The following is a 57,671-nucleotide window of genomic DNA, read 5'->3' on the forward strand; positions in this document are numbered from 1 at the left end:
TCCTCGGTTTGGAAGGACTCGACCGTCAGAATCGGCCCAAACGTCTCCTCCCGCACCACCCGCATCTCGCGGTGGCACTGGTCGAGCACGGTCGGGAGGTAGAAGTAGCCGGTGGCCGGGCGGACCTCGTTGGGCTCCGGCTGCTTGCCGCCGCAACGCAGCAGCGCGCCCTCCGCCAGGGCGGACGCCACATACGCCTCGGTCTTGTCCAGCTGCTGGGCCGAGACCAGCGGACCGCATTCGACACCGTCCTCGGTGCCGCGGCCCAGCTTGATCTTCTCCGCCCGGCGGGCGAGCTCGGCCACGAACCGCTCGCGCACCGACTCCTCGATGATCAGCCGGGCACCGGCCGAGCAGACCTGGCCGCTGTGGATGAAGGCGGCGTTCAGGGCCTGGTCGACGGCGGTGTCAAAGCCCTCGGCGGTGGCGCAGGCGTCGGCGAAGACCACATTGGGGTTCTTGCCGCCGAGCTCCAGCGCGACCTTCTTGACGGTCGGCGCGGCGGCCTGCGCGACCTTGGTGCCGCTGATCAGACCACCGGTGAAGGAGACCAGGTCCACATCCGGGTGCTCGGACAGCCGGGCGCCCACGGGGTCGCCCGCGCCGGTGACCACATTGGCCACCCCGGTCGGCAGCCCGGCCTCGGCCAGCAGCTTCACCAGATGGACGGTGGACAGCGGGGTCACTTCGCTGGGCTTGATCACAAAGGTGTTCCCGGCGGCCAGCGCCGGGGCGACCTTCCAACTGGCCTGGAGCAGCGGATAGTTCCAGGGGGTGATCATCGCGCAGACGCCGACCGGCTCATGGGCCACGACGCTGTGCACATCGGGGGTGCCCGCGTCGACCACGCGCCCGGCCGACTCGCCCGTGACCAGATCGGCGAAGTAGCGGAAGGCGTTGGTCACGTCGTCGACGTCGACCCGGCCCTCCTCCAGGGTCTTGCCGGTGTCACGGCTCTCGATGAGCGCGATCGTCTCGCGGTCACGCTGAAGCAGGTCAGCGACGCGGCGCAGCAGCGCCGCCCGCTCGGCCACCGGCGTCCCGGGCCAGGGTCCCTGGTCGAAGGCGCGACGCGCGGCCGCGATCGCCGCGTCGGTGTCCTCGACACCGCCCTCCGCGACGACGGCGAGGGTCTTGGCGTCCGCGGGGTCGAGGACCTCCCGCTGCGCCCCGGATGCGGCTGCCTGCCACACCCCGTCCACATGAATGGTCTCGACTGCCGCCACGTGATTTCTGCCTTCCGGTTCCGCGTGCTGTGCCACTGGTCCAAGCCAGCAACATGGACCCCTAACCGGAAGGCGGGAACCTATGCGCGATTCGCAAGAGAAAGTGGGCCGACTCACGTGATCTGAAGGCGGAACCGGCCCCTCAGCTCATGATCGGCCTGTGTGTCAAGAGGCCGTGCGGTCAAGAAGTGGTTCGGGTCACAAGGGGGTGCGGTCGAGAGGCGGAGGTGTGATCACGGGGCGGCGCGGCCAGGAGCGGCGCGGCTACGACAGGGCGCGGTCACGACACGGTGCGGTCACGGCGCGGCGCGGTGCGGTCACGACGCGGTGCGGTCAGGACGCGGTGCAGTAGTCGGCCGGGCAGAAGGTGTCCACCGCCGCCTGGTGGATCTCCCGCTCCTCCACCCGGTCCCCGGCCCCGGAGGGGCCGATCACCAGCACCGCGTACATGGTGCCGTCGGGAGCGGCGAAGCGGCGGTCGAGTATCCGGCGGTGGCCGTCGCTCTTGGACTCGTACGTGTACTCCAACTGGACCGGGTCCATGGCGGCCGAGCCCAGCCGGGTGAGGGCGATCTGCTCGTAGTCGCGGTGGGTGGAGGCGATCCGCTCGGCCTCCTGGGCGGACTCGTACGGCGTCGACTCGGGGCCGTGCAGCTCAAAGATCTGGATCACAGTGCTGTCGTCGGGCGAGGTGTAGTAGACGCTGGGGCCCTGCGTCGTCCGCCGCCATCCGTCCGGGACCGCGAGGTGGTATCCGGCGGGGTCGGCCTGGGTGCTGTAGCCCGCGGGCGGGGCGCCACCCGTCAGGGAGGGCGAGGACGGGGTGCCGAACGGCGTCGCGGACGGGGACCCGGAGGGTGCCCCGGTCGGAAGGTCCGTGGGGAGATCGGTCGGGAGATCGGTCGGCCCACTGGTCTCGGGTCCGGGCGAGGGATAGAGATCGCTCGGCTGAGAGGCGTCCCCGCTCGGCGTGGCCGTGGGGCTCTCGCGGTCCCAGGGCAGCGGCCCCGCCTGATTCCGGGAGGTGCCATCGCCCCCGAAGGCCACCCATCCGGAGAACGCGACCCCCGCGACCAGGAAGATCGTCACCGCCAGCGCCCGTAGCACCCGCCTGGAATCCTGCCCCGGCGCTCCCCCGTTGTGCATGCTCATCTATGCCCCCCGATGATGGATCTCTGCTCCCATATGCGGACAAGCCGTATCGGCTCACATCGGTGTACCCGGTTCGAGGGCCGCCCCACCCCCTGTCACCGCACCGATACGGATCCGTCGCCCGGCCGCCGGTCAGGTGGCCGGGCAGTAGGCCGTGGGGCAGAAGGACGCCAGGACGATGCCCTGCCGCTCCCGCTGCTTCGGCCAGTCGTCGGCCGGCCCCGCGACCAGCACCGCGTACTGCACCCGGTCCGGGCCGGTGAAGGCCCGGTCGAGTATCCGGCGCGGGCCGTACTTGGCGCTGCGGTAGCCGTACTCCAGCTCCGCGTCCGCGTCATCGCCGGGCCCGAGCCGCTTGAGCTCATACCGCTTGTAGTCGGGGTTCTTCTTGAGCCCCGTCTCCGCCCGGCGCAGCGCCTCGTACGGCGTGATGTCGGGCTCGGTCAGTGCGAAGACCTGGATCAGACTGCCCCCGTCGGACGATTCGTAGAACACTCCGGTGTCGCGCTTGGCCCGCTGCCAGCCCGTGGGCACATCCAGCCGGAACCCCTCCGGGTCGGTGGTGCGCACATAGTCCGCCGGCGGTCCCTGGGTGCTGTCCTCGGACACCGACGGCGGCGCCGAGGTCGGCTCCGTGTACGGCCCCGACGACGATGCCGAAGGCTGCTCGGCCGACGGCGACCAGGACGAGGCCGAGGGCGAACCGCCGTCCGCCCGGGGCTTGTCATCCCCGCCGTCCGACACCAGCTTCCAGGCGCCGAAACCGATCCCGCCGACCAGCACCACGGCGAGCACCGCCAGCAGCACCGTGCCCAGATGCGGATTGGGTGGTCTTCGGCCCGGGGCCGGCGGCTCCGCGCCCGCTCCCACCCAGCGCTGGGCCTCCTCGTCCCATCGACGGCCCCCCTCGCCGCCCGGGGTACTCATCTCACCCGCCCAACAGCGCGCCGACCGCCTGTCCGACGGCGACGCCCGAGGCGAGCATGCCGACACTGGCGCTCGCGTCCTGCAACATCACCCGGATCCGGGCCAGTCGGCCGGCCCCCGCCCGGCCGGTGCGCTGGATCTCGTCCTCGGTCCGGTCCAGCTCGTCGGAGAGCGCGCCGACCTCCGGGCTCGGGACGACCCGCCGCAGATCCTCGGCAAGCTGCCGAACGGCTTCCAGCAGCTCCTGATAGGCGGGGTCACAGGGGGCCTCCGCCTGACGTCCGTTCACGATGTGGTTGTGGTCGCCGAAGCCGATGGCGCTGCCCTGCACCTTGCCGAACCGGATGTTCCCGAACTTGCTCCCGCCGCCCGCCGCCGGGGTCCCGCCGCCCGCCGCCGGGGTCGCGCCGCCACCGCCCGCGCCCGCCGCGTGGTCCGCGCCGCCGCCCATGTCACTACCGTCCTCCGCGTCAGCCATCGCCATGGCCGCCTCCCCCTCCATTGCTTCCGGTGGTGTTGCTGATGGTGTTGTGGTCACCGAAGCCGAAGGCGCTGTGCTCCGCGGACTCGATGAAGACCCCGCCGCCGCTCACATTGATGACCTTCTGCTCGAACTCACCGGTCTCCCAGCCGGCTTCGTCGAGCGCCCTTCGCACGCCGTTGGCCACCCGGTCCTCGACGCTCTTCAGATAGCGGCTGACATCCATCTCCTGGAAGAGCGATGCGTCGGCGTCGCTGCCCAACTCCCGCACCGAGACCCAGGGCCCGTCGGGGATGGCCGCCTCATAACCCCCCGCGTACATCCGCCAGAGGAAGGCGGCGGAGCGGAAGGCGTGGATAACCGCCCGGCCCGCCGCCGTGGGCGTCCGCCCCAGCGCCCAGATCACCTTGCCCGGCAGTCCGCCGCGGCGGTGGGAGTCGGAGAGCCGGTCGACCGCCCGGAAGTCCGGGCGGATCGGGCGCAACACATGCGGGGCGAACTCCAGCATCAGCATGCCGCCCTGCGTATGCACCCGCACGAAGACCGTGATGACGACCTCTTCCCGCCATGCGCCGACGCGGATGCGCAGAAAGTGCCGGCGGATCTCGCCGCCCTCCTCGACGGCCTCCGCCCGCTCCCGCGCGAAGTCCGCCTCGCCGTACGGCACGAAGGAGCGGCTCCGTAATCCGGTGACCTTGAGGAAGACGCATTCGTCGAGCTCCAGGCCGCGCAACCGGTCGCGACTCTCGGCGGCGGCGCGAGCGGCGCCCTGCGCGGGAGTGGTGCCCTGGACGGGAACGGTGCCCTGCGCGGGGGTGGTGCCCTGGACGGAGGCGATGCCCTGGGCGGAAGGGGTACGCAACTTCTCGACCAGCGGCCGGATCCGCTCCAGGATCACGCGGTTGTCCAGCGGCACCGGATCGCCGCCCTCGCGCGGCCGCAGCTCCACGGCGAGGGTCCAGGTGTCATGCGCGGTGCCCGCGCCGAGGAAGGGATGCCGATCGTGGTAGAGGATCACCGGTGAGTACTGCTCACGGCGGATCAGGGCCCGCACCCGCTGGAAGCGCCCGCCCTCGAACCGCTCCGCGGGGTCCGCGGCGGGGTCGGCGAAGGTCTCCGGCTCCAGATCGGTGGCCAGCACCCGGGCCACATGCTCACGGTGGAGGGCGACCGCGGCGGCCATCGCGGCCGGGATCACCAGCGCGAACCAGGCGGCGGTGGTGTCCGACCCGGTGACCAGGACCGGTGCGAAGGCCTGAAGCCCGCTCGGATCGGACTGCCCGTCCGTGAGCGCCTGCGTCAGGGCGGAGAACACATAGGACAGCAGGGTCAGACAGCCGAGCACCCGCAGCACCGCGGCCGCCCGCCGCCGGGTGACGGTGACCCCGTCGGCCCCGGGATAGTCGGCGCGGAAGGCACCCATGGCGCCGCCCCTCGCCCAGGCCGCCAGCAGAAGCAGCGCGCAGGAGAGCAGGAAGAGATAGAAGAAGCCCTGGGCCAGCAGGAAGTCCAGCACCCATAAGGACACCAGCAGCGCGGTCCAGCACGCCTCCAGACGGCGCGCGCGCAGCGCATGCGCCAGCACCCGGACCGCGTCGATGCCCAGCGAGGGCGCCACGGCGCGCTCCTCGTGGACATACAGCTCGTCCACGACCGCGTCCCGGAAGTCGTCGTCCAGATAGGCGCCCGCGCATAACAGCCGGGTGGCCTCGCTGGTGGCGTACGGAGAAGCGTCAGCGGCAGTACGAGGAGAAGGGACGGCCGGTGACGGCTCCGCCCGCGACCGCGGCGGACGAGCGGAGTGATCCCCTGCCGAAGGATCGGCACCGCCTGAAAAATGATCACCGCGCGTATTGGCCATAATTCCCCCCGAGGCCGTAGCAACTGCCTCCACGGTAGGGGAAGATGTCCCTCGATTACAGTAAATGGCCGAAGGGTCACACTCCGGAGTGAATACCGGAATGTGACCCTTCGGAAACGGCCGCGCCGGGGCGGGCCGGGGCGCGTCAGATCAGGCCGAGGTTCCGCACGGCCTCGCGCTCGTCCTCGAGCTCCTTCACCGACGCGTCGATGCGGGCCCGCGAGAACTCGTTGATGTCCAGGCCCTGGACGATCTCGAACTTCCCGTTCTTCGCGGTGACCGGGAACGAGGAGATCAGACCCTCCGCCACCCCGTACGAACCGTCGGAGACCACACCGGCGGAGGTCCAGTCGTCGGCGTCGGTGCCGTTGACCCAGGTGTGGACGTGGTCGATGGCGGCGTTGGCGGCGGAGGCGGCCGAGGAGGCGCCGCGCGCCTCGATGATCGCGGCACCGCGCTTGGCGACGGTCGGGATGAAGGTGTCGGCCAGCCACTGCTCGTCGCTGACGACCTCGGCGGCGTTCTTGCCCGCGACCTCGGCGTGGAAGACGTCCGGGTACTGGGTGGCGGAGTGGTTGCCCCAGATCGTCAGCTTCTTGATCTCGCTGACCGGGGCGCCGGTCTTCTTCGCCAGCTGCGACAGCGCGCGGTTGTGGTCCAGCCGGGTCATCGCGGTGAAGCGCTCGGCCGGTACGTCCGGCGCGGCGGCCTGGGCGATGAGGGCGTTGGTGTTGGCCGGGTTGCCCACGACCAGGATCTTGATGTCGTCCGCGGCGTGGTCGTTGATGGCCTTGCCCTGCGGCTTGAAGATGCCGCCGTTGGCCTCCAGCAGATCGCCGCGCTCCATGCCCTTGGTGCGCGGGCGGGCGCCGACCAGCAGCGCGACGTTCGCACCGTCGAAGCCCACGTTCGGGTCATCGGAGATGTCGATGCCCTGGAGCAGCGGGAAGGCGCAGTCGTCGAGCTCCATCGCGGTGCCCTCGGCGGCCTTCAGCCCCTGCGGGATCTCCAGGAGACGCAGTTTGACCGGCACGTCCGCGCCGAGGAGCTGACCGGAGGCGATGCGGAAGAGCAGCGCGTAGCCGATCTGGCCGGCCGCGCCGGTGACGGTGACGGTGACGGGAGTGCGGGTCATGGCGGTCTCCTGCGCTGTGTTGTCAGTCCAAGATCTCTTGGTGTCGAGATACTTGCGTCAGGCTATCCGACGGCACCTGACCCACGTTCTCTCGGGCCATTGTGTAACCGCTCACCGTGCGTTCCGGACCACCGCGCAGGTGGGACCACCGCGCACTTGGGCGGCCGCCTGCCAGGAGGGGGAGTGCAGGCGGCCGCCCAGTGCCGCACCCGTGGGGGGCTCGGGCAGCGCCTGCCCCGATTCCCCCGGCTCATTCCCCCCGGTTTTACGAATTCCTCCGGACGGACTCCGGGCGGCCTCCCGAACCGGCTCCGGGCAGGCTCCCGAACCGGCTCCGGGCAGGCTCCGGACGAGCTCCCGAACCGGCTCCGGACGGGCTCTCTCCGAGCCGCCTCCCGGAAAGGCCTCGCTCCCGGACAGGCCTCGCTCCCCCGCGCTCACCCCCGGCCGGGGGCCGTGCAGGCGCGCGTACCGCCGCCGAGGGAGGCGCAGGCGGTGGCCCGCGCGGCCGAGTCCACCGAGATCATCTTGGTGTAGGCATCGCCGTCGGCACCGACCCTGCCGCGCTGCGAGCGGGCCGCGCCGCCGTTCATGCCCGGCGCCTTGACCTGGATGACGTCGCCCGGGGCGGCCCGGGCGATCCGGGCCCAGGCGGCTTTGCAGGTCTTGCTGTAGCGGACCTCGACATACGCCGTGCCGACGGTGACGTCCGCCGTCGTCGTCGCGGCGGTGCCGCACCCCATGGCCTGCGGATCCTGCCCGGTGCAGTCCTGCCCGGCGCACTTCACGCCCTCCGGCAACTGCTGACGCGCGCTGGTGGCCGGTGCGGTGGGCGGCCGCTCCCCGCGCTTCTCGCCGTCGCCGCCCGCGTCGACCAGAAGGACGGCACCGGCGACGAGCAGGAGCGCGCCGACGAGGCCCCCGGCGAACAGCGCGACACGCCTCCGCCCCCTCGGGGACGGCGACGACGGCGGTGGGGACGACGGAGAGGGCGACGACCGAGAGGACGGCGACGGAGAGGACGACGCGGGCGACGGCGGCCCGGCGGATTCCGGTGGCTGTCCGGCCGAGGCCGCGCGAGCCGGGAACACCGGAGCCGTCGCGACCAGCGGCTGCTCCGGATCGGGCGGTTCGACCCTCGGCCGGTCCTTCCCCGGTGAGCGGCCGTTCTTACGGGCGTCCGCCCCCTGCGCCGCCGGGTCGAACTGCTCGACGGCGGCCCGCGCCCGCGCGACGCCGATGGCCTCCATCGTGACGTCGTGCCGCATCTCGGAGCGGCTCCAGGCCCGCTCCGCCAGCTCCCACAGCGTGCTGAGGTGGTGGACATCGGCGCCGGTGGTCTCGGCCAGGGCCTCCACCGCGCCCCGCGGGGGCAGCAGCCGTCCGTTGAGGTAGCGCTCCCAGGAACTCTTGCTGTAGCCGGTGCGATCGGCGACGGCGACGGCGCTCAACCCGCTGCGCTCGACGAGTGTGCGCAGCCGGCCGGTGAACTCCCGGACCTGCGGATCGAGTTCCTCCGGTAAGTCCCTCCAACGAGGCATTGCCTTCCCCTGTCCCCCCGCCCGTACCTGTCAATCTCCCGTGCCGCGGCCGCTGTTGGCGTCCCCGAGCCCCGAACTGACTACCCAAAGGGATGCCTTGCCCCAGGATGTCAGCTCTTCGGGTGGGGGCGCATCGGAGCATTTCGTGCACCGGTACGCACTCCCCCACACCCGGCTCGTCGTTGCACGGCCGAGACCTCGTGCTGGAACGGTCACTTCCGCGCCACAGGGTCCCCACGCTCATTGATCCGGCACAGCTCACACACAACCCTGATTACCAGGCGGTCCGTCCTTCTTCGGGGGAGAGGGCGGACCGCCGTTGCAACGCCATCGGCTAGCGCACCGTGAAATGCACCACGTCGTCAAGGAACGGGATCGACACCCACGGATCCGGCTGGGCCATCAGGGACAGCAGCACGATCGCCGCGCCCAGCAGCCCGTAGGTCAGCATGTCGGTGAAGCGCGACCGTACCGCGAGCATCCCCACCTCGGGCAGCGCCCACCGGAAGAAGGCGCCCGCCAGCAGGGACAGCCCGATCAGCACCGTGCCCGCGCGGAACGCGTCCAGGGCGACGATCAGCAGCCCCAGGCCCACCCCGCCCATCACCGTGAGCAGCGGCCACTGCCGGGCGGGCGCCGGAGCGGCACCGGGCGCGGCCCGGCCGCCGCCCTCCGGACGCGCGGTGTCCCGGGTGATCAACGGAAAGCGGCGCGATCTGCGGATGAACCGGCCGGGTCCGGCGGGCGGCTGCCCCACGGGCGACGCGGACGGCTCCTGCCGCTGCTCCCCGGCCGCCGGCTCGCTCGCCTCAGCCGTCATGGCCGGCACCGGTGTCGGCGGCCGCCTTCGCGTCCCGCTCCGCGGCCTCCACCACGTTGACCAGCAGCTGGGCGCGGGTCATGGGGCCGACCCCGCCCGGGTTCGGCGAGAGCCAGCCCGCGACCTCGGTCACACCGGGGTGCACATCGCCGGCGATCTTGCCGTGCTCGTCCCGGCTGACGCCCACGTCGAGCACCGCCGCGCCCGGCTTGACGTCCTCCGGCTTGACCAGGTGCCGCACCCCGGCGGCCGCCACGATGATGTCGGCCTGGCGCAGGATGCCGGGCAGGTCGCGGGTGCCGGTGTGGCAGAGGGTGACCGTCGCGTTCTCCGAACGGCGGGTCAGCAGCAGCCCGATCGACCGGCCGACGGTGATGCCGCGGCCGACGACCACCACATGCGCGCCGTTGATCTCCACACCGTGGTGGCGCAGCAGCTGGATGACGCCCTGGGGCGTGCACGGCAGCGGGCCGCTCTCGTTGAGCACGAGGCGGCCGAGGTTCATAGGGTGCAGCCCGTCGGCGTCCTTGGACGGGTCGATCAGCTCCAGCACCCGGTTGGTGTCGATGCCCTTGGGGAGCGGCAGCTGGACGATGTAGCCGGTGCAGGACGGGTCCTCGTTGAGCTCCCGGACGGCCGCCTCGATCTCCTCCTGGGTGGCGGTCTCGGGCAGGTCGCGCCGGATGGAGGCGATGCCGATCTCGGCGCAGTCGCGGTGCTTGCCCGCCACGTACCACTTGCTGCCGGGGTCCTCGCCCACCAGCACGGTCCCGAGGCCGGGATGGATGCCCTTGGCCTTCAGCGCCTCCACTCGGCTGACGAGATCGGACTTGATCGCGGCTGCGGTTGCCTTGCCATCGAGAATCTGGGCGGTCATGGCTTCATCCTCCCGGATGCGGGGACGTCGGATCCAATCAGGGGCCGTTCGGGGCCGGACCGGCGAAGGCCGCACCCCGTGATCCGGTCGGGGTGCGGCCTCCTGTGCTCGCTCGGCGATCGCCCGGTGCTCGCTCGCCGGCACTCGGTACTCGCTCAGTGGAAGAAGTGACGCGTGCCCGTGAAGTACATGGTCACACCCGCCTTCTGGGCGGCCTCCACCACCGCCTCGTCACGGACCGAGCCGCCCGGCTGCACCACGGCCTTCACGCCCGCCTCGGCCAGCACCTCGAAGCCGTCCGGGAACGGGAAGAAGGCGTCGGAGGCGGCGTACGAACCGGCGGCCCGCTCGGCACCGGCCCGCTCGACGGCCAGCTTCGCCGAGTCCACGCGGTTGACCTGGCCCATGCCGACGCCGACCGTGGCGCCGCCCTTGGCGAGCAGGATCGCGTTGGACTTCACCGCGCGGCAGGAGCGCCAGGCGAAGGCCAGCTCGGCGAGGCCGTCGGCGTCCAGTGCCGCACCCGTGGCGAGGGTCCAGTTGGCCGGGTCGTCGCCCTCGGCCTGGAGGCGGTCCTTGATCTGCAGCAGCAGGCCGCCTTCGATGGGACGCTGCTCGGTAGCGTCCGCCGGCGGCTCCGCGCAGCGCAGCACGCGGATGTTCTTCTTACGGGCGAGCACCTCGACCGCGCCGTCCTCGTACGCCGGGGCGACGATCACCTCGGTGAAGATCTCGGCGACCTGCTCGGCCATGGTGACGGACACCGGACGGTTGACGGCGATCACCCCGCCGAAGGCCGACAGCGGGTCGCAGGCGTGCGCCTTACGGTGCGCATCGGCGACATCCGCCCCGACCGCGATCCCGCACGGGTTGGCGTGCTTGATGATCGCGACACAGGGCTCGGTGTGGTCGTACGCGGCCCGGCGGGCGGCCTCGGTGTCCGTGTAGTTGTTGAACGACATCTCCTTGCCGTGCAGCTGCTCGGCCTCCGCGAGCCCTTTACCGCTGCCATCGGTGTAGAGGGCGGCGGGCTGATGCGGGTTCTCGCCGTAGCGCAGCACGTTCTTACGGGTGATGGTGGCGCCCAGGAAGTCCGGGAAGGAGGAGTCGTCCGCCGCCGCGCTGTGTCCATCAGCGGCTCCGCCGCGGGCGGCCGCGAACCAGTTGGCCACCGCCACGTCGTAGGCGGCGGTGTGCTGGAACGCCTCGGCCGCCAGCCGCTTGCGCCGCTCCAGGTCGAACCCGCCCTCCGCGGCGGCCTCGAGGACGTCGCCGTACCGCTCGGGGTTGACGACCACGGCCACGGACGGGTGATTCTTGGCGGCGGCCCGGACCATGGAGGGACCACCGATGTCGATCTGCTCGACGCACTCGTCCGGCGCGGCGCCCGAGGCGACCGTCTCGCGGAACGGATAGAGGTTGACCACGACCAGCTCGAAGGGCTCCACGCCGAGCTCCCGCAGCTGCTCGCGGTGGGAGTCGAGCCGCTGGTCGGCCAGGATGCCCGCGTGGACGCGCGGGTGCAGCGTCTTGACGCGGCCGTCGAGACACTCGGGGAAGCCGGTCAGCTCCTCGACCTTGGTGACCGGGACCCCGGCGGCGGCGATCTTGGCGGCCGTCGAGCCGGTCGAGACGAGCTGGACACCCGCCGCGTGCAGCCCTCGGGCCAGCTCCTCGAGGCCCGTCTTGTCGTAGACGCTGACCAGCGCGCGGCGGATGGGCCGCTTGGTACCTTCGGCGGTCACGGGATCCTTACCTTTCGTCCCTCTATGCGGTAGCCGTGACGGGCCAGACGCCCCACGACCTCGACGAGCAGCGAACGCTCGACTTCCTTGATCCGCTCATGGAGAGCGGACTCGTCGTCCTCGTCCCGGACCTCGACCACGCCCTGGGCGATGATCGGGCCGGTGTCGACGCCGTCGTCGACGAAGTGGACGGTGCATCCGGTCACCTTCACACCGTGCGCGAGCGCGTCGCGCACGCCATGGGCGCCGGGAAAGCTGGGGAGCAGCGCGGGATGGGTGTTGACGCAGCGGCCGCCGAACCGGGCGAGGAACTCCCGGCCCAGGATCTTCATGAACCCGGCCGAGACGACCAGGTCCGGCTCGTGGGCGGCGGTGGCCTCCGCCAGGGCCGCGTCCCACTCGGCGCGGCCGGCGTGGTCCTTGACCCGGCACACGAACGTGGGGATCCCGGCGTCCTCGGCGCGCGCCAGGCCCTCGATGCCGTCGCGGTCGGCGCCCACGGCCACCACCTCGGCGCCGTAGCGGGCCACGCCCTCGGCGGCGATGACGTCGAGCAGCGCCTGGAGATTCGTACCGGAGCCGGAGACGAGGACGACGAGACGGACCGGGCGCCCGGGGCGCGCAGGACTGGCGGGGGAAGGCGGGGAGGCCACGGCGGGGCTCTTTCTCGCGGGCAGTGCTGCCGTTTGTGTGGTCGTACAAGGTCGCGGACTCATCAATTCCGGGGAACTCTACGAAGCCGCCGACCGTCAGCAACGATACCGGCACACGAAGCGGCCCCCAGGGGACGGGGGCGGACACGGGAGGTAGCGTCTGGACTGCGAATGCAACTGACGCCACTGACGCCGTGGGAACGACCGCCGCGCCCGCGCCCCGAGGCGTACGGCACCGGCCGTACCCGCGCCGTGCGGCACCAGGCCGTACCCGCCGCGGCGTGCAGGACGACGACACAAGGGGAAGACACACTCCACATGCCGGACCGACGCCGCCGCGCGGCTCATCGCCTCACTCCGCCCCCCGCCCAGGCCCGGGGGCGGCGATGAGGCGCGCCCGCATGTCGCGCACGACGCCGCTGCTCCGGGAGCAGCAGTCGTCGTCCTCCTCATCCTCCTCGTCCCCGTCCGCCCCCGGCGGGTCGAACGGGGACCAGCACAACGGGGACCAGCACGAGGACAATCCGTTCGCCCCGCCGCCCGAGGGCAGGCCGGACCAGCCCTGGCGGCCCCGCCACCGGCCGGACGGCTCCGGCGGCGAGAGCGACGAGGGCCGCCCGGGGGCCCGGGGCGGCCAGGACGGGCCGGACGGCGACCAGAGCGGTCAGCAGCCGCAGCAGCCCCCGGCCTGGGGCAGCCAGTGGAGCAGCCGCCAGCCCGGCCGCCAGAGCGGCGGCTTCGGCGCCGGCCCTGGTTCCAACCGCCCCTCCGGCCCCGGCGGGCCCGGCGGCCCGCGCTGGGACCCCAACGACCCGGCCCAGCGGCGCGCCCGGTACGCGCTGCTGTCGGGCATGTGGGCGTTCTTCTTCGCGCTCTTCAGCCTGCCGCAGATCGCGCTGCTGCTCGGGGTGCTGGCCCTGTACTGGGGCATCAGCTCGCTGCGGGCCAAGCCGCGCCGTACGGCGCCGTCCCCGGCCGCGGCCGCGCCCCTGAACGCCCCGCCCCCGCCTCCGGGCGCCACCCCGGCGGCGCTGCCCGCGCCCGGCAGCGGCCCGGTGAAGGCGCAGTCGACGGCGGCGATCAGCGGTCTGGTGACGGGCGGGCTCGCGCTCGCGATCGTCGCGGCGACGTTCAGCTTCCAGGTCGTCTACAGCGACTACTACACCTGCGTGGACGACGCCCTTACGCAGACCTCGCGCCACGACTGCGAAACCCTGCTCCCCGAGCAGCTCCGCCCCCTGCTGAGCACGCAGGACTGATGGCGCCGAGCCCGCAGGACTGACGGCATGGAGCCCGCACTGCGGACGGCTCGCGCCCGCCTGCCGTCCGTCTTACGGCTCGCGCCCGCCTGCCGTCCGCCTTACGGCTCGCGCCCGCCTGCCGTCCGCCTTACGGTTCACGGCGGGCGTCGTCCGGCGGGGACGGCGGCTCCGCACGTAGGGGGTTCGGGGCGGGCTGGGACTCGACGGGCGGCTGCGGCTCGGGAGCGCGCTTCCGGCTCAGCGCCCAGCGGCGCGGCCGGGCCGCCCCGGTGGCGCCCGGGGTGCCCGCGGGGGTCGCGAGTCCGGCCATCGTGCCCACGCCGGTTTCGCGTCCGGTCTCCCGTCCCGTCTCCGCACCGGCGCCGGAGGCCGCCTTACGGTTCCGCTTGCGGTCGGCGCCCGACGCCCCGGGGCGCAGCCACTGCCACCACGGCTCGGCCATCGCCTCGCGCACCTCGGCGGACTCCATGGGCGAGACCGTGGGCAGCACCGCCGCCCGCGCTTCCGCCTCGGCCGCGGCCCGCGCCGCGCGGGCGGCCTTGGCCTCCGTACGGGCCTCCCTGGCCGCCGTACGGGCCTGTCCGCGCGCCGTCCGGCGCTCCGCCCGCGCCGCCTTCCATTCCGGCCAGGAGGCCCTGGTGGGGACGCACAGCCGGTACCAGCGCAGCACCATCGCACCCGGCACCCCGATCACTCCCGTCCAGGCCACCGTGATCATGCCCGTGCGCCACCAGCTCGGGCCGAGGTCGGCGAGGATGCCGATGCCCAGCGGTCCGCCCGAGACCCCGGCCAGCAGCGCCATCGCGGCCGCGCAGCCGACCGCCGCCAGCGTGGCGAGCACGAGCGTCTCGGCCCAGCCCCAGGACGGTCTGGGCTCGCCCTTGCCGGGCCGCCGTACCGCCGCGATCCCGATGAACCAGGCCACCGACGCCCCGGCCGCGATCCCCGTGAACCAGACCAGCGGTCCGCCGGAGCCGTTCGTGGGCAGCGCGGCGACCAGGGGGAAGTGCGGCAGCTGGGGGTAGGAGGTGATGCCCAGCGGCGCGACCACACTGCCGCCACCGACCGTGAACCCCGCCCCGACCCCGTACGCGGCGCCCCAGACGATCGCGTTCGGCAGCAGCGCCAGGCTCACCAGGAGCACGGCGAACCGCCCCGACCACACATCGCTGAGGTTGAGGAACGTCACCTGCACGGCGCCCGCGTGGCTCAGCATCGACGTCGCCGTAAGGAGCGCACCGCTGCCGAGCAGGACGACGAGACCGCTGGTCCCGGCCCGTAGCGCGGCGGTCAGCCGGCGGCGCCGGCACCAGCTGCGCGCGGCCAGGGACACGGCCGTCCTTACGGTCCATTCGGCACCGGGGAGCCGCCGCAGTCTCTCGCTCACCCGTCCCGGCAGGCGGAGCGGGAACCGTCCGTCGGCCGTCCACACGCCGACGGCCGCGATGGCCCCGGCGACGACCGGCAGATGCAGCAGCGCGCTGAGCGGATCGACACGCAGCGGCCCGGCCGAGGCGTACACCACGGCGGCGGTGCCCACCACGAGATAGCCGCCGGTCACCCAGGCGAAGGCGGTGCGCGGATCGACGACGGACTCCTCGGGCACCCACTGCCCGTCGCCCTCGTCGGGCTCCGCCTGGTAGACGGCGTGCTGGGCCGCCCGGTACAGCAGCCAGCACGGCACCACGCTGAGCAGCAGCGGGGTCAGCCCGACGGGCGCGATGTGGCCGGAGAGCGTCTCGGTGCGCACGAGGTCGGCGCCATGGCCGAGCAGCCACAGGTCGGCGGCGACATGCAGGGCTCCGTCGGGGCTGCTCTCGGGGGACGAGGAAGTGATCCACAGCAGCAGTACGACCACGGCGAGCGTGCCGAGGCCGAGCCCCGCGGCGACCACACCGCCGAGGAACGCCTCCCTGATGGCGGAGGAACGCCGGGGCGCTGAGCGGTCGCGTGCGGACACCGACGGGCTGCGATCGGTCGTTTGCGTCACGTGACCATGCTGCCAATAACAGCCGTTTCATCCCTACATCAAGGGTTTGGTCGCCGTGTCGCGGCTAGTCCGCTTATGCGTCTTTTATGGCTCAGTGGTACGGATGGGTGGCTTGCCGCGTTCCGCCCGGGTATCCGTCGCCCGGGAACGCCGCGGGCCCGCACCACCGAGGGGTGGTACGGGCCCGCGGCATCGAGCCGTGGCGGCGTCAGCCGGCCAGCGCGGCGCGCGCCAGGCGCGCGGTCTCGGACGGGGTCTTGCCGACCTTCACGCCCGCGGCCTCGAGGGCCTCCTTCTTCGCCTGGGCGGTGCCGGAGGAACCGGAGACGATGGCGCCCGCGTGGCCCATCGTCTTGCCCTCGGGGGCGGTGAAGCCCGCCACATAGCCGACGACCGGCTTGGTGACGTTGGCCTTGATGAAGTCCGCGGCCCGCTCCTCGGCGTCGCCGCCGATCTCGCCGATCATCACGATCAGGTCGGTGTCGGGGTCGGCCTCGAAGGCGGCGAGGGCGTCGATGTGGGTGGTGCCGATGATCGGGTCACCGCCGATGCCCACGCAGGACGAGAAGCCGATGTCCCGCAGCTCGTACATCATCTGGTAGGTCAGCGTGCCGGACTTCGACACCAGACCGATCCGGCCGGGCTTGGTGATGTCGGCCGGGATGATGCCCGCGTTCGACTGACCCGGCGTGATCAGACCCGGGCAGTTCGGGCCGATGATGCGCGTCTTGTTGCCCTTCTTGCCCGCGTAGGCCCAGAAGTTGGCGGAGTCGTGGACCGCGATGCCCTCGGTGATCACGACGGCGAGCGGAATCTCGGCGTCGATCGCCTCGATGACCGCGCTCTTGGTGAACTTCTCCGGGACGAAGATGACCGTGACATCGGCGCCGGTGGCGTCGACGGCCTCCTTGACGGAGCCGAAGACCGGGATCTCGGCACCGTCGAAGTCCACGGTGGTGCCGGCCTTGCGCGGGTTCACGCCGCCGACGATGTTGGTGCCCGAGGCAAGCATCCGACGGGTGTGCTTCTGCCCCTCGGACCCGGTCATCCCCTGGACGATGACCTTGCTTTCCTTGGTGAGGAAGATAGCCATGGTTTCTGGTGACCTCGTCCCTTACTTCGCAGCCAGCTCGGCGGCACGCTCGGCCGCGCCGTCCATGGTGTCCACCTGCTGAACGAGCGGGTGGTTGGCGTCGGTGAGGATCTTGCGACCCAGCTCCGCGTTGTTGCCGTCGAGGCGCACGACCAGCGGCTTGCTGACGTCCTCGCCCTTGGACTTCAGCAGCTCCAGGGCCTGGACGATGCCGTTGGCGACCGCGTCACAGGCGGTGATGCCACCGAAGACATTGACGAAGACCGACTTGACGTCCGGGTCGCCGAGGATGATCTCGAGACCGTTGGCCATCACCTCGGCGGAGGCGCCACCACCGATGTCGAGGAAGTTGGCGGGCTTGACGTTGCCGTGGGTCTCGCCCGCGTAGGCGACGACGTCGAGGGTGGACATGACCAGACCCGCGCCGTTGCCGATGATGCCGACCTCGCCGTCGAGCTTGACGTAGTTGAGGCCCTTCGCCTTGGCCGCCGCCTCGAGCGGGTTGGCCGCGGCCTTGTCCTCGAGCGCCTCGTGCTCCGGCTGCCGGAAGGCGGCGTTCTCGTCCAGGGAGACCTTGCCGTCCAGCGCGATGACCTTGCCGTCTTCGGTCTTGACCAGCGGGTTGACCTCGACGAGCAGGGCGTCTTCGTTGATGAAGACGGTCCACAGCTTCTGCAGGACCGCGACGACCTGGTCCGCGATCTCCGCCGGGAACTTCGCGGCGGCGACGATCTCGGCGGCCTTCTCCTGGGTCACGCCCTCGATGGCGTCCACCGGGATCTTGGCGAGCGCCTCGGGGTTCTGCTCCGCGACGACCTCGATCTCCACGCCGCCCTCGACGGAGGCCATGGCGAGGAAGGTCCGGTTGGTGCGGTCCAGCAGGAAGGAGACGTAGTACTCCTCCTTGATGTCCGCGGTCTGGGCGAGCATCACCTTGTGGACCGTGTGGCCCTTGATGTCCATGCCCAGGATCTGGCCGGCCTTCTCGACGGCGTCACCCGGGTCGGAGGCCAGCTTGACGCCGCCCGCCTTACCGCGGCCGCCGACCTTGACCTGCGCCTTGACGACCGCGCGGCCGCCCAGGCGCTCGGCCACCTCGCGCGCCGCCTCAGGCGTGTCGATGACTTCACCGGCCAGCACCGGTACACCGTGCTTGGCGAAGAGGTCCCTCGCCTGGTATTCGAACAGGTCCACGCGCGTCCGTCCCTTTTCCATGGATATCGCGGTCGTTATCTGCGCGGGCGTGCCGCGGGGGCAGCGTGAGGACGCGATCTATAACGAGGGCGGCACACGTTCGCCGGGTACGCGGCATGTCCGTCTCGCAGGTTATCTCCGTGGGCCGTGCGGCCCTAAATCGCAGATCACACTGGAGCGGTGATTACGGTCACAGATCGCGACCGTTTCCATCTATCTCCGTACGACAACCGGGCAGTCCCCTCCCCAACGAGGACTGCCCGGTCGATGACGCTTGCCTTACGGTTTTACGGTTTCGCGGCCCGCATGGCCTTCACGGCCTGACTGCCTGACGCCCGCCGGAGCGATCAGACGGTCGGGAGCGTGCCCGGAACGGTCGGCAGCTGGACCGGCACGGAGGGCAGGTCCGCCGGGAGCTGCGGGAGGTCGGCGGGCAGCTGCGGCAGGTCGGCCGGAACGGTCGGCAGGTCCGCCGGGAGCTGCGGGAGGTCGGCAGGCAGCACCGGGAGGGCCGGGATGTTGGCGACGTCGGTCAGGTCGGTGGGCACGGCCGGGAGCAGGCTCAGCACACCGTCCTTGGCGTTCCCCACGGTGGTCTGGGCGTTCGCGACCACGCCGGTGGCCAGCCCGTGGGCGAACGGCACGGTGGTGCCCGCCACGTCCTGCGCGAACGGAACGGCGGTGGACGGCACGCTCACCACGACCGGCACCAGGCGCTCGACGGTGTCCTGCGCGGCCGGAACCACGTTGGACGCGGTGCCCAGCGCGAAGCCCTCGGCGCTGCCGGTCACGACGTCCACGTACGGGGTGGTGCGGGCCACGGCGTCGTCGGCCAGCGCACCGGTGTCACCCACGGTCCGCTCGGCGACCGGGACGACCTTGACCACGAGGCGGTACACGGCGGGGGGCAGCACGTCCGAGGCCACACCGTCGACGACCGGCTTGGTGGTGCCGACGACACCCTGGACCTTGCCGGTCAGCTCCTCCGGGCGGATGCCGGCGCCGGAGAGGGAGGCGAGCAGGTCATTGGCCGAACCCGGGGCGGTGGGCAGCTTCGGGGTGGCGGGGAGCTCGGTGGGCAGCCGGCCCGCGACGCCGTCGACGTTCGGCAGCGCGCCGGTGGGCAGCGTGGAGGTGTCGGGCAGGGTCGGCAGGCCGCCGAGGCCGGGCAGGCCGGGCACGACGCCGGGGACCTCGCCGGTGGGCAGGTCGAGGTCGGTGGTCTTCTTGACGGTCTTCTCGACGCCCTTGACGGCCTTGTGGGCCTTCTTGACGACCTTGTCCGGCTTGCCGGCGACGTCGCCGGTCAGGCCGTCGGTGGTGTGCTCGACGGTCTTGGTGACATCCGAGACCCGCGGCAGGTTCTCGGCGCCGGGCACGCGGTCCCGCACCGGGGCGGTGACGCCGTCGACGGTGGAGGCGGCGCCGTCCACGGTCCTCTTCGCGGTGTCGGTCACCTTGGAGGTGTCGGCCAGGCCGCCGGTCACACCGTCGACCGTCTTGGTCACCTGGTCGGTCGACACGGTCTTGTTCACCGTCTTGGTCACGCCGTCCACGGTGCTGGTCACACCGTCGGTGGAGGGAACGGCCGGGTTCTCGGCGGCAGAGGCCGCGGCCGAGCCGAGCGCCCAGATACCGGTGGCGGCAGCGGCTACGAGGATGGAGCGGCGAAGGTTGTTGCGCATGGTGGAGGAAGTCCTTCGAAAGTCAAGAGGGGTTTCGGACGGGCAGACCTGACCCGCCCCCGCGCGGCAGGTCTCAACAGACGGGGGTTGAGGTCTGCCCTAGCCGGGGAATTCGAGGACTTCGTTGAACCGCTCGCGCGTCGGCGCCGAGCTCTCCGCGCGGACCGTACCGGGCTTCAGCCCGAAGGACGACACGCCGGACGGCGGAAGAGCGGCCTGGGTGTTACCACCGCGGGAAGCGCCGCTGTCGCCGGTGCACTGGGAGGTGGCCCCGAGCGGGGACCGCGGAAGGGGCAGCGGCGCCGGGGCGCCACCGTCCGGACCGGTGCCGGAGACGGCCGCCCGGACGACGGGCCCGTGCCCGTCGTGGGAGACGGCCGCGTCGTGCTGCGCGATGACGGGCTGGGCGTGCGCCCCGGGCCCCATCGGCTCCGGCGCCGCGGGCGCCGCCTTGTGCACGGTCACCGGCTCGGCCTTGGCCGCGTGGTGCCCGGCGGCCGGGCCGTGGTGCGCCGCGGAGTCCTGGGGGCCCACGCCGATCGCGTCACCGATGCCGACCTCGGGAAGGCGCACCGGCAGCTCACCGCTGGTGGCGCCGTCGACCAGGTCGCCTATCGGCTTGGTGATCTTCTGTGCCTGCTGCTCGACCGGCTCCTGGATGGGCCGCACGGTCTCCCGTACGACGTCCTCCGCGGTGTCAGTGGTACGCGCCACCACGGGCGGTGCGTGCCGCTCCACCTGCTGCCGCGCCCGCTCGACACCCGAGGGGTCGAGCAGCCGGGACGCGTGGGAGCGGTCGAGCGACGCGCCGGTGGCCTCGCCCTGGCCGCTCCGCTCGGCGGCGTGAGCGCTGCCGCCGAAGAGGAACGCCAGCGCGAGGAAGCCACCGAGGAAGAGCGCCGCCAGCAGCGCCCGCCGCGCGGCCACCGTGCGCGGCAGGCGCACGGCGACAGGCATGGCGGACGCGACAGACACGAGCGGGGCCTTCCCTGAGTACGAGGCGTACAACGGGCACGTAAGCGTGGCGATATGGCTTGTGGGCCGCCGGAACAGGACGACATCGCCAACCGGATGGCTGGATTCATGTCCTGGGCGACGGGGTTGATCCTTGCACGACCCACAGGGGTCGGCGCAAGCCCCGGATCACTGATGCATCGCCATGTCCGGTATAGGCAGTTGGCGTCGTTCGATGGCCGCGGCCATCACGTCGGGGAAGAGATCGGGGGTGCAGGCGAAGGCGGGCGCGCCCAGCGCGGCGAGCGCCGCCGCGTGCTCGCGGTCGTAGCTCGGCGCCCCCTCGTCGGACAGCGCGAGCAGCGTCACGAACTGCACCCCGGACGCCTTCATCGCGGCGACCCGGCCCAGCATCTCCTCGCGTATGCCGCCCTCGTAGAGGTCGCTGATGAGGACGACGACGGTGTCGGCGGGCCGGGTGATCTGCGACTGGCAGTAGGCCAGCGCGCGGTTGATGTCGGTGCCGCCGCCGAGTTGGGTGCCGAAGAGGACGTCCACCGGATCGTCGAGCTCCTCGGTCAGGTCGACCACGGAGGTGTCGAAGACGACCAGCCGGGTGGCGAGGGAGCGCATCGAGGCGAGCACGGCGCCGAAGACCGAGGCGTAGACCACGGACGCGGCCATCGACCCCGACTGGTCGACGCACAGCACCACGTCCTTCTTCACCCCGCGCGCGGCCCGGCCGTATCCGATGAGCCGCTCGGGGACGACCGTCCGGTGATCGGGCAGGTAGTTCTTGAGGTTGGCCCGGATGGTGCGGTCCCAGTCGATGTCCCGGTGGCGCGGGCGGCTGATCCGGGCCGAGCGGTCGAGCGCTCCGGTAAGGGTGGCGCGAGTGCGGGTGGCCAGCCGCTTCTCCAGATCCTCGACGACCTTACGGACAACGGCCCGCGCGGTGTTCTTGGTCGTCTCCGGCATCGCCTTGTTGAGCGACAGCAGCGTGCCCACGAGATGGACGTCCGCCTCCACGGCCTCCAGCATCTCCGGCTCCAGCAGCAGGGCGGACAGCCCCAGCCGGTCGATGGCATCGCGCTGCATGACCTGGACGACGGAGGTGGGGAAGTACGTACGGATGTCGCCGAGCCAGCGGGCCACTTGGGGTGCGGAGCCGCCGAGCCCGCCGGAGCGCGCACCGCTCCCGGCGCCCTGGGAACCGCCGCTGCGCCCGGCCGCCGTGCCGCTGCCGCCTGCGCCGTCACCGCCTCCGGAGCCGTAGAGGGCCTCGAGCGTGCGGTCCATGGCGGCATCGGCCCCGCTGAGCGAACAGCCGGTGCCGTCGGCGCCCTGGCCGCCGAGCACCAGCCGCCAGCGCCGCAGCCGTTCCTGGTCGGTCTGGGGGTGGGCGTGGTTGAGAACAGGGTCCCCGTGGGGGTCGGCATCGACGTGGGGAGCGGCATCGCCGTGAGGGGCGCCGTGCGTCATCGGGCTGCCTCCATGGAGTCGTTGGCGTGCGGGACGGGATCGAGACCCAGCAGCAGCCGCACCGTCGGTACGACGGCCGCCGCGCGGTCCGGGTCCAGCCCGGGTCCGAAGCCGGGTGCGGCGGGGGCGCCTTGGCCGCCAACGCCGGTGGGCCCGTCGGCCGCGGGGCCCCGGCGGACCAGCTCGCCCAGGGTGCGGCGCACGCCGGTGTCGTACGCGGAGAAGGTGCGCCGCAGCAGCGGCAGGACGTCGGTGAACGCCTCGGCGGGAACGGAGATCAGCCAGCGGTCGACCAGGCCGAGCAGCCGCTCGTCGTGGACCAGCAACATGCCGCCGCCCGCGCCACCACCGATGAACCCCTCGATCCAGGAGGCCGCTTCGGGCGGCTGGGTGCCGGGCGAGAGCGCGAGCCCCATCAGCCGGGCCGCCTCGTCCTCGGCCAGCCGGCCGTCGTCCAGCAGCAGCCGCGCGGCGCGGCCCCGGATCAGGCCGGGGGTGGCGGGGGTGCCGTCCCGCCCGGCGAGGTTGCGCAACATGGCCGCCCAGCGGGCCCGCAGACCGTCGGCGGCGCGAGGCTCGGCTGACCGCGTCTCCGTTGTCGACATGCCCGTTGTCGACATGTCGGTCTGCGTGTGTGGCTGCGTGTGTGGCTGCGTCCCGGTTTCTGTCCCGGTCCCCGTCTCCGTCCCGGCCATCTCTGTTTCCGACAGCAGGGCGATCGCCCGGTGCACGGCCTCCATATGGCGGCGCATCTCGGCGGCGCCGTCGGCGTCGAGGCCGACACAGGCGGGCGGCAGCCCGACCAGGATCCGCTCGGCCAGCCCGACCGCGACCTCGCCGAGCGCGGCGGTGTCGGTGCCCCGTACGTCCCCGTAGCGCACCGAACGCACCAGGGCGGGCAGGGCCTGGGCGAGATGGCCGACGTCCGCGTCGAGCGCGGCCCGGTCGGCGAGCGAGCGCATCACGATGGGGAGGGCCCCGGAGAGCCCGGCGAGCAGACAGCGCTCGGCCAGCTCGGTCACCTCGGCGAGCCCCTTGGCGCTCCGGGCCTCGGTCTCCGCCTTGGCGGTGGCCGCCGACAGCACCGTGGTGCCCCACACCCCCGCCTCGGCGACCCGCACGGCCAGCTCCGGCTCCCACCGCAGCCGCCAGGTCTCCCTGAAGGTGCCGGTGCTGCCGCGCGAGACGGCCGGGGCGCCCCAGTCGACCCCGAGGAGCCGCAGCCGGTGCAGCAGACGGCTGCGTCCCGCGTCGGTCTCCTTGCGCAGGTCCAGCTCCAGCTCGCGCTCCAGCGCCTCGGGCTTGAGCCGCAGCGAGCGCTGGGTGCGCGTCAGATCGCGCTGGAGCGGCACCGCCGGAGCCGACTCGGGCACTTCGCCCAGGATGTCGCCGACCACGAGCCGATCCCGTACGAGCGCGATCGGCACATCGGAGCCGTCGCACATCACCGCTCTCACGGCGTCGAGGGTCTCGGCGAGCCCGGCGAGCGGGCGTCCGCGCATGGCGGCCAGGGTTTCGGCGAGCCTTACGGCCTCGATGACATGGGCCGAGGACACCGCGAAGTCCTCGTCCCGCAGCAGCCCGGCGACCTTGGTGAGCCAGCGCTCGACGGGCCGGTCCGGGGCGTGGAAGAGATGGTCGTACCAGCCGGGCGAGGTGATGCCCGCCCCGTATCCGCTGTGCCGGGCCAGCCGCCGGTGCGTCCACGGCACCCAGCTGATCTCGGTCTTGACCTTGGGCAGCCCCTTGAGGAGCTTCCGGTCGGCGGTCGCGGTGGTCCGCTCTCCCAGCGCCGGTACGTGCCAGGCCCCGCAGACGACCGCGACCTCGTCCCCGAACTCCCGCCGCGCCTCGCGCAGCCGCAGCCGCATATGGGCCTCGCGCACGGCGTCGTCCTCGTGCCCGCCGTGCCCGTACTCGGCGCGCAGCGCCTCCATGGCCTCCGCCACGGCCGTGAACGCCTCCGCGCCGCCGGTGCCGCGGTGCTCGATGACGTCCTCCCACCAGCGCTCCGGGTCGTCGTATCCGGCAGCCTCGGAGAGGACGGCCAGTGGATCGACACGCATCCGCTCGGCGGAGGCGGCGGCCGGGGCGGTCTGGTCGCCTGGAGCCACCTGGTCGCCTGGGGCGGCCTGGTTACCGGGGTCCACCGGATCGAGCGGGCCCGGCTCAGCCGCCGGGGCCGAGGGACCGGCCGGATCGGAAGGACCAGCCGGATCGGATGGACCAGCCGGGGCGGGCTCAACCGCCGGGGCGGGCGCGGGCGCCGGGGGCTTCTTCGCCGCCATGGCCAGCGAGTTGGCCGCCGGGAGATCGATGAATCGCACCGGAACCTCATGGGCCAGCGCCCACTGGATGGCCGCCCACTCCGGGGAGAACCCGGCCAGCGGCCAGAATCCGGCGCGCCCCGGATCGTCCGCGGCATGGGCGAGCAGCGCGACCGGCGGACGCATGTCCTTCTCGGCGGCGAGCCCCACGATCGCGTCCGCCTCCGGCGGCCCCTCGATCAGCACCACGCGCGGTGGGCACGCCTCCAGCGCGGCCCGTACCGCTCGCGCCGACCCGGGCCCGTGGTGCCGCACGCCCAGCAGCAGCGGGCCGGTGGCCCGCGCCCGTGGGGCGCCCGTCATGCGGTCACCTCTCGGCACGCGCGGTAGAAGTCCTTCCAGCCCTCGCGCTCACGGACCACCGTCTCCAGGTACTCCTGCCAGATGACGCGGTCGGCCGCAGGGTCGCGGACGACCGCGCCCAGGATGCCCGCGGCCACATCGCCCGACCTGAGCACGCCGTCGCCGAAGTGGGCGGCGAGGGCGAGGCCGCCGGTGACCACGGAGATGGCCTCGGCCGTGGACAGCGTGCCCGAGGGCGACTTCAGCTTCGTACGGCCGTCGCCGGTCACTCCGTCGCGCAGCTCGCGGAAGACCGTGACCACCCGGCGGATCTCCTCGACGCCCTCCGGGAGCTCCGGGAGCTCCAGCGAGCGGCCGATCTGGGCGACGCGGCGGGAGACGATGTCGACCTCGTCCTCCGGGGTCGCGGGCAGCGGCAGTATGACCGTGTTGAAGCGGCGGCGCAGGGCGCTGGAGAGTTCGTTGACCCCGCGGTCGCGGTCGTTGGCGGTGGCGATCAGATTGAAGCCGCGGACCGCCTGGACCTCCGCCCCCAGCTCCGGGATCGGCAGCGTCTTCTCGGACAGGATGGTGATCAGCGTGTCCTGCACATCGGCCGGGACGCGGGTCAGCTCCTCCACGCGCGCGGTCATGCCGTCCGCCATCGCGCGCATCACCGGGCTCGGCACGAGCGCGTCCCGGCTCGGGCCGTGGGCGAGGAGCCGGGCGTAGTTCCACCCGTACCGGATGGCCTCCTCGGGTGTCCCGGCGGTGCCCTGGACCAGGAGGGTCGAGTCACCGCTGACCGCCGCCGCCAGATGCTCCGAGACCCATGTCTTGGCGGTGCCGGGCACGCCCAGCAACAGCAGGGCGCGGTCGGTCGCGAGGGTGGTGACGGCGACCTCGACGATGCGGCGCGGGCCCACGTACTTGGGTGTGATCACGGTGCCGTCGGGCAGCGTGCCGCCGAGCAGATAGGTGGCGACCGCCCACGGCGACAGCCGCCATCGTGCGGGCCGCGGGCGGTCGTCGGCGGCGGCCAGCGCGCTCAGCTCGGCGGCGAAGGCGTCCTCCGCGTGTGGACGCAGCGCTTCCGCGGCTCCGGCGGCCCCTGCCGCCCCGCTCGTATCGGTGGATTCGGTTCCGGGCACAGTGACGGTCACAGCTCCCCCACGACTCGTTTCCTCGTTCCGTTTCCGGACGCGTGAACCACACTGCACCACCCCACTGACAACCGGCCCTCCGTCAGGGAATGCGCAGGTCAAAGCGATTGTCAGTGGGTGCCCGTACCGTCGCAGACATGAATCCGCAGGGGGAACGCTGGACGGCGGAACAGGTGCTGGCCCTGGCTCCTGACGCCGCGTCGCGCACGGCGGGCGGCAGGCTCGCCGCGGCCGGCAAGTGGTCGGGCGCGGGCGCGCACGGGCAGGCGGTGTGGGGGCTGTGCGCGGGCAGCGGCAGCAAGCCGTACCAGACGGTGGTCGATCTGAACGGGCCCGGATATCGGTGCAGTTGTCCGAGCCGGAAGTTCCCGTGCAAGCACGCGCTGGGTCTGCTGCTGTTGTGGGCGTCCGGCGAGGGGGGCGTGCCCGCGGGCGGGGAGCCGCCGGAGTGGGCCGGGCAGTGGCTCGGCGACCGGCGGGAGCGGGCCGAAAAGCTCGTCGCCGGGGCCCGGGATGGGGGCCCGGGCCCCGGCGGCGGGACGGGGGACGGTGCGGGAAAAGGGGGGAGCGGAGGCGCGGCCGATCCGGAGGCGGCGCGCCGCCGCGCCGAGCGGCGGGTCCAGCGCATCGCCGCGGGCGCCACGGAGTTGGAGCGGCGGCTCGCCGATCTGCTCCGCGACGGTCTGGCCTCCGCCGACCGCGCCGGGTACGGGGCGTGGGACGAGACGGCCGCGCGGATGATCGACGCCCAGGCACCGGGTCTTGAGGCGCGGGTGCGGGAGCTGGCCGCGATTCCGTCGTCCGGTCCGGGGTGGCCCGGCCGACTGCTGGCGGAGTGCGCACTGGCCCACCTGCTCAACCAGGGCTTTCTCCACCTGGACGGCCTCCCGGAGAAGCTGGCCGCCACTACGCGCACCCGCGTGGGCCTCACGACACCGGTGGCCGAGCTGCTGGCGACGGAGGAGGCGATCCGGGACCGCTGGCTGGTCCTGGGCCGCCAGGACGGCACGGACGGCAGGCTGACCACGCGCCGGATCTGGCTGCGGGGCGAGCGTACGCACCGTATGGCGCTGCTGCTCTCGTTCAGCACCCCCGGCCAGTCCCCCGAGCTCGCGCTGCCCACCGGCCTGGTGCTCGACGCGGACCTCGTCTATTACCCGGCGGCCCGGCCGCTGCGGGCGGCGATCGGCACCCGGCACGAGGAGGTGGCGGAGGCCCCGCCCGCTACGGCGCCTCCAGCCCCCGAGGGGTGCGCTGTCGAGACCGCGCTGGCGGCCTATGGGGCGGCGCTCGGGGAGGATCCGTGGCTGGACGGCTGGCCGGTGGTGCTCGCCGAGGTGGTGCCGGTGCCGGGGGACGACGGATGGCAGCTGGCGGACGAGCGGAGCGGCTCGGCGCTGCCCGTCGATCCGCGCTGCGCGGGGCGCGCCGATCTGTGGCAGCTGATGGCGATATCCGGTGGTGGCCCGGTCACCGTCTTCGGTGAGTGCGGCCATCGCGGCTTCTCCCCCATCACCACCTGGGATCCGACCCCCGTCTCGCTCATCGGCACGGCAGCGCAGGGAGGCACCCGTTGACCAGTACGACGCCCGTCGCGTCCAGCGCGCCCGTCGCGTCCAGCACGCCCGTCGCATCCACCGCGTCCACCGCGTCCTGGGACGATCTCGTCGCGGCCGCGCTGCTCGGCACCGAGCGGCGCACCCCGCCCGTCGCGCCGCGCCCCGGGCAGAACGTGCCATCCGCCCTGCTGGACGCGGCCGCGCTCAGCACGGTGCGGCGGCGGGCCGGGCTGCGTCCCGCGCCCGCCCGGCCGGGGCCGGGCCGGGCGCCCGAGGATCCGCGGCCGGCGCTGCCCGCGGCTGCCCGCAGCAGGCTGGCGCTGCTGCTCGCCGACCGTTCGGCGCCGGGGCGCGGCGGTTCGCGCTCCGCGCCCGACCTCGCCGAGCTGCTGCCGCAGTGGCTCGCGCTGGCCAATCACCACGGCTATCGCGTGCCGGACGCGCTGCTTCCGGCGCTGCTCGACGCGGCCCGTGCCCGCACCGATCTGCGCGCCGAGGCACTGACGCTGGGCGGGCCGCGTGCGCTGTGGCTGGCCCGGCTCAACCCGGACTGGAAGTTCGCGCTGCGGGGCGCGGCGGGCCGGACGTCCGGATCGATCCCGGAGCCGTCCGGGGCGGTCTCCGCACCGGACGAGGAACAGCGGCTGTGGGAGGAGGGGCTGTTCGCCGAGCGGGTGTCGCTGCTGGCGGCGGCCCGCCACCGCGACCCGGCGGCGGGGCTGGCGCTGCTCAGCGGCACCTGGTCGACCGAGCGCGCCGAGGACCGGCTGATGTTCCTGGACTCGCTGCGTGACGATCTCTCCCCGTCCGACGAGCCGTTCCTCGAACAGGCGCTGTCCGACCGCAGCCGGAACGTCCGGGCGACCGCCGCCGAGCTGCTCTCCGCACTCCCCGACTCGGCGCTCGCCGCACGCATGGCCGAGCGGTCGCGGGGCTGTGTGTCGCTGACCACGGATGAGCCGACCGCTGATGGGCTGACCGCTGATGGGCTGACCGCCGAGGGGTCAACCGGCGACGGGCGGACCGCCGACGGGCGAAGCTACGACGGGCGGACCGCCGACGGGCGGACGGGCGACGAGCGGACCTCCGACGAACGGACGGCTGCCGAACGGACCGCCGCCGAACAAACCTCCGACGAGCTGACGGCCGCCGAACGGACGCCCCGGATAACCGTCCGCCCGCCGGACGAGTGCGACAGCGGAATGCAGCGCGACGGCATCGTGCCCAAGCCGCCCTCCGGCCGGGGGAAACGGTCCTGGTGGCTGGGCCAGTTGGTGGAGGCGACCCCGCTGGACCGCTGGACCGAGTGGTTCGGCGGACGGGGTCCCGCCGAAATCGTGGCGCTGCCCGTCGCGGACGGCTGGCAGGCGGATCTGCACGCGGCCTGGTGCCGGGCCGCCGTGCGGCAGCGCAGCGCCGAGTGGTGCCGTGCGCTGCTCGGCGCCCCGGCGGTCGCGCCGGTCACCGCCGGGGAGGCGGCCCCCGCCGCCTGGCGCGACCCGGCGAAGCTGCTCTCCGCGCTGCCCGCCGGGGAGCGGGCGGAGTGGGTCGCCGAGTTCATCGCGTCCCATGGCCTGTCCGACGCCTTTCGGCTGCTCGGGGTGTGCGCGGTGCCCTGGGCCGAGCCCCTGGGCCGGGCCGTCGTCGACGCCCTGGACATCGCGCGCGACGCGGGCAGCTACCCCTGGAGCTTCAGCGGCGTCATGGGCCTGGCCGAGCGCTGCCTGGACCCGACCCAGGCGGACCGCCTCGAAGTACTGACGGCGATACCGGACGAGAGAGAGGGAGCGGCGCCCGGTGCCGGTGGCTATTGGGCGGAGGCATTCCAACGCCTGGTGGGCACGCTCCGGCTGAGAGAGGCGATGCGAGCGGAGCTCGACCCGAACTGACCCGGCCCGGCCTCCGGCTCGTGGGACGCCCTGGGCTCGGGGCGTGTGCTTGGTTCAGGATCCGGGACTCAGGCCCGGGGCGAGAGCAGTGCGACAGGCCCCGGGCGAGAGCCACGCGGCGGGTCAGGCGGCCACCGGGCGGACGTTTTCGCGGACCCAGTCGACGATGGCTGTCGTGGTCGCGCCCGGGGTGAAGATCTCGGCGACGCCCTGCTCCTTGAGCGGGGGAATGTCCGCCTCGGGGATGATCCCGCCGCCGAAGACCTTGATGTCCTCTGCTTCGCGCTCCCGCAGCAGCTCCAGCACCTTGGCGAACAGGGTCATATGGGCACCGGACAGAATGGACAGCCCGATCGCGTCGGCGTCCTCCTGGATCGCGGTGTCGACGATCTGCTCGGGGGTCTGGTGGAGCCCGGTGTAGATGACCTCCATGCCCGCGTCGCGCAGTGCCCGCGCGATCACCTTCGCACCACGGTCATGGCCGTCCAGCCCCGGCTTGGCCACCACCACACGGATCGGTCCGGTCACACCCATCGCAGCCTCCAAACCGTCACACCCCCGCCCACATCGACGTGAACGAACGTTATCCCCAGCATCCCCTACCCGGCAGTTTCGCGGCGCGCGGCGAGGGGGAAATCACACGTGGGACACGTTCACTGAAGGCCGCACCCGTACCCGCATCCGCATCCGCGCGCATCGCACACGCGCATCGCACCCACGCATCGCGCATCCGCCGCACGGACGCCGCATACGCTCGGGCCGGCCACATCAGGGGAGCCGCAGCGGGGACCGTCGCACCGCGCAGCGCCGCCGCGAGCCGCATGGCGCCGCGGTGCGACGGGCGGTCCTGCGTCATGCGGTCACAGCGCCATTCACCGTGCGGTGCCGGGCATCGGGCCACCGCGCGGCCGAAGTCGTCGCCCTGGCCGGAGCCCATGACCACGACCGGCACGACCGAAGCGAACGGCTGCCCATGAGGGCATTCGGGGGGAGCCTCCAGCCGCCTCTCGTGCGCCGCGTCGCGGGAGGTCGGCCGCCATGGGCCTCATACACAACCAGAACAACCAGAACAACCAGCAGAGCAGCCAGAGCATCCAGAGCACACAGAACATCCGGAACACCCGGCACATCCGGGCCATCGCCCTCGACCTGGCGCTGCTCGCAGGGCATCTGCTGCTCTACCCGACCGGGCTGCGGCAGGAGCGCCCACCCGGTACGGCGCCCTGTCTCCCCATGGACGGCCCGGCCCACCGACCCGTTCTGCTTCTCCACGGCTTCATCGACAACCGGTCCGTCTTCCTCCCGCTGCGCCGCTCGCTCGGCCGCCACGGCCGTCAGCACATCGAGGCGCTCAACTACTCGCCGCTGCTGTGCGACCTCCGCACCGCCGCCGCGCTGCTCGGCCGCCATGTCGAGGAGATCTGTGCCCGTACCGGCCACGGCCAGGTGGATGTCATCGGGCACAGCCTGGGCGGTCTGATCGCCCGTTACTACGCCCAGCGTCTCGGCGGGGACGCCCGCGTCCACACCCTGGTGACGCTCGGCGCCCCGCATGGCGGCACGCGTATCGCGCCCCTGTTGTCCGTACATCCACTCGTGCGTCAGATGTGCCCGGACTCCTCGGTGATAACGGAGTTGCGACAGCCTGCCCCCGATTGCCGTACGCGATTCATCGCTTTCTGGAGCGATGCGGATCAGTTGATGATCCCGAAGGAGACGGCCCGGATAGACCATCCGGATGTGATCTCCCAGAACATCCGCGTCAACGGAATCGGACATCTCGCCCTGGCGGTGCATTTCTCCGTGGCCGCCCGCATCCACGGGGCCCTGGACGTCGCCGACGAGGCGCCGGCGGACGCCTCCAGCGCGGTTCCGGATGGTTCAGAAGCCTCGGAATTGCCGAACGTCAATCGAACATCCGGCCAAGGATCCACGTACAGTCAGCCGAAAGACGGCCAAATGCCCTTTGCCGAGATGCTCAAAACTCACGGAAGATTGTCGCTGCCGCGTACTGCCGGGTACAGTCGCCGCTAATTCTCCTGCAGCCGAGGCGAAAGAGAAGTTGGTGGTGAACGACCGTCACCCGTCGGGGGCCTCTCCGACCGTCCCCGCTCCCGACGCCTCGTATCCGTACGACGGGGCTTACGGTCAGCAGCAGGACACAGCGCACGGCTACGTCGGGTACGACGGGTACTCCACCGGCAACTTCGCCCACCCGGCGACCGCCTACGGGGACGGTGACCCGCTCTACGGCGACAGCGATCCGCTCTTCGGCGCGCTTCCGGGCGCCTACGACGGCGGGCAGGGCGCCCACAGCGGTCAGTACGACGCCTCGCAGTGGGCCACGGTCGACCAGCACCACCAGACCGGGTCGTACCCCACCGGCCACTACGACCTGGGCCACGACACCGGCCACCACGACACGGCCCACTACGACTCCGGCGCCTACGACACCACCGCGATGTGGGGCGCCTCCGGCTATCACCTGCCGACCGGCATCCCCGCCCAGCAGGACGCCGAGACCGGCGCCCAGTGGGACGCCGGCGCCTGGGGCACGGGCGCCACCGGCCACACCGAGATGCCAGATCAGTGGGACCACGGGGTGGGGTACGAGGCCGAGACGTACGCCTCGGGCGTGGACACCGGCCAGACCCAGGTCTGGGACACCTCCGTCTACGGGACCGTGGACGAGGGGCAGTACGACCACTCCGGTCTGAACCATCCGGGGTTCGACCAGCAGGGGCTCGACCACCACTCCGGCTTCGACCAGCCCGAGCACGAGCCCAACGCCTACGACCAGACGGCCGGCTTCGAGCCCAACGCCTACGACCAGACCAACGCCTTCGACCAGACCGCCGCGTTCGAGCAGACCGCCGCCTACGACGAGACCGCCGCGTTCGAGCAGGTCGTCAGCCCCGAGCAGGTCGTCAGCCCCGAGCAGCCCGGCGCGTTCGAGCACACCGCCGTCTTCGAGCCGGTCAACGAGACCGACCAGCCGTACGATCCCGGCCCCGAAGCGGAACCTGAACCCGAGGCGGCGGTCATGCGGGAATCCGCCCCCTCCCCTCGCCGGGAGGTGGGACGCGGCCGCCGCCGTACCCCCTCGCCCCGCCCCAAGCGCTCCGCGCTGCTCACCGTCGCCGTCCCCTCCGTCTGCGCCCTGGGCGTCACCGCCGTGGCCGCCGCCTCGGTCAGCGGCGTGGGGAGCGACAAGAAGGACGAGTCCACCACTCAGGCCGCCCCCGACACCGCGGCGGCCCCCGTGAAGCCCTCTGTCGCCAACAGCAAGCTGGACTCCCAGCTCGCCGGGGTCCGCGAGGGCGCCGACGACTTCCGCGACCGCGCCAGCCGCACCCAGGAGCGGATCGACCTCCAGGCGCGCCAGGCCGCCGAGAAGAAGCGCAAGGTGGCCGAGGCGGCACGTAAGGAAGCGCTGCGCCCGAAGTTCGCGCTGCCCGTCGCCCAGCACGGCCTGAGCGCCCAGTTCGGCCAGGCCGGTATCAACTGGATGTCGGTGCACACCGGCATCGACTTCCCGGTGAGCTACGGGACGCCCGTGATGGCCGCCACCGACGGCACCGTGGCGACCCAGTGGAACGACGCCTACGGCAATATGGTCGTTCTGACCAGCCCGGACGGCACGGAGACCTGGTACTGCCACCTCAGCAGCGCCAAGATCCGCTCCGGGACCGTCAAGGCCGGGGAGACCATCGCGTACTCCGGTAACTCCGGTAACTCCACCGGCCCGCATCTGCACTTCGAGGTCCACCCCGGCGGTGGCGCGGCCATCGACCCGCTGCCCTGGCTGCGCGGCCACGGCCTCGACCCGACCTGATCCGGCAGCGCCCCGGCAGGACCACCCTCCGGCAGAGTCGACGGACAGCGCCGCCGTAGCGCGCCCCCCAGCGCGCTACAGCCTCGGCGTCCAGCCCCTACCAGCCCCCCGCCGGCCTCTCGACGGCCTCCCGCTACAGCTTCTCCACCGGTGCGTACCGCAGCAGCAGCCGCTTCGGCTTCTCCTCGCCGAAGTCGATCGTCGCCTCCGCGTTGTCCCCGCTGCCCTTGACCGCCACCACCGTGCCGAGCCCGAACGTGTCATGGGTGACCCGGTCGCCGATGGCCAGGGCGACCACCGGGCGCTCCTTGGCCCGCCGGGTGGCGAACCCGCTGCCCCCGGTGCGCGAACGCGACGTCGACAGACCGGACGACAGCCCCGACGGCGGGGTCGAGGCGATGCCGCCCATGGACGCGGACGGGGTGGCGGGCCCGGTGCGCCGCCAGCGCACATACTGGTCCGGGATCTCCTCCAGGAAGCGGGACGGCGGGTTGTACGCGGGCTGTCCCCAGGCGCTGCGCATCGTCGAGCGGGTCAGATAGAGCCGCTCGCGGGCCCGGGTGATCCCGACATAGGCCAGCCGCCGCTCCTCCTCCAGCTCCTTGGTCTGGCCGAGCGCCCGCATATGCGGGAAGACGCCGTCCTCCATGCCGCTGAGGAAGACGACCGGGAACTCCAGACCCTTCGCCGTGTGCAGGGTCATCAGCGTGATCACGCCGGAGCCCTCGGTGTCCTCGTCGGGGATCTGGTCGGAGTCGGCGACGAGCGCGACCTGCTCCAGGAAGTCCGCGAGGGTGCCGGGGTTCTCCTCGCCGCGGTCCTGCTCGAACTCCAGGGCCACGGCGGCGAGCTCCTGGAGGTTCTCGATCCGGGTCTCGTCCTGCGGGTCGGTGGACGCCTGGAGCTCGGCCAGATAGCCGGTGCGCTCCAGCACCGCCTCCAGGACGGTGGCCGGGCCCGCCGCGGACTCCACGATGGTGTGCAGCTCCTCCATGAGCGTGTTGAACCGCTTGACGGCGTTGGCCGAGCGGGCCGCCATGCCGTACGCCTCGTCGACCCGGCGCAGCGCCTGCGGGAAGGTGATCTTCTCGCGCAGCGACAGCGCGTCGATCATGGCCTCCGCGCGCTCGCCGATGCCGCGCTTGGGCACGTTCAGGATCCGGCGGAGCGGGACGGAGTCCTCGGGGTTGGCCAGCACCCGCAGATAGGCGAGGACGTCCCGGACCTCCTTGCGCTCGTAGAAGCGCACACCGCCGACGACCTTGTACGGCAGTCCGACGCGGATGAAGACCTCTTCGAAGACACGGGACTGGGCGTTGGTGCGGTAGAAGACCGCCACGTCCCCGGCCTTGGCGTCGCCCGCGTCCGTCAGCCGGTCGATCTCGTCGGCGACGAACTGGGCCTCGTCGTGCTCGGTGTCGGCCACATAGCCGATGATCTCGGCCCCGGCGCCGGCGTCCGTCCACAGGTTCTTCGGGCGGCGGTTCTCATTGCGCTCGATGACCGCGTTGGCCGCGCTCAGGATGGTCTGGGTCGAGCGGTAGTTCTGCTCGAGGAGGATCGTCCGCGCGGTGGGGTAGTCCTCCTCGAACTGGAGGATGTTACGGATCGTGGCGCCCCGGAAGGCGTAGATCGACTGGTCGGCGTCGCCCACCACGCACAGCTCGGCGGCCGTGGTCTCCTCGGTGTCGGTGCCCACCAGCTCGCGCACGAGTGTGTACTGCGCGTGGTTGGTGTCCTGGTACTCGTCCACCAGGACGTGCCGGAAGCGGCGGCGGTAGTGCTCGGCGACGTCCGGGAACGCCTGGAGCAGATTGACCGTGGTCATGATGATGTCGTCGAAGTCCAGCGCGTTGGCCTCGCGCAGCCGGGCCTGGTACATCACGTACGCCTCGGCGAGCGTCTTCTCGAAGCCGTCCGCGGCCTGCCCGGCGAAGGTCTCCTCGTCGATCAGCTCGTTCTTGAGGTTGGAGATCTTGGCGCTGAAGGACTTCGGCGGGAACCGCTTGGGGTCGAGGTCCAGATCCCGGCAGACCAGCGACATCAGCCGCTTGGAGTCGGCCGCGTCGTAGATCGAGAACGACGAGGTGAAGCCCAGCTTCTTCGACTCCCGGCGCAGGATGCGGACGCAGGCGCTGTGGAAGGTGGACACCCACATGGCGTTGGCCCGCGGGCCAACGAGCTCCTCCACGCGCTCCTTCATCTCGCCCGCCGCCTTGTTGGTGAAGGTGATGGCGAGGATCTGGCCGGGGTGGGTGGAGCGGGCGCCGAGCAGATACGCGATGCGGTGGGTGAGCACCCGGGTCTTGCCGGAGCCGGCGCCCGCGACGATCAGCAGCGGCGAGCCGGTGTGCTCCACGGCGGCCCGCTGCTGCTCGTTCAACCCCTCGAGCAGGGCGGACGGGTCCACGGCGGGCCGGGCCGCGCCGTCCCGGTAGTGGGCCTCCCGGGGCACGGGCGCGTCGAAATCGCCGCTGAAGAGGTGATGCGGCACGTCCTCGGCGCCACCGTGGCCAGGGTGTGCCGAATCCTCGGGCGGCGGTGGCCGCTCCTCGTCCGAAGAAGGCCCGAGGTCCGCCAGGAAGCTGTCGTCAAAGAGGCTGCTCATCGCTCCCCGAGTCTAGGCCGCCCCACTGACAGCCGAGGTCCGAACATCACGAAACGGTTTCGGGCATAACGGTCACCAGTCTTCACAGGAGCCCCACGTGTTGGCTACCGTCCTGCCTCAGGTGCCCGGAAGATCCGTCGGCGAACCACGTCGGCACGGGCTGCCTCCGCCGAGTCCGGTACGCCGTGAGGCGCCCGGAGCCGGGGACCCAACAACGCAAGACCGGGGTGAATCGGCCCGAAACGGTGCGGCACGGACAGTGCCGCCCGGACACGGCCGTAGGGCAGCCTTCCGAACCGCCCGAACCCGACAGCTAACCCGGTAGGCGGTCCACGGAAGGAGTCGCCTCCCTTGGCGTCGCACCGCAAGCCGCGGAGCCGAATACCCGCCCCGCTCACCGGTCACGGCCGCCGTACGGCCGTCGGGTTCACCACGGCCGCCCTCGCGTCCGTCACCCTCCTCTCCCAATCGGCCAACGCCGCGCCGACCGATCCCAAGCCGGCCGCCCAGTCGATCGAGAAGGTGAAGGAGAAGGTCGACACGCTCTATCACCAGGCGGAGACCGCCACCCAGCGCTACAACGCCGCCAAGGAGCGCACCGACCAGCAGCGGGCCAAGGTCGACAAGCTGCTGGACTCCGTCGCCCAGCGCACCGAGAAGCTCAACGAGGCGCGGCGCATGCTCGGCACCTACGCCACCGCCCAGTACCGCGACGGCGGAATGGCCCGCTCCGCCGCGACCCTGCTGTTCTCCAACGATCCGCAGGACGTCTTCGACCAGTCACATCTGATGGACCGGATGACCGGCCGGCAGAAGCAGGCCGTCGACGACTTCCAGAAGCAGCGGGTGCGGGCCGCCAAGGAGCGCGGTAAGGCCGGCGAGAGCCTCACCTCGCTGACCGCGTCCCAGAAGCAGCTGAAGGTCCAGAAGAAGACCGTCCAGGACAAGCTGACCGAGGCCCGGCGGCTGCTGGCGAATCTGACCGCCAAGGAGAAGGCGCGGCTGGCGGCGATCGAGAAGAAGAAGGCGGAAGAGGCCCGCCGTAAGGCCGCCGAGCTGGCCGAGAAGCAGCGGCAGGAGGCGGCCGCGCGCAAGAAGCAGCAGGAGCAGGAGCAGCAGAACGCGGGTGGCTCCGGTTCGTCGGCGCCCTCCACACCCTCGGCCCCGGCCAACAGCTCCAAGGCGGCCCAGGCCATCGCCTTCGCCAAGGCGCAGCTCGGCAAGCCGTACGTCTGGGGCGCCACCGGGCCCAGCTCCTTCGACTGCTCGGGGCTGACGCAGGCGGCCTGGAAGTCCGCCGGGATCTCGCTGCCGCGCACCACCTGGGACCAGGTGAAGGCCGGTACACGGGTCTCGACGTCCCAACTCCAGCCGGGCGACCTCGTCTTCTTCTACGACGACATCAGCCATGTCGGCCTCTACATCGGCGACGGGATGATGATCCACGCGCCGAAGCCGGGCGATGTGGTGAAGAAGGCGCCGATCACGGAGATGCCGATCTACGGGAGCGTGCGGCCCTCGTAGGGCCCTGAGCCCGACGATGCCGCTGTCCGGGGCCGGGACCCCGGGCAGCGGCATCGTCATCGGCTCAGCGGCACCGTCAGTGGCGCAGCGGCACCGTCAGAGCGCAGCGGCACCGTCAGTGGCTCAGGTGCCGGGCTTGCGCCCGTAGACGTACACGTCGTCGCCGTTCTTCAGCAGGCTCCAGTACTTCTTGGCGTCGCCCTTACGCATGTTGACGCAGCCATGGGAGCCGGGCGGGGACCATACGCTGCCGGCGATCGAGTGAAACGCCTGGCCGCCGTCGAAGAACTGGCTGTAGGGCATGGCGACCTTGTAGAGCGTCGACCAGTGGTTGATGTTCCGCCAGTAGACCTTCTTCAGCCCGGTGCGGGTCTCGAAGCCGTCCCGCCCGGACCGCACCGGCACCGGTCCGTAGACCAGCCGGGAGCCGTCCTGGACCCAGCTCAGCTGGCGGGTGAGGTCCACGCAGGCGATACGGCCCTTGTCGGTGGGACACTTCCTCGCCGCGTTCGGATTGTGCCCGGCGGCCTTCTGGGCGCTGATGAGGCTCATCACGCCCGAGGTGATCGGGCCCGCGTAGCCGATCGTCGGGCTGATGCCGTGGTCGATCTGGAACTTCTGGATCGCGAGACAGTCCGCCCGCGACTGCCACCCGTCCACGGGACGGCCCAGGAACCGCTCGGCCTGCTCCTGGTACGGCCCCGCGGTGGTCGTGCACGACGACGCGGCCATGCTCACCGGTGTCACCGTGCCGGCCGACCGGCCCAGCGGCCGTGCCTGAGCCTGCGCCGGACCGGCGACGGCCACCGCGAGCGGCACCGCCATCCCCGCCAGTCCCAGCGCGACACCCACGCGCCGCCCATGACTTCTGACTGCCCTCACTACCCCCATTGGCCACTCCTCTCGACTGCCTCGCTCTTTACTAAGACAGCTCGCGAGTGCAAACGGTTGCCTCTGGATCGTGTCGCAATTGCCTTGGGATTAGCCCCAGAACACTCGTTCGTCAGGTCCACAGCACGGCGATGAAGATGTTTGCCGTTGTCAAGGCACCCACCGCGCCGAAGGCGGCAGACTCTACCTTCTCCTCGTCGCGCTTCACATAGACCAGGCCGAGGATTACGACCAATAGCGCCAGCTTTACACCGATTTTGACGGTGTTGACGCTGTTGTCGTCCGCCTGATTGAGCCCGACCAGCGCCACGCCGGTCACCAGCATGGTCAGCGCGCCGTGCAGCATCGCCGGGATCATCCGGGCCTCGCCCGCGCGCATGGCTTTGAGCTGCGAGAAGAAGCCACCGAGCAGCGCGCCGATGCCGACGATGTGGAGGCCGACGAACACGTGAATGAGTACGTCCATGGCTCCGGAGACTAGCCGCGCTCATATCATCGCCCGGCACCCGGGTGGGGCCCTATCGCCGCTTCGATCACGGCCGCCCACACTCCCGACCACCCCACTCGCCGGGCGATCAGCAGCCGTCACGGGACCGACGAAATCCGTGCACTCCCGTTCAATCCCCCGCACGACCCCCACTTTCCGGCCTAGTTTCCTCCTCCAGGTGGCAGTCCGCTTCCCGTCAACCGAGGGTCCCCGCCTCATGGCGGACTGCCGCCTGCCCGTCCGCTCCCCACAAGGGTCCAGGATCTGCGGAATGTCCTGGATCGCCCAAACTGGCTTGCCCAAGAGAGACCAGGTGAACCGCCGCAGTGGCGTCGCACAGGAAGCCCAAGCAGCGCTCGCTCACCAGCGGCACCGCCCGCGCGGCAGCGCTCCTCGCCCTCACCGGCGCCGCGTCCGCCACCCTCCTCAACGGCACCGGGCACGCCGAGAACCGCCTCACCCCCGCTCAGGTGAAGGCGAAGGTCGACGAGTACCAGCGGGAGGCCGAGGAGGCCACCGAGCAGTACAACGGCGCGCGGGAGAAGGCCGACAAGGCCCGCCGGACGCTGGAGGCGCTGCGCGACCAGGCCGCCCGCCGCACCACCCGGCTCAACACCGCGCGCAACGCCCTCGGGGCCTTCGCCACCGCCCAGTACCGCTCGGGGACGATCGCCCCGGCCCTCCAGCTCGCCCTGTCCTCCTCCCCCGACCAGTACCTGCAGCGCGCCTCGCTCGCCGAGCGCGCGGGGAGCCGCCAGACCGCCCTGATCGCCACGATCGGCCGTCAGGAGCGGAAATTACGCCAGGTCCGCGGCGAGGCGGCCGACCGCCTCGCCGCTCTGCGCGCCTCCCAGACGGCCGCCGCCCACCACAAGCGGACCGTCCAGGAGAAGCTCGCCGCCGCCGATCGCCTCCTCGACCGGCTGACCCTCGAGCAGCGACGGCGCCTGCTGGCGGCGCGGGACGGCGCCAAGGCCGCCGGCTCCCTCGCCCCCGCCGCGGGCCGCGCCGCCCGCGCCGTCTCCTTCGCGTACGCGGCCCTCGGCAAGCCGTATGTGTGGGGCGCCACCGGCCCCCACGGCTATGACTGCTCGGGGCTCACCCAGGCCGCCTGGCGCGCCGCCGGGGTCGCCCTGCCCCGCACCACCTACACCCAGATCAACGCCGGACAGCGCGTCACCCGTGACCAACTGGCCCCCGGCGACCTGGTCTTCTTCTACTCCGGCATCAGCCATGTCGGCCTCTACATCGGCGACGGCCGCATGATCCACGCCCCGCACCCCGGGGCCCCGGTCCGGTTGGCCTCCGTGGCGGACATGCCCTTCGCGGGGGCGGCCCGCCCGGCGTAGCGGCCCCGGACGGCGGCACGCCTGATGTAGCAGTCCCGGACGGCGGCCCCCGGCGTAGCGGCCCCCGGTCCCGACCTGGTGACCTCGGCCCGGTGACCTCGACCTGGTGACACGGGGCAGACTGGCCACATGCCACACGACGCTGATGTCCGCGCCCAACCCTCCGTCGTGCTGTCGGGGTACGGCCCGGTGGGCCGGGCCTACGCCGAGCGGCTGATCGGCGGCGCGCTGCCGCTGCGGCTCGCCGCCGTGCGCACCAGCGCGGCCGAGGGGCTGCCGCCGGAGCCGCGCCCCGGCTGGGGCCCGCTGCCGCCGCTCGCCGAGACCCTGGAGCGCACGGGGGCGGCGGTGCTGGCCCAGGCCGTGCCCTCGTCCCCGGCGGTGCGCGAACAGGCCGCTACGGACGCGCTGTCGGCCCTGCGGCGAGGGGTCCATGTGGTGACCGCCACCAAGAGCCATCTGCTCAGCCACTGGGGCGAGCTGGGCCGGGCGGCGGCCGAGGGCGGCAGCCGCATCCGGATCTCGGGCGCCACCGGAGCCGCCCTCCCCACCGCCGACCTCGCGCGGATCGGCGTACGCGGCCTCGGCTGCCGTACGCTGCGCGCCTGCCCCAACGGCACCGCCACGTTCGTCCTGGACCGGCTCGCGGACGGCGACGCGCTGCCCGACGCGGTCGCGGAGGCCCAGCGGCGCGGCATCGCCGAGGCCGACCCGACGGCCGACCTCTCCGGCGCCGACGCGGCCGTGAAGGTGCGGCTGTTGGCGGCGCTGCTGTGGGGGTGGGACGCGACGGCCGTAAGGACGGAGGCGGGCCCGGGGATCGACGCCGGGACGGCGGAGGCGGCTCGTACGGCCGCCGCACGGGGCCGCCGTCTGCGATCGGTCGCGACCGCGACCGCCGAAGAGCCGCTCGTCGTCCGCGTCGCGTTGGAGGAGACGGAACCGGGCGACCCCCTGTACGCCCTCAGAGGCCCCGAGAAGGCCGCCGTCTACGGCTGCCCCGACGCGGGCGACATCACGGTGAGCGGCGGCCGCTCCAGCCCCCTGGGCGCGGCGCTCGCCATGGTCAAGGACACCCTGGATGTGGCGGGGCCGGTGGGTCACGGGTTCGCCTGAGCGGCGCTCTGTCGGCGGGGGCCGGGAGGTGACGGCGCTCTGTCGGCGGAGTGCGGGGGAGTGACGGCGCTCTGTCGGCGGGGCGTCGGTGGGGCGTCGGTGGGGCGTCGGTGACGACCGTAAGGCTGATACGCGTTCAGCGTGAGCCCCGTGGGGCCCCGCCCCGACCTCACGAACGCAAGGAGCCACCGCATGCCTTCCGCAGCCCCGACCGAATCCTCGACCTCGACCGAGCGGTGGGACGTCCACAGCCTTCCACGGGCCGACGGAAAGACCTTTCTGGTGACCGGAGGCAATGCGGGGATCGGGTACTTCGTCGCCGAACAGCTCGCCGGTACGGGAGCCACCGTCGTCCTCGGCAGCCGCGACCCGGGCAGGGCGGACGCCGCCGTGGCCTCGATCCGCTCCCGGGTCCCCGACGCCCGGGTGCGCCATATCCGGCTGGACCTCGCCGATCTCTCCTCGCTCGAAGCCTCCGCGGAAGCGCTGGGGTTGGACCGTCTGGACGCGGTCGTCCACAACGCCGGGGTGAAGTTCGACCAGCCGCCGCGCCGCGAGACCGGGGACGGCCATGAGGCGATGTTCGGCATCAACCACCTCGGGCACTTCGCGCTGACCCACTGGCTGGCACCGCTGCTCACGGCCGCCCCCGAGGGCCGCGTCATCACCACGGGCAGCTTCGCGGCCACGTCCGAACGGCTGGACCTGGACGACCTCGAGAGCACCCGGGACTACCAGCCCGAGCGCACCTACGGGCGCTCGAAACTGGCCCAGATGCTCTTCGGTTTCGAACTCGACCGACGGCTGAGGGCGGTCGGCAGCACGGTGCGGAGCGTGGTCACCCACCCCGGCGGCGCGCTCGACTCCCTCACCCCGTCCCGCCCGCCCCTGCACGTCCGCACGCCCGGCGAACGGCTGCGGGGGCTGCCCGCCGGAATCCTCGTCCAGGGCAAGGACGCGGCCGCCTGGCCCGCCGTACGAGCGGTCCTCGACCCGTCCATCACCGGCGGTGAACTATGGGCCCCTCGCCACTTCGCCCTCCGCGGCACCCCCCGCCGCCGCCCCGTCCGAGGTCACCTGGCGGACGCGGAAGTCGCGGCCCACCTGTGGTCGGCAAGCCGCGACCTTACGGGACTCGAACCGCGGTTCGGCCCGGCGTGAGGCTGGGCGATCAGGACGCGTAGTCCTTGAGTTCCCCGGTGTCGAGGGTGATCCCGACGGGATCCGGGAGCTCGATGACGGTCCCATAGGGCCGCGAGGTCAGGCTCCGGTACTTGCCGTCCTCCAGCCCGCTGAAGACGTTGACCGTGCAGTCGTCCCGGTCGATGAGGAGGTAGACCGGGACGCCGGCACTTGCGTAACCGTCCCGCTTGTCCAGGCGATCCCGCCGGTTCGTGTCCCCGTCCCGCGAGGTGACCTCCACGGTCATCACGACGCCCTTCGGGTCGGACCACTCTCCATGCCCCGCGAAATGCCTGCGAGGTGCGAGAGTGCCATCCGGACGAGCGCGCCCCTGCCGGTACCCCTCTGTCTTCAGGCCCCGCTCCCGGTACAGCCGCAAATCCGGACGGTGCTGCATGCACTGCTCCTGGACCCACATGATGATCTCGTCGTGATCCCCGTCCGGCACGGGCTTGACCTCTAGATTTCCGTCGATGAATTCGAGCGTCACAGTTTCCGGCGCCGTGCGGGCGAGTTCCTCGAATTCCTCGATGCCCATCTGCGGCCGGTCAGCGGTACTGGGGGTCATGGCTTCGCCTCCTCGCCCCCATACTGCCCCGACATCGGGCGGTGCGTCCTGCACGATCATTCGCTCTTCCTTTCGGTACGCGGACTGCGGTAGCAGCCGCAGCCCGCACGTGACGAACGCTAGAGCGCAGGAACCAATCGCGATGATGTGATCACAGGAAGTCACCGGATCGGGTGGTTTGTTCGCTGAAGCGGGTCGTCTCCGACCCGCGGTCTCAGGTCTGGCTGCCGCCGTCCACCCGGAGGACCACACCCGTCACATAGGAGGCGCGGTCGCTGAGGAGCCAGGCCGCGGCCTCGGCGATCTCGTCGGGGGCGGCGGCGCGGCGGAGTGGCGCGTGGGTGGTGATGCGGTCGACGATGCCGGGGGATTCCTCCTCCCATGCGCGGATCATCTCGGTGAGGGTGGCGCCGGGTGCGATGGCGTTGACGCGGATGCCCTCCGGGCCGTACGTGACGGCGGCGGACTCGGTGAGGCTGTTGACCGCGCGCTTCATGGCGCCGTAGGCGGGGAGTTCGGGGTTGCCCATGAGGCTGCCGACGCTGGAGTTGTTGACGATGGCGCCCGTTCCGGCGGTGGCGCGGATGGCGGCGACCTCGGCGTTCATGGCCAGCCAGGGGCCCCGGAGGTTGACGGCGTAGACGTGGTCGAAGTCGGCCTGCGGCAGCTGGTCCATCGGGCCCGGCTGCTGGATCGTCGCACCGTTGTTGAAGGCCACGTCGAGCCTGCCGTACAGCTCCACGGCCCGGTCGACGGCGGCGCGGACGCTCGTCGCGTCGGCCAGGTCGCACACCACGTGATCCGCGGTGCCGCCGGCCGCCCGGATCTCCTCGGTGACCGTCTTGAGCTGGGCCTCCGTACGGGCCGCCAGCAGCACCCGGGCGCCCTCCCGGGCGAAGAGGCGGGCCGCGGCGGCGCCGATGCCGCGCCCGGCGCCGGTGATGAAGGCGACCTTGCCGGCCAGGAGACCGGCGGCCGGGGTACGGGGCGAGTCTTCCAGGGTGGTGTTCGGTGTGTGGTTCATGGTTCCGAGGCTGCTGTGAGCGCCGGGGCCCAACCAGGCACCGGTGGTACCTGGCTGAGCCCCCGGCCGTCCGCGCACACTGAAGGCGTGGACAGACGAGAGCTGGCGGCCTTCCTGCGCAGCCGACGTGAGCGGATCACGCCCGCCGATGTGGGGCTGCCCGCCGGGACGCGGCGCCGCACACCGGGGCTGCGGCGCGAGGAGGTGGCGCAGTTGGCGTTCATCTCGACCGAGTACTACACGCGGCTGGAGCAGGCCCGCGCCCCGCACCCGTCCCGCGAGGTGCTGGCCGGGCTGGCCCGCGCCCTGCGGCTGACGGACGCCGAGCGGATCCATCTCCACCATCTCGCGGGCGTCCCGCCCGGCCCGCCACCCGGGCCCTCCCGTGAGGTGCGGCCGAGCATCGTGCACCTGCTGCGGCGGCTGCCGTACGCGGCGGCGTTCGTGCTGTCCGCGACATACGAGGTCATCGCCTGGAACGACCTGGCCGCCGCCCTCATGGAGGACTTCTCCGCCCTCTCGCGCCGCGACCGCAACATCGTCCGCCGCGCCTTCCTCGGGCCCCATCCGGAGGGGCAGCGGCTGTACGGGGTGACGGACCCGGACGAGTTCGCCCAGACCTCGACCGAGGTCCTGCGCGCCGCGGCCGCCCGCTACCCCGACGATCCCGAGGTGACCGGGCTGGTGGCCGAGCTCCGTTCGGGCAGCGAGGAGTTCGCCCGGCTGTGGGACTCCCATGAGGTGGCCGCCCAGCGCCCGCTGTGCAAGACGTTCCGCCATCCGCTCGTCGGGCCCGTCACCGTCGCCTGCGATGTGCTGGACATCGCCGACCGGGACCAGCGGGTCGTCATCTACACCGCCGAGCCCGGCTCCCCGTCCGAGGAGGCACTGCGGCTGCTGTCGGTCGTCGGCACGCAGCGGATGGGGGTGCCGGGCTGAGCCGCGGCGCCCTCCGTTCCGTCCTCTGCTCTCGTTCTCCTCGGGCCTGATGAGGCTCGGACCTCTTCTGAGGCTCGGACCTCTTCAGAGCTGAGGCTCAGACCAGGCGGCGGGCCGTCGCCCAGCGGGTCAGCTCATGGCGGTTGGAGAGCTGGAGCTTGCGGAGCACCGCCGAGACATGGCTCTCGACCGTCTTCACCGAGATGAACAGCTGCTTGGCGATCTCCTTGTAGGCGTAACCGCGCGCGATCAGGCGCAGCACCTCGCGCTCGCGCTGGGTGAGCCGGTCCAGGTCCTCATCCACGGGCGGGGCGTCGGTGGAGGCGAAGGCGTCGAGGACGAAACCGGCCAGGCGCGGGGAGAAGACCGCGTCGCCCTCGGAGACCCGGAAGATCGCGTCCACGAGGTCGGTACCGGTGATGGTCTTGGTCACATAGCCACGGGCGCCGCCGCGGATGACGCCGATGACGTCCTCGGCGGCGTCCGAGACGGACAGCGCGAGGAAGCGCACCGGGCGGTCCTGGTCGGCCATCAGCGAGGCGCTCCGGCGCAGCACCTCGACCCCGCCCCCGCCCGGGAGGTGGACGTCGAGCAGCACGACCTCGGGGCGGGTCGCGGTGATCACGGTCACGGCCTGGTCGACGTCGGCCGCCTCGCCGACCACCTCGACACCGGTCCGGGCCGTCTCCCCGATCTCGGCCTGCACCCCGGTGCGGAACATGCGGTGGTCGTCCACGAGCACCACGCGTACCCGCCGCGCCGCGGCCGCATCGCCGGCTCCGGCGCCCCCGGCCCCCGCCGGACCGGGCACGGCGCCCGGCGCACTCTGCGCCCCGGGGCCGCTCGTCGCGTTCGTACCGCCCGTCGCGTCGGTCATGTCGTCGCCGCCCTCTCCATCTCCAGCTCCACTTCCGTGCCCCCGTCCGGCGCGGATCTCAGCCGCGCCGTGCCGCCGTTCCGCTGCATCCGGCCGATGATCGACTCACGTACGCCCATCCGGTCCTCCGGCACCGCGTCCACGTCGAAGCCGGGGCCGCGGTCGCGCACGGAGATGAACACCGTGGCCCCCTCGACCTCGGCGAAGACCTGGACGGCCCCGCCGTCGCCACCGTACTTGGCCGCGTTGACCATCGCCTCGCGCGCCGCCTGTATCTGTGCGCCCAGTTTCTCGTCCAGGGGGCAGTCGCCGACCACCACCACCTCGATCGGGACGCCGTGGTGGTCCTCGACCTCCGCGGCCGTCTTCTTCACCGCCTCCGCCAGGGTGTCCGGCTCCTCGGCCTCGTCCTTGCCGGTGCCCTCCGGCCGGTAGAGCCACGCGCGCAGCTCCCGCTCCTGGGCGCGGGCGAGCCGGGCCACCTCGCGGGGCTCCTCCGCGTTGCGCTGGATCAGGGTGAGGGTGTGCAGCACGGAGTCATGGACGTGGGCCGCCACCTCCGCCCGCTCCTGCGCGCGGATGCGCATCAGCCGTTCCTCGGAGAGGTCCTGCGTCATCCGCACCACATACGGGCCCACCAGCAGCGCGATGCCGACAAGGACGGCCAGGGCCGCCTGCAGCACGGCCCCCAGATGCTTGGCCGAACCCTGGAGGACCACGATCCCGGACACCCCGGCGGCCACCAGCACCACCCCCGCGGCGCCACGGGCCAGCGGCAGGACCCGCTTGCTGCGGCTGAGCTCGACCCACTGGGCGCGGCGGGCGTTGTCCGCCTGGCGCCAGAAGAGGGCGACTCCCGCGCCGATGAGGAGGAGCGGCCAGATGTAGGTGTTGGCGCGGCCGAGCTGGAAGCCCTGGACGAAGATCCCCATGCCGACGACGAGGGCGACGAGCGCGATGATCTGGCCGCGCTCCGGCCTGCGGGCCAGGATCCGGCGGCGGCCGTCGGGGCCCACGGTGGTGAGCGGGCGGGTGGTGGTCGTCTCCACACCGCCGACGCCGAGCGGGACGATGAACCAGAAGAGCGCGTAGACGAGCGCGCCGAACCCCTCCGCCATGAACAGCGCGATGAAGACGATCCGCACCCAGGCGACCGGCAGCCCGAGATGGCCCGCGAGCCCGCGCGCCACACCGCCGAGGAGGCGGCCTTCGGCACTGCGGTAGAGCTTGCGCGGAGGTGGCTCGGGGGCCGTTGGGGGCACTGCGGCGGTCATGGCTCGATCGTCACACGCCCGGCCGACAACGGGCATCAGGGTCGCCCCTGATCGTTCCCCGACCTGGGGCCTGGAGGGCCGGGGGCCCGGAGGCCCGGGGGCCGGAGGCCGGGGCCGGGGGCCGGAGGCCGGGACCGGGGGCCGGGGGGCCCGGAGACCCGGGAGGCCCGGAGGCCGGGGCCCGGGGGCCGGGAGGCCCGGAGGCCCGGAGGCCCGGAGGCCCGGAGGCCCGGGAGGCCGGGAGACCCGGAGGCCCGGGAGGCCCGGAGACCCGGAGGCCCGGGAGGCCCGGAGGCCGGGAGACCCGGAGACCCGGGAGGCCGGGAGACCCGGAGGCCCGGGAGGCCCGGAGACCCGGAGGCCCGGGGCCCGGAGGCCGGGAGACCCGGAGACCCGGGAGGCCGGGAGACCCGGAGGCCCGGGAGGCCCGGAGACCCGGAGGCCCGGGGCCCGGAGGCCGGGAGACCCGGAGGCCCGGGAGGCCGGGAGACCCGGAGGCCCGGGAGGCCCGGAGGCCGGGGGCCCGGGGCCCGGAGGCCGGGAGACCCGGAGACCCGGGAGGCCGGGAGACCCGGAGGCCCGGGAGGCCCGGGAGGCCCGGAGACCCGGAGGCCCGGGAGGCCCGGAGGCCGGGAGACCCGGAGGCCCGGGAGGCCCGGAGACCCGGAGGCCCGGGAGGCCCGGAGGCCGGGAGACCCGGAGGCCCGGGAGGCCCGGAGACCCGGAGGCCCGGGAGGCCCAGAGGCCCGGAGCCGGGGCCCGGGGGTCGCCGCGCCCTGGGGCCTGGGGCCGCCGTCAGTCCTCCGGCGTCGCCCTGCCCGACCGGCGGCGGAACGCGTACGTGAGGGCCGAGGTCAGGGCCGCGACGCAAAGGCCGCACAGGAGGGCCGGGAGGGCGATCTCCGGGCGGACGTCCCACTCCCCGGCCGCGTCCATCCCGTACGCGGCGGCCACGCCCAGGATTACCAGCCCGGCCACCAGCTTGCCCGGCTCGAACGGATGGCGGGACCGGTCGGGGGCCGCGTGCCCCAGCGAGTGACCGCGCCAGTGGTCGGACCGATGACCGACCCGACCGCCGAACCGATGACCGGCCCGATGCCCGAACCGACCGCCGAACCGATCGCCGAACCGGTGACCAGCCCGATGCCCGAACCGATGACCGACCCCATGGTCGTCATAGTCGGGGTCGGACCCATGGTCTCCATAGTCGGGGTCGGACCCATGGTCTCCATGGTCTCCATGGCCGAACCGATCACCGAATCGATGACCGACCCCATGGCCGAACCGATGACCGAACGAACGGCGCCTCATGAGCGCTTCACCTCCACCGCACCCAGCCCCATCTCCAGCTTCAGCGAAACCGTGCCCTCGGCCTTGCCGCCGCCCACCGGCTCCAGGGTGAGCTTGCGCTCCCGGCCCGGGCCGATGTCGACGTTGTGTTTGTCCCGCTTCTCGCCCGGCAGCCAGATGTCGCCGATCCCGACCTCGATGTCCAGCCTGACCCGGGCGTCGCGCGGGACCGTCACGGCCAGCTTGCCCGCGCCCATCTCCACCCGGCTGGATATGGAGCTGCCCGCCTTCAGGGGCAGCCGGTCCAGCTTCAACTCGGCGACGCCGCCGCCCAACTCATAGCCGTCGCGCAGCGACGCCACGGAGGTCGGGGCCCAGGTGCGGCGGGCCCAGTCGGGGGTGACGGCATCGGGGAGGGCGGCCGCGCCCGCCAGCAGCGCGCTCGTCAGCAGCGCGAGGAACACCGTGCCGCCACCGGCCCGCCCCCAGCGGGAGCTGATGACGAGGGCGAGCCCGAAGACGCCCAGCGCGCAGGCGAACCCGATCTCGAGGCTGGTGCCCAGCGGCTGCGAGGACCACCCCGCCCGCGCCCCCACCACGGCGGCGGCGACCGCCACCAGGAAGGCCCAGCCGCCGATCGAGGCCCGGTCCGGCACCCGGCGGGCCCGCTCCGCCTTCGCCTCCCGCTTGTCGTACGGGCCGTCGTCCGGCCCCCACAGATAGCCGGTCCGCGACCCGGCCCCGGTGCCGAGCGGCCCGGTCGTACCGTCCTTGACGATCGGGTCGCGCCACCAGGAGGGGCCTGGGCCGCCGCGCGTGGGCGGCGCCTTGGTCTCGGGCGGCGCGTCGGCGACGGCCTGGGCCGTGGCCGCGTCCACCGCGCCCACGCTCTCCGCCTGCCGCCGGTGGTGCGACCAATAGCCCGCACCGGCCGCCGCGAGGGCGAGCATGAACGAGAAGTACATGACGCCGCCGTTGTTGACCATCGACAGGAAGAGCCCACAGCCCACCAGCGCCACCAGCACCGCCGTCAGCCCAGGGCCCTCGACCCGGCCCGAGAGCAGTCTGCGCCCCTCGTTCTCGTCCTCGCCGTGGAACGGGATCAGCAGCCAGCAGAACCCGTACACGATCAGACCGAGACCGCCCGCGACGGAAAGCACCGACAGCACCACCCGGAAGATCACCGGGTCCAGATCGCAGTAGCGGCCGAGCCCTCCGCAGACCCCCGAGATCACCTTATGGTCACGACTGCGCCGAAGAGGCGTCTGTGACAGGCGGGAACCGGACGCGGCCTCGGCCTCGTCCGCCACGGTGGGTGCTTCGGTCATGCGTCCATGGTGACAACAGGGCCGCACTCGCGACATCCGGCACGCCCCTAGGTCTTCCCTGAGATCTCCCCGGGGGTTACGGCGGCTATCGTGTCGCATCGAACGTGTGCGGGGAGGGGACAGCGGTGTCGGACGTAGGCCACCTGATAGCCGGACGTTACCGCCTGGTCGAGAAGATCGGCCGTGGTGGCATGGGCACGGTGTGGCGCGCGGAGGACGAACTCCTGGGCCGCCAGGTCGCGGTCAAGCAGCTCTATGTCTCTCCGCACCTCGCCGAGGACGAGCTGACGACCCTGCACGAACGCACCCGCCGCGAGGCGCGCAGCGCGGCCCGCATCACCCACCCCAACGTGGTCGTGGTCCATGACGTGGTGGACCACCACGGACTGCCGTGCATCGTCATGGAGTACGTGCCCTCCACGACCCTCGCCGACCTGCTGAAGGACGGGGGGCGCGTCTCGCCCGACGAGGCCGCCCGCATCGGCCGCGGCATGATCGCCGCACTGCGCGCCGCGCACGCGGCCGGGGTGCTGCACCGGGACGTCAAGCCCGGCAATGTGCTGCTCGGCCCCGAAGGCCGGGTCGTGCTCACGGACTTCGGCATCGCCATGGCCACCGGCACCTCGACGCTGACGAAGACCGGCGAGGTCGTGGGCTCCATCGACTACATCGCGCCCGAGCGGGTCAGGGGCCGCAAGCCCGGCCCCGCGTCGGACCTCTGGGCGCTGGGGGCGACGCTCTATCAGGCGGTCGAGGGGCGTCCGCCGTTCCGCAAGGCCACGGCGATCGAGACGGGTTACGCGATCGCCGTCGATCCGCTGGACCCGCCCAAACGGGCGGGCGCGCTGACCCCGTTGGTCGAGAGCCTGCTGGCCAAGGAGCCGGAGCTGCGGCCCTCGGCCGAGGAGACCGAACGGGCGCTACGGCTCCCGGCCTCGGAGCCCGAGACGTCCTCGCTGCAGACCCCGCCGCTCGATACGACCACCAAGAATCCGCCGCTCGACGCGACCATGAACCTGTCGACGCGGCGGGACGCGGGCACGGGCACGGACCGGGCCGCGGGCACGGACGGGCACGCCGCGCCGCACGCACCCACGACATCGAACCCGTATCAACACACGACCCACACACCGAGCACTCCGCACCACACGACGAGCGCTCCGCACAACCCGCCGAACACCTCGCACACTCCGAGCACACCGCACGCGTCGGACCCACGGCTTCCCGCGTACGCCCCGGGCACCGGGAACACGCCCGGCTCGCCGCACACGCCGCCCACGGCCACGCCGTTCACCGCGTCGACGCCGTCCATGACCACGCCGTCCATGACCACCCAGACGCCGGTGCCCCCGCCCGCCCCCGCTCCGGCGCGCAAGAGCCGTAAGGCGGTGTGGGCCGCCGCGGCGACGTCCCTGGCGGTCGTGGCGGTGGCGGGCGGCATCTATGTGTACGGCCTCGACCACGACAACGGCGGGGGGAAGGGCGGGGGGTCCTCCGCCACGGGCAACCCGTCGGCCTCCCCGGCCAAGCCGTACACCGCGCCGTCCGGCTATCACATCGTCACCGAGAAGAAGTTCGGCTTCTCCCTCCCCATCCCCAACGGCTGGACCCGCCAGGAACAGAACGACCCCGACGGCAACACGGTCGACCGCACCCAGGAGGTCCGTTACCTCGACCCCAACGGGCTGGCCGGTTTCAGGATCAACGTCCTGGACTTCGCCTCCGGCAACCAGGTCCAGCACTTCGAGGACCTCGAGGTCGCGTTCAAGGACAAGAAGGAATACCCGATCTACGAGCGGTTGCGGCTGCAGGAGACGAAGTACCAGGGCATGCCCGCCGCGATCTGGGAGTTCAAGTTCCGCGGCGAGGTCCGGATGTTCCGCGCGATCGACCTCGGCTTCGGCAATGAGGGCGACAAGGAGTACGCGATCTACCTGAGCGCCCCGGACGCGGACTGGAGCACCTACCGGCCGATCTTCGACGAGGTACGGGACGGCTTCCGCATCATCAGCTGACGGGACCGGGTCCGGTCCGGGGCCACGGCCTGTTCGAACAGGCGCGCCCCGCGAAGAGACGGAGACGCGCCTCCCGTCCCGCGTAGAGACGCGCCTCCCGTGAGAAGCGGCGAGCTATGTGAAGAGCTGCGAGCCCTGTCGGCGCCGGCGCCGGGAGATGACGACGTCCAGGGAGAGATACGGCGCCCCGGCCAGCACCAGCGGCAGCCACGCCATCAGATAGGCCAGATCGTTGCCGTAGTAGTACGGGTCCGACTGCCAGCTGACGGTGAGCCACAGGCTCAGCGAGATCAGCGCGCCGCCGAAGGCGGCCAGGCGGGAGAGGAGGCCCACCAGGATGCCGAGGCCGACGGCCAGTTCGCCGTAGGCCATCGCGTAGCCGAAGGCGGTGGGGTCCTTGAGGGCCTGGTCGACCAGCCACGGCACGGCCGAGCTGTCCCGCACCTGGCGCATCAGCTCGCCGATCGAGCCCGTGCCCGAGTCGGACAGGAAGGCCGAGTCGGTGAGCTTGTCGATTCCGGCGTAGACGAAGGTGACGCCGAGGAAGATCCGCAGCGGCAGCAGGGCGAAACGGCCGGCAGTGGCCCTGATCCCCACGGGCTGCTGCTGCCCGCCTATGCCGCTCACTCCACCCATCCCGCCCATACCGTGCACGCTCCCGCCACTGCCCGCCGTGCCCGAACCGGCCATACGATCCGCGTGTCTCATGCCGCCCGCCTCTCCCGTCACGCCGCCGTTTAGTTGCGTGTTCGACGAAACCATACGGAGCGGCCGGCCGGAACGACTCAGTCCATAACATCGATGGGATAGCGGTTGGTCTCCGCCCCCGAGGCCGTCACGACCTGCACATCCACCCGGCCCGGCTCCACGTCCACCGGGACCGGCACGGTGAGCGCGGTGTCCGTGGGGCTGCTGAACCCCCCGGCCACCGGGACCAGCGGGACATGGACGTGCACCGCGCCGATGCGGACGACCAGCTTGGCCAGCCGGTCCGGGTCCTGGGCGCCCGGCGGGACGAAGCCGCTGCCGCGGATCTCGATGTCGTCGCCGGTGCGGATCGGGGCGTCCCGGTCGATGGCGCCCTCCTCGGGGAGGGCCCGTACGACGGACAGCACGGCCGGGCGGCCGCCCTCCGCGTACTTCCCGGTCAGGTACATCACCACCGACACGGCCGCCAGCAGCGCCAGGCCCCACGGCACATCGGGCAGCCGCCACGGCTCGCGGGCGAGGCGGACGGCCGTGAAGACCAGGGCCACGGTGTGGACGACGATGTACTGCACATCGGCGAAGCTGCCACGGCCCGCGTCGTCGGTCAGCAGATCGGCGGCGCGCGGGCGCGCGGCCCGCACCTTCTGGAGCCGCTGCGCCCGCACCCGGGCCGCCACGACGAGCCGTGCCAGCACCGCGGCCGCGCACGTCAGCGCGGCGACCGTAAGGAGCCCGGCGGTGTGGCCGAGGGCGAGCCCGTCGGTCAGCCGCTGCCGGTCGCCGGGGGCCACGGCCAGCTCGACGCCGAGCACCAGCACCGCGAAGACCGCGATCAGCAGCCAGGCGGCGGCGACGGTACGGGAGGTGGAGAGGCGGTTGTCCTCGCCGACGAGCGGGGCGAGCGGACCGCCGTCCGCGCGGTGCAGCCGGGCGGTGAGGGTCAGCAGCGCGGCGGTGAGCACGGCGGCGCTGAGCCCGGCCGTCCGCGCGACCGACCAGCCCGCGCCGATCGCCGTGGCCAACTGGCCGATCAGCAGCGCCCCGGCCGCGCCCCACACCACGCACACCGTGCGCAGCCACACCCGGTGGCGCCAGGCCGAGGTCTCGGCGCGGCCGCTGTCGGCCACCGAGCGGGCCGCGTGGGCCAGCTCGTCCGAGACCCACTGCCGGGAGGCCCCGGCCGAGTGGGCGAGAGCCTTGGGAAGGCCCTCTCCGGCCGCGAAACGCTCCCGTAGGGCCACGAACGTGGCCACGGCCCTCCGGTGGCCCTCACGGGCCCCCTGAGGGCATTCACAGCCCTTGTGGCCGTGCGGGTGCCCATGAGGGTGCTGTCGTTCTGCCGTCGTGGCGTTCTCCGCCTGCTCCACCGCCACGCGGGTCGCTCCGTCGTTCGCTCGTTCCATACGGGACCGCGGGTTCGCGCGGCACCGCCCAACTGACATGTGTTGAGAGGGGATTGTGCCGCACCGCGGAGGGTGTCAGCTCAGCAGGTCCGGCTCATCCCGGGTGATCTGCAGATACAGAGGTTGATAGTTGATCCACGCCACAAGATCGTTTCCCAGCTGCTCACGCGTCCGCATCGCGTCGGCGTGGTCGATGGGCACCGGCCTGCCGGACGCCTTCGCGGCCAGCTGCACCTGGGCGGCGCGCTCCATCGTAATGAACCACCACGCGGCCGCGTCGACCGAGTCCCCGACCGTCAGCAGACCGCGATTGCGCAGGATGAGGGCCTTGTGGCCGCCGAGCGCGGCGGCGATCGCGCGCCCCTCGCCCTCGTCCACGACGACCCCCGTGGTGCCCCCGTAGACCGCGTGGTCCTCGAAGAACGCGCAGACCTCCTGGGTGATCGGCTCCAGCGGCTCGCCGAGCACGGCCAGGGTGCGACCGTGCACCGAGCGGCTGTGCGCGACGGCCACGACGTCCGGCCGCGCCTGATGCACGGAAGAGTGAACGACGAAGGCCGCCTGGTTGACGTGGGCCCGTCCCTCGACCACCTGGCCCGCCTGATTGACGAGGAGCAGATCGCTCACGGTGATGTGGCCGAAGGGCATGCCGAACGGATTCACCCAGTAGCAGTCGGTGAACTCCGGGTCCCGCACGGTGATGTGGCCCGCGACCCCCTCCTCGTACCCGAACCGCCCGAACAGGCGCAGCGCCGCGGCCAGCCGCTCCTTGCGGTAGCGGCGCTCGTCCTGGGGCGAGGTGTGTTGCGGGGGCATGGTGAACCGCAGCTGATCGGCCGGTATCGGGGTGGGGGTCTGCGGCTGGTTCGTCATCGGCAGCTCCGCTCCTCTGGTGTGCTGAGGCGGAAGCTACCTCTGGGTATCGCAGGAGGCCAGAGTCAGGGCCCGCTACAGATGGTCGATCTCGGTGAGGTCGATGTCGATGGTGAAGGGGACGGTGAGCTTGAGGTGGTCGTGGTGGATGCCGGTGAGCCCGTAGGCCTTGGTGGCCTCGTCAAGCTCGTATACGTAGACGACCGGCCGTTCGTCCTCACCACACTCCACCCGCCAGAAGTGCCGGATGCCTGCCTCGGCATAGAGCTGCGGTTTACGCTTGCGGTCCCGCACCTCCGAGTCCGGGGAGACCACCTCCACCACCAGCTCGACGTCCTTCGCGTCGTAACACGACTCCTTCGTACTGGTCGCCGCCTCGGCCCGGATCACGAGGAGGTCCGGCTCGGGCGCCTGGCGCTTGTCGATGACCACGTTCATTTCCCGCCGGACCCGTAGGTCGCTCGGCACCGTGCTGTGCAGGCCCGATTCCAGCAAGTACATCACCATGCAGTGAAAACTCCGCTGCGGACTCACGAAAACCAGACTCCCGTCGATCAGCTCGGTGTGCGGCGGGAGATCAGGCAGACGGAACAAGTCGTCCACGGTGTAGCCGTCCTGCGGCGGCACCGGCCACGACGCAGCGGGCGTGGTGTGCAGCGGCTCAGCGGTCATGGTTCCTCCCATGGACGGGATTCTTGGCCGTAGGGTCAGCGTACCGAGCACGAACGCCGATGCCGCCGCCCAAACGAATGAGCGACGGCACCGGCGTTTGACGATCAGATGATGATCAGGAGCGGGCGGTCACTCCCACTCGATGGTGCCGGGCGGCTTGCTGGTGATGTCCAGCACCACCCGGTTGATCTGGTCGACCTCGTTCGTGATGCGGGTCGAGATCCGCGACAGCACGTCGTACGGCAGCCGCGACCAGTCCGCCGTCATCGCGTCCTCCGAGGAGACCGGGCGCAGCACGATCGGGTGGCCGTAGGTGCGGCCGTCGCCCTGGACGCCGACCGAGCGGACGTCGGCGAGCAGGACCACCGGGCACTGCCAGATGTCGCGGTCCAGACCGGCGGCGGTCAGCTCCTCGCGGGCGATGGCGTCGGCCTCGCGCAGCAGGTCCAGGCGCTCCTTGGTGACCTCGCCGACGATGCGGATGCCCAGGCCCGGCCCGGGGAAGGGCTGGCGGTGGACGATCTCGTCCGGCAGGCCGAGCTCCTGGCCGACCATCCGCACCTCGTCCTTGAACAGCCGGCGCAACGGCTCGACCAGCTGGAACTCGATGTCGTCGGGCAGCCCGCCCACATTGTGGTGGGACTTGATGTTGGCGGTGCCGGTGCCGCCGCCGGACTCCACGACGTCGGGGTAGAGGGTGCCCTGGACCAGGAACTCCACGTCCTCACCGGCCGCGCCCGCCTCGGCCACCAGTTCGGCCTGCGCCTGCTCGAAGACCCGGATGAACTCCCGGCCGATGATCTTCCGCTTCTCCTCGGGGTCGGAGACCCCGGCGAGCGCGGTAAGGAAGCGCTCCTCGGCCTCGACGACCTTCAGCTGCACACCGGTGGCCGCCACGAAGTCCTTCTCGACCTGCTCGGACTCGCCCTTGCGCATCAGGCCGTGGTCCACGTAGACGCAGGTCAGCTGGTCGCCGATGGCCTTCTGGACGAGAGCGGCGGCCACGGCGGAGTCCACACCGCCGGACAGCCCGCAGATCGCGCGCTTGGTGCCGACCTGCTCGCGGATCGCGGCCACGGACTCCTCGACCACATTGGTGGTGGTCCAGGTGGGCTCCAGGCCGGCGCCCCGGTAGAGGAAGTGCTCCAGCACCTGCTGGCCGTGGGTGGAGTGCATCACCTCGGGGTGGTGCTGCACGCCGTACAGCCTGCGCTCGTCGCATTCGAAGGCCGCGACCGGCACCACGTCGGTGGACGCGGTGACGGTGAAGCCCTCGGGGGCCTCGGAGCAGGCGTCGCCGTGCGACATCCACACCTGCTGCTCCTCGGGGGTGCCCGCGAAGAGCGTCGAGCCCTGCTTGGTGACGGTGAGCGCCGTACGGCCGTACTCCCGCGCCCCGGTGTTGTCCACGGTGCCGCCGAGCGCCTTGGCCATCAGCTGGAAGCCGTAGCACATGCCGAAGACCGGGACGCCCGCTTCGAAGAGCGCGCGGTCGAGCGTGGGCGCGCCCTCGGCGTAGACCGACGAGGGGCCGCCGGAGAGGATGATCGCCTTGGGGTTCTTGGCGAGCATCTCGGCCACCGGCATGGTGGACGGAACGATCTCGCTGTAGACCCGGGCCTCACGGACCCTGCGGGCGATGAGCTGGGCGTACTGCGCGCCGAAGTCGACGACCAGGACGGTGTCGGGGGCGGCAGCAGGGGACGCTGATGGCACTTCGGCGGCCTTCCGGCGGTGGTGGCGTGCGATGGAACAGGACTGCGGCGGGGCCACGGCTTCGGGGCGGGACCGCAGGTTTGGACTTTCGATTCTAACGGGCCCATAATCGACGCCATGTCCACGCGCATGACCTTCGTCTTTACCTATGGCACCGGCCCGTCCGGCTGCCATGGTCGTGCTGCGTAAACACTGCCAGCGACTTCCCAGGCGCCCCGGGCCGGCAAAGGCCCGGGGCGCTCTGTCTTGATCTCCGGGTCTTGGCCGGACTCCAGGGCTCCGCGACACGGACCAGGAGATACGGACATGAGCAGCAGCGTTTCGGCCACAGAGGCCGCCAAGGTGATCGGCACCGCGCGGGAGCGGATCGACGCCCTCGACGGGCAGATCCTCGATCTCGTCCGGGAGCGGATGGCCGTCTCGGCCACCGTCCAGGAGGCACGGATCGCGGCGGGCGGGCGGCGGGTGCACCTCTCCCGCGAGATGGAGATCCTCGACCGCTACCGGCAGCGGCTGGGCAAGCCCGGTACGACGCTCGCCATGACGCTGCTGGAGCTGTGCCGGGGCCGGGTCTGATCCCTCCGCCCTCGCGGCCACGGACAGCGGACACGGATAGCGGACTCGGACAGCGGCGACGGAGAGGCGAAGGGCCCCGGGAGCGCCCGAACGGGGCGGGCGCCCCCGGGGCCCTAGG

At 72.2% G+C, this 57,671-nt stretch carries 46 protein-coding genes, 1 pseudogene and 1 riboswitch (1 of these 48 cut by a window edge); of the genes and pseudogenes, 12 read left to right on the plus strand and 35 right to left on the minus strand.

Features of this window, described 5'->3' with window-relative positions:
• The 11 genes from JK364_RS19160 to purN all read right to left on the minus strand — a co-directional run.
• Positions 1 to 1,226 carry the 5' portion of an aldehyde dehydrogenase family protein gene (locus JK364_RS19160; RefSeq protein WP_201852335.1) on the minus strand. 277 nt of this gene lie to the left of the window's left edge, so the window shows 1,226 of its 1,503 coding nt (coding positions 1–1,226); the start codon lies at positions 1,224 to 1,226; its stop codon lies off the left edge, out of view.
• Between the two features lie 333 nt (positions 1,227 to 1,559).
• Positions 1,560 to 2,378: a serine/threonine kinase C-terminal domain-containing protein gene (locus JK364_RS19165; protein WP_230992182.1), complete on the minus strand. Its 819-nt coding sequence runs from the start codon at positions 2,376 to 2,378 to the stop codon at positions 1,560 to 1,562.
• A gap of 132 nt (positions 2,379 to 2,510) precedes the next feature.
• Entirely contained in the window at positions 2,511 to 3,305 is a 795-nt protein-coding gene (locus JK364_RS19170; protein ID WP_230992183.1) for a serine/threonine kinase C-terminal domain-containing protein, read from the minus strand.
• 1 nt (position 3,306) lies between these two features.
• Positions 3,307 to 3,789 (minus strand): hypothetical protein, encoded by a 483-nt coding sequence (locus JK364_RS19175; RefSeq protein WP_201852336.1) that lies wholly within the window; start codon positions 3,787 to 3,789, stop codon positions 3,307 to 3,309.
• Positions 3,776 to 5,437, minus strand: coding sequence for an AbeC-like domain-containing protein (locus tag JK364_RS19180; RefSeq protein ID WP_307841326.1), 1,662 nt, complete (start codon positions 5,435 to 5,437; stop codon positions 3,776 to 3,778). The genes JK364_RS19175 and JK364_RS19180 overlap by 14 nt, the downstream gene beginning before the upstream one ends.
• 355 nt (positions 5,438 to 5,792) lie before the next feature.
• The gene (locus tag JK364_RS19185; RefSeq protein WP_201852338.1) at positions 5,793 to 6,782 is read right to left on the minus strand and encodes a malate dehydrogenase; all 990 of its coding nucleotides are present in this window, start codon (positions 6,780 to 6,782) and stop codon (positions 5,793 to 5,795) included.
• A 437-nt stretch (positions 6,783 to 7,219) separates the two neighbouring features.
• Positions 7,220 to 8,323: a helix-turn-helix domain-containing protein gene (locus tag JK364_RS19190; RefSeq protein WP_201852339.1), complete on the minus strand. Its 1,104-nt coding sequence runs from the start codon at positions 8,321 to 8,323 to the stop codon at positions 7,220 to 7,222.
• A 334-nt stretch (positions 8,324 to 8,657) separates the two neighbouring features.
• Entirely contained in the window at positions 8,658 to 9,143 is a 486-nt protein-coding gene (locus JK364_RS19195; protein ID WP_230992184.1) for a DUF3017 domain-containing protein, read from the minus strand.
• Positions 9,133 to 10,020, minus strand: coding sequence for a bifunctional methylenetetrahydrofolate dehydrogenase/methenyltetrahydrofolate cyclohydrolase (locus JK364_RS19200; protein WP_201852340.1), 888 nt, complete (start codon positions 10,018 to 10,020; stop codon positions 9,133 to 9,135). Before JK364_RS19200 ends, JK364_RS19195 begins: the two co-directional genes overlap by 11 nt.
• A 155-nt stretch (positions 10,021 to 10,175) precedes the next feature.
• Positions 10,176 to 11,765 carry a bifunctional phosphoribosylaminoimidazolecarboxamide formyltransferase/IMP cyclohydrolase gene (gene purH, locus JK364_RS19205; protein ID WP_201852341.1) on the minus strand — a complete coding sequence of 530 codons (1,590 nt, stop codon included), beginning with the start codon at positions 11,763 to 11,765 and terminating at the stop codon, positions 10,176 to 10,178.
• Positions 11,762 to 12,418, minus strand: a complete 657-nt coding sequence (gene purN / locus JK364_RS19210; protein ID WP_201852342.1) for a phosphoribosylglycinamide formyltransferase — start codon at positions 12,416 to 12,418, stop codon at positions 11,762 to 11,764. The genes purH and purN overlap by 4 nt, the downstream gene beginning before the upstream one ends.
• Before the next feature lie 401 nt (positions 12,419 to 12,819).
• On the opposite strand from purN, the gene JK364_RS19215 reads away from it, so the two are divergent.
• Positions 12,820 to 13,677 (plus strand): hypothetical protein, encoded by an 858-nt coding sequence (locus JK364_RS19215; protein WP_201852343.1) that lies wholly within the window; start codon positions 12,820 to 12,822, stop codon positions 13,675 to 13,677.
• 130 nt (positions 13,678 to 13,807) lie between these two features.
• Here JK364_RS19215 and JK364_RS19220 read toward each other — a convergent pair whose 3' ends face one another.
• From JK364_RS19220 to JK364_RS19255, 8 genes are all read right to left on the minus strand, one after another.
• Positions 13,808 to 15,670, minus strand: coding sequence for a cell division protein PerM (locus JK364_RS19220; RefSeq protein ID WP_201852344.1), 1,863 nt, complete (start codon positions 15,668 to 15,670; stop codon positions 13,808 to 13,810).
• Positions 15,671 to 15,878: 208 nt separating this feature from the next.
• Positions 15,879 to 16,763, minus strand: coding sequence for a succinate--CoA ligase subunit alpha (gene sucD, locus JK364_RS19225; RefSeq protein ID WP_201852345.1), 885 nt, complete (start codon positions 16,761 to 16,763; stop codon positions 15,879 to 15,881).
• A 21-nt stretch (positions 16,764 to 16,784) separates the two neighbouring features.
• A complete protein-coding gene (gene sucC / locus JK364_RS19230) occupies positions 16,785 to 17,957 on the minus strand; it encodes an ADP-forming succinate--CoA ligase subunit beta (protein ID WP_201852346.1) in 1,173 nt (390 codons plus the stop codon).
• A gap of 347 nt (positions 17,958 to 18,304) precedes the next feature.
• Positions 18,305 to 19,642, minus strand: coding sequence for a hypothetical protein (locus tag JK364_RS19235; protein ID WP_201852347.1), 1,338 nt, complete (start codon positions 19,640 to 19,642; stop codon positions 18,305 to 18,307).
• A 99-nt stretch (positions 19,643 to 19,741) separates the two neighbouring features.
• Positions 19,742 to 20,617, minus strand: a complete 876-nt coding sequence (locus JK364_RS19240; RefSeq protein WP_201852348.1) for a hypothetical protein — start codon at positions 20,615 to 20,617, stop codon at positions 19,742 to 19,744.
• Positions 20,618 to 20,785: 168 nt separating this feature from the next.
• A complete protein-coding gene (locus tag JK364_RS19245; protein WP_230992186.1) occupies positions 20,786 to 22,078 on the minus strand; it encodes a VWA domain-containing protein in 1,293 nt (430 codons plus the stop codon).
• Positions 22,075 to 24,708 (minus strand): DUF5682 family protein, encoded by a 2,634-nt coding sequence (locus JK364_RS19250; protein ID WP_201852349.1) that lies wholly within the window; start codon positions 24,706 to 24,708, stop codon positions 22,075 to 22,077. The genes JK364_RS19245 and JK364_RS19250 overlap by 4 nt, the downstream gene beginning before the upstream one ends.
• Complete coding sequence (locus tag JK364_RS19255) at positions 24,705 to 25,838, minus strand: ATP-binding protein (protein ID WP_307841335.1); 1,134 nt, start codon at positions 25,836 to 25,838, stop codon at positions 24,705 to 24,707. Before JK364_RS19255 ends, JK364_RS19250 begins: the two co-directional genes overlap by 4 nt.
• A gap of 149 nt (positions 25,839 to 25,987) precedes the next feature.
• Between JK364_RS19255 and JK364_RS19260 the strand changes: the two genes are divergently transcribed.
• Both JK364_RS19260 and JK364_RS19265 read left to right on the plus strand, forming a co-directional pair.
• The gene (locus tag JK364_RS19260; RefSeq protein ID WP_201852351.1) at positions 25,988 to 27,427 is read left to right on the plus strand and encodes an SWIM zinc finger family protein; all 1,440 of its coding nucleotides are present in this window, start codon (positions 25,988 to 25,990) and stop codon (positions 27,425 to 27,427) included.
• Positions 27,424 to 29,298 carry a DUF5691 domain-containing protein gene (locus tag JK364_RS19265; RefSeq protein ID WP_201852352.1) on the plus strand — a complete coding sequence of 625 codons (1,875 nt, stop codon included), beginning with the start codon at positions 27,424 to 27,426 and terminating at the stop codon, positions 29,296 to 29,298. The genes JK364_RS19260 and JK364_RS19265 overlap by 4 nt, the downstream gene beginning before the upstream one ends.
• Positions 29,299 to 29,421: 123 nt before the next feature.
• On the opposite strand, the gene icmB is transcribed toward JK364_RS19265, so the two are convergent.
• Positions 29,422 to 29,832 (minus strand): coenzyme B12-dependent isobutyryl CoA mutase small subunit, encoded by a 411-nt coding sequence (gene icmB / locus JK364_RS19270; RefSeq protein WP_201852353.1) that lies wholly within the window; start codon positions 29,830 to 29,832, stop codon positions 29,422 to 29,424.
• Positions 29,833 to 30,390: 558 nt separating this feature from the next.
• Here icmB and JK364_RS19275 point away from each other — a divergent pair.
• Together JK364_RS19275 and JK364_RS19280 are read left to right on the plus strand one after the other, a co-directional pair.
• Positions 30,391 to 31,167, plus strand: a pseudogene (locus JK364_RS19275) (lipase family alpha/beta hydrolase); the annotation flags it as partial.
• A 196-nt stretch (positions 31,168 to 31,363) separates the two neighbouring features.
• Positions 31,364 to 33,133 (plus strand): M23 family metallopeptidase, encoded by a 1,770-nt coding sequence (locus tag JK364_RS19280; protein ID WP_201852354.1) that lies wholly within the window; start codon positions 31,364 to 31,366, stop codon positions 33,131 to 33,133.
• 133 nt (positions 33,134 to 33,266) lie between these two features.
• Here the strand turns inward: JK364_RS19280 and pcrA are convergent, their stop codons facing one another.
• Positions 33,267 to 35,741 carry a DNA helicase PcrA gene (pcrA, locus tag JK364_RS19285; protein ID WP_201852355.1) on the minus strand — a complete coding sequence of 825 codons (2,475 nt, stop codon included), beginning with the start codon at positions 35,739 to 35,741 and terminating at the stop codon, positions 33,267 to 33,269.
• A gap of 157 nt (positions 35,742 to 35,898) precedes the next feature.
• Positions 35,899 to 36,084, plus strand: a riboswitch (cyclic di-AMP (ydaO/yuaA leader).
• Positions 36,085 to 36,092: 8 nt separating this feature from the next.
• On the opposite strand from pcrA, the gene JK364_RS19290 reads away from it, so the two are divergent.
• Positions 36,093 to 37,265: a C40 family peptidase gene (locus JK364_RS19290; RefSeq protein ID WP_201852356.1), complete on the plus strand. Its 1,173-nt coding sequence runs from the start codon at positions 36,093 to 36,095 to the stop codon at positions 37,263 to 37,265.
• A 123-nt stretch (positions 37,266 to 37,388) separates the two neighbouring features.
• Here JK364_RS19290 and JK364_RS19295 read toward each other — a convergent pair whose 3' ends face one another.
• Positions 37,389 to 38,156, minus strand: a complete 768-nt coding sequence (locus tag JK364_RS19295) for a L,D-transpeptidase (RefSeq protein WP_201852357.1) — start codon at positions 38,154 to 38,156, stop codon at positions 37,389 to 37,391.
• A gap of 112 nt (positions 38,157 to 38,268) precedes the next feature.
• Complete coding sequence (locus JK364_RS19300) at positions 38,269 to 38,622, minus strand: hypothetical protein (RefSeq protein ID WP_137978383.1); 354 nt, start codon at positions 38,620 to 38,622, stop codon at positions 38,269 to 38,271.
• Positions 38,623 to 38,969: 347 nt separating this feature from the next.
• Between JK364_RS19300 and JK364_RS19305 the strand changes: the two genes are divergently transcribed.
• The 3 genes from JK364_RS19305 to JK364_RS19315 all read left to right on the plus strand — a co-directional run bounded on the left by JK364_RS19305 (position 38,970) and on the right by JK364_RS19315 (position 42,269).
• A complete protein-coding gene (locus tag JK364_RS19305) occupies positions 38,970 to 39,992 on the plus strand; it encodes a C40 family peptidase (protein ID WP_201852358.1) in 1,023 nt (340 codons plus the stop codon).
• A 129-nt stretch (positions 39,993 to 40,121) separates the two neighbouring features.
• Entirely contained in the window at positions 40,122 to 41,108 is a 987-nt protein-coding gene (locus JK364_RS19310; RefSeq protein WP_201852359.1) for a homoserine dehydrogenase, read from the plus strand.
• A 192-nt stretch (positions 41,109 to 41,300) separates the two neighbouring features.
• Positions 41,301 to 42,269, plus strand: a complete 969-nt coding sequence (locus JK364_RS19315) for an SDR family NAD(P)-dependent oxidoreductase (RefSeq protein ID WP_201852360.1) — start codon at positions 41,301 to 41,303, stop codon at positions 42,267 to 42,269.
• Between the two features lie 10 nt (positions 42,270 to 42,279).
• On the opposite strand, the gene JK364_RS19320 is transcribed toward JK364_RS19315, so the two are convergent.
• Positions 42,280 to 42,858, minus strand: coding sequence for a Uma2 family endonuclease (locus JK364_RS19320; protein ID WP_201852361.1), 579 nt, complete (start codon positions 42,856 to 42,858; stop codon positions 42,280 to 42,282).
• A 214-nt stretch (positions 42,859 to 43,072) separates the two neighbouring features.
• Complete coding sequence (locus tag JK364_RS19325; protein ID WP_201852362.1) at positions 43,073 to 43,882, minus strand: SDR family NAD(P)-dependent oxidoreductase; 810 nt, start codon at positions 43,880 to 43,882, stop codon at positions 43,073 to 43,075.
• 87 nt (positions 43,883 to 43,969) lie between these two features.
• Between JK364_RS19325 and JK364_RS19330 the strand changes: the two genes are divergently transcribed.
• Positions 43,970 to 44,821 carry a helix-turn-helix transcriptional regulator gene (locus tag JK364_RS19330; RefSeq protein ID WP_201852363.1) on the plus strand — a complete coding sequence of 284 codons (852 nt, stop codon included), beginning with the start codon at positions 43,970 to 43,972 and terminating at the stop codon, positions 44,819 to 44,821.
• A 97-nt stretch (positions 44,822 to 44,918) separates the two neighbouring features.
• On the opposite strand, the gene JK364_RS19335 is transcribed toward JK364_RS19330, so the two are convergent.
• From JK364_RS19335 to JK364_RS19355, 5 genes are all read right to left on the minus strand, one after another.
• On the minus strand, positions 44,919 to 45,698 hold the full coding sequence (locus tag JK364_RS19335) for a LuxR C-terminal-related transcriptional regulator (protein WP_201852364.1): 780 nt from the start codon (positions 45,696 to 45,698) through the stop codon (positions 44,919 to 44,921).
• Positions 45,695 to 46,972: an ATP-binding protein gene (locus JK364_RS19340; protein WP_201852365.1), complete on the minus strand. Its 1,278-nt coding sequence runs from the start codon at positions 46,970 to 46,972 to the stop codon at positions 45,695 to 45,697. The genes JK364_RS19335 and JK364_RS19340 overlap by 4 nt, the downstream gene beginning before the upstream one ends.
• Before the next feature lie 795 nt (positions 46,973 to 47,767).
• On the minus strand, positions 47,768 to 47,950 hold the full coding sequence (locus JK364_RS19345) for a hypothetical protein (RefSeq protein WP_201852366.1): 183 nt from the start codon (positions 47,948 to 47,950) through the stop codon (positions 47,768 to 47,770).
• Positions 47,935 to 48,249 (minus strand): hypothetical protein, encoded by a 315-nt coding sequence (locus tag JK364_RS19350; protein ID WP_201852367.1) that lies wholly within the window; start codon positions 48,247 to 48,249, stop codon positions 47,935 to 47,937. The genes JK364_RS19345 and JK364_RS19350 overlap by 16 nt, the downstream gene beginning before the upstream one ends.
• Before the next feature lie 30 nt (positions 48,250 to 48,279).
• The gene (locus tag JK364_RS19355; RefSeq protein WP_230992188.1) at positions 48,280 to 49,590 is read right to left on the minus strand and encodes a PspC domain-containing protein; all 1,311 of its coding nucleotides are present in this window, start codon (positions 49,588 to 49,590) and stop codon (positions 48,280 to 48,282) included.
• A 125-nt stretch (positions 49,591 to 49,715) separates the two neighbouring features.
• Between JK364_RS19355 and JK364_RS19360 the strand changes: the two genes are divergently transcribed.
• Complete coding sequence (locus tag JK364_RS19360) at positions 49,716 to 51,605, plus strand: serine/threonine-protein kinase (RefSeq protein ID WP_201852369.1); 1,890 nt, start codon at positions 49,716 to 49,718, stop codon at positions 51,603 to 51,605.
• A gap of 114 nt (positions 51,606 to 51,719) precedes the next feature.
• Here the strand turns inward: JK364_RS19360 and JK364_RS19365 are convergent, their stop codons facing one another.
• The 5 genes from JK364_RS19365 to guaA all read right to left on the minus strand — a co-directional run bounded on the left by JK364_RS19365 (position 51,720) and on the right by guaA (position 56,977).
• A complete protein-coding gene (locus JK364_RS19365; RefSeq protein ID WP_201852370.1) occupies positions 51,720 to 52,313 on the minus strand; it encodes a DoxX family protein in 594 nt (197 codons plus the stop codon).
• Positions 52,314 to 52,390: 77 nt separating this feature from the next.
• A complete protein-coding gene (locus JK364_RS19370) occupies positions 52,391 to 53,686 on the minus strand; it encodes a hypothetical protein (RefSeq protein WP_201852371.1) in 1,296 nt (431 codons plus the stop codon).
• A 105-nt stretch (positions 53,687 to 53,791) separates the two neighbouring features.
• On the minus strand, positions 53,792 to 54,589 hold the full coding sequence (locus JK364_RS19375) for a class II aldolase/adducin family protein (RefSeq protein WP_201852372.1): 798 nt from the start codon (positions 54,587 to 54,589) through the stop codon (positions 53,792 to 53,794).
• A 75-nt stretch (positions 54,590 to 54,664) separates the two neighbouring features.
• Positions 54,665 to 55,261, minus strand: coding sequence for a Uma2 family endonuclease (locus JK364_RS19380; protein ID WP_201852373.1), 597 nt, complete (start codon positions 55,259 to 55,261; stop codon positions 54,665 to 54,667).
• Positions 55,262 to 55,390: 129 nt separating this feature from the next.
• A complete protein-coding gene (gene guaA / locus JK364_RS19385) occupies positions 55,391 to 56,977 on the minus strand; it encodes a glutamine-hydrolyzing GMP synthase (RefSeq protein ID WP_201852374.1) in 1,587 nt (528 codons plus the stop codon).
• 306 nt (positions 56,978 to 57,283) lie between these two features.
• Between guaA and JK364_RS19390 the strand changes: the two genes are divergently transcribed.
• Positions 57,284 to 57,553 carry a chorismate mutase gene (locus JK364_RS19390; protein WP_201852375.1) on the plus strand — a complete coding sequence of 90 codons (270 nt, stop codon included), beginning with the start codon at positions 57,284 to 57,286 and terminating at the stop codon, positions 57,551 to 57,553.
• Positions 57,554 to 57,671: the final 118 nt, after the last annotated feature.

The sequence above is a fragment of the Streptomyces endocoffeicus genome (assembly GCF_016741935.1).
In the GTDB taxonomy this organism is placed as follows: Bacteria; Actinomycetota; Actinomycetes; order Streptomycetales; family Streptomycetaceae; genus Streptomyces; species Streptomyces endocoffeicus.

Bases quoted from the DNA above. Each gene is read 5' to 3' on its own strand.
- JK364_RS19165 (WP_230992182.1), bottom strand. From the start codon at position 2,378: ATGAGCATGCACAACGGGGGAGCGCCGGGGCAGGATTCCAGGCGGGTG.
- JK364_RS19170 (WP_230992183.1), bottom strand. From the start codon at position 3,305: ATGAGTACCCCGGGCGGCGAGGGGGGCCGTCGATGGGACGAGGAGGCC.
- JK364_RS19175 (WP_201852336.1), bottom strand. From the start codon at position 3,789: ATGGCGATGGCTGACGCGGAGGACGGTAGTGACATGGGCGGCGGCGCG.
- JK364_RS19185 (WP_201852338.1), bottom strand. From the start codon at position 6,782: ATGACCCGCACTCCCGTCACCGTCACCGTCACCGGCGCGGCCGGCCAG.
- JK364_RS19190 (WP_201852339.1), bottom strand. From the start codon at position 8,323: ATGCCTCGTTGGAGGGACTTACCGGAGGAACTCGATCCGCAGGTCCGG.
- JK364_RS19195 (WP_230992184.1), bottom strand. From the start codon at position 9,143: ATGACGGCTGAGGCGAGCGAGCCGGCGGCCGGGGAGCAGCGGCAGGAG.
- JK364_RS19200 (WP_201852340.1), bottom strand. From the start codon at position 10,020: ATGACCGCCCAGATTCTCGATGGCAAGGCAACCGCAGCCGCGATCAAG.
- JK364_RS19215 (WP_201852343.1), top strand. From the start codon at position 12,820: ATGTCGCGCACGACGCCGCTGCTCCGGGAGCAGCAGTCGTCGTCCTCC.
- sucD (WP_201852345.1), bottom strand. From the start codon at position 16,763: ATGGCTATCTTCCTCACCAAGGAAAGCAAGGTCATCGTCCAGGGGATG.
- JK364_RS19235 (WP_201852347.1), bottom strand. From the start codon at position 19,642: ATGCGCAACAACCTTCGCCGCTCCATCCTCGTAGCCGCTGCCGCCACC.
- JK364_RS19245 (WP_230992186.1), bottom strand. From the start codon at position 22,078: ATGACGCACGGCGCCCCTCACGGCGATGCCGCTCCCCACGTCGATGCC.
- JK364_RS19250 (WP_201852349.1), bottom strand. From the start codon at position 24,708: ATGACGGGCGCCCCACGGGCGCGGGCCACCGGCCCGCTGCTGCTGGGC.
- JK364_RS19260 (WP_201852351.1), top strand. From the start codon at position 25,988: ATGAATCCGCAGGGGGAACGCTGGACGGCGGAACAGGTGCTGGCCCTG.
- icmB (WP_201852353.1), bottom strand. From the start codon at position 29,832: ATGGGTGTGACCGGACCGATCCGTGTGGTGGTGGCCAAGCCGGGGCTG.
- pcrA (WP_201852355.1), bottom strand. From the start codon at position 35,741: ATGAGCAGCCTCTTTGACGACAGCTTCCTGGCGGACCTCGGGCCTTCT.
- JK364_RS19295 (WP_201852357.1), bottom strand. From the start codon at position 38,156: ATGGGGGTAGTGAGGGCAGTCAGAAGTCATGGGCGGCGCGTGGGTGTC.
- JK364_RS19300 (WP_137978383.1), bottom strand. From the start codon at position 38,622: ATGGACGTACTCATTCACGTGTTCGTCGGCCTCCACATCGTCGGCATC.
- JK364_RS19310 (WP_201852359.1), top strand. From the start codon at position 40,122: ATGCCACACGACGCTGATGTCCGCGCCCAACCCTCCGTCGTGCTGTCG.
- JK364_RS19315 (WP_201852360.1), top strand. From the start codon at position 41,301: ATGCCTTCCGCAGCCCCGACCGAATCCTCGACCTCGACCGAGCGGTGG.
- JK364_RS19320 (WP_201852361.1), bottom strand. From the start codon at position 42,858: ATGACCCCCAGTACCGCTGACCGGCCGCAGATGGGCATCGAGGAATTC.
- JK364_RS19325 (WP_201852362.1), bottom strand. From the start codon at position 43,882: ATGAACCACACACCGAACACCACCCTGGAAGACTCGCCCCGTACCCCG.
- JK364_RS19335 (WP_201852364.1), bottom strand. From the start codon at position 45,698: ATGACCGACGCGACGGGCGGTACGAACGCGACGAGCGGCCCCGGGGCG.
- JK364_RS19340 (WP_201852365.1), bottom strand. From the start codon at position 46,972: ATGACCGCCGCAGTGCCCCCAACGGCCCCCGAGCCACCTCCGCGCAAG.
- JK364_RS19350 (WP_201852367.1), bottom strand. From the start codon at position 48,249: ATGGGGTCGGTCATCGATTCGGTGATCGGTTCGGCCATGGAGACCATG.
- JK364_RS19355 (WP_230992188.1), bottom strand. From the start codon at position 49,590: ATGACCGAAGCACCCACCGTGGCGGACGAGGCCGAGGCCGCGTCCGGT.
- JK364_RS19365 (WP_201852370.1), bottom strand. From the start codon at position 52,313: ATGAGACACGCGGATCGTATGGCCGGTTCGGGCACGGCGGGCAGTGGC.
- JK364_RS19375 (WP_201852372.1), bottom strand. From the start codon at position 54,589: ATGACGAACCAGCCGCAGACCCCCACCCCGATACCGGCCGATCAGCTG.
- JK364_RS19380 (WP_201852373.1), bottom strand. From the start codon at position 55,261: ATGACCGCTGAGCCGCTGCACACCACGCCCGCTGCGTCGTGGCCGGTG.
- JK364_RS19390 (WP_201852375.1), top strand. From the start codon at position 57,284: ATGAGCAGCAGCGTTTCGGCCACAGAGGCCGCCAAGGTGATCGGCACC.